Genomic DNA, 54404 nt, shown 5'->3' with positions numbered 1-54404 from the left:
GGACCCCGCCGCCGCGCCGCCCGCGCCGGCGGACCTGACCCGGCCGCCTCGCCCGGCCACGCCACCGACGCCGCTGCCCCAGTTTGCTCTTTCTCCCAGCATGCAGAACCTGCCTGCCGGCGGCTGGCGCATCGGTGGGGAAAGCGCCACGGGCAAGGTGGATACCGCCACTACCAACACCCTGGCCGAGATCGGCCGCTACCTCGCCAACCGCACCGCCGGGCGCGTCACCATCGTGGCGCAGGTCTCGGCGCCCACCGACGATCTTTCCATCGGCCGCCGTGCCTCCCTGGCCAATGCGCAGACCGTACGCCGGCTGCTGGAAGCCGGTGGCCTGCCCGGCACGCGCATCGACCTGCGCCCCCTGGGCCGCACCGCCAACGGCGTGGACATGATCGAGGTGTTGCCACCGGGCATTCCTAGCCCCAGCCTGGGCCCGCAAGCTGAACAGGCCGCCCCACGCCCATGACACGCCCCAACCACTACCTGCTGCGGATGCTGGGCTTCCTGGTGGCCGTCTTCGTGCTGGCCGCCGTGCTGTCGGGCGAGCTGATGCAGGCCTTCGGCGCCAACCCGGTGCTGAACGCGGTGATCCTGATGGTGCTGCTGCTCGGCATCGCCTGGAACATCCGCCAGGTGGTGAGCCTGAACCCCGAGGTGGCATGGCTGGAAGGCTTCCGCGAATCGCGCCCCGGCGCGCCCGCCCGCCCGGCACCGCGCCTGCTGGGCCCGATGGCGTCGATGTTCGCCACCAAACGGGGGGACCGTCTCTCCCTCTCCGCCCCCGCCATGCGCAGCGTATTGGACGGCATCGCCTCCCGCCTTGATGAGAGCCGGGAGCTGTCCCGCTACGTCACCGGCCTGTCCATCTTCCTCGGCCTGCTCGGCACCTTCTGGGGCCTGATCCTGACCATCGGCTCGGTGGCCGAGGTGATTTCCTCGATGTCCGTCGGCTCGGGCGACATCAACCAGTTGTTCAACCAGTTGAAGACCGGGCTGACCCAGCCGCTGCGCGGCATGGGCGTCGCCTTTTCCTCCTCCATGCTCGGCCTGGCCGGCGCACTGGTGCTGGGCTTCCTGGACCTGACCGCGGGGCAGGCGCAGACCCGCTTCTACAACGAGCTGGAGGAATGGCTGGCGGGCGTCACCCGCCTCTCCTCCGGCGTGCTCGGCGATGCCGGCGGCGAAGGCGGCGGTGGTTCCGTGCCCGCCTATGTGCAGGCGCTGCTGGAGCAGACGGCGGAGAACCTGGAGAACCTGCAGCGCATCATCACGCGCGGCGAGGAAGGCCGCGCGGCCTCCGCCCAGGCGCTGGTGACGCTGACCGACCGGCTCTCCATCCTGGCGGACCAGATGCGCGCCAGCCAGGTGCTGATGCAGCGCGTGGCGGAAGGGCAATCCGCCCTGGCCCCCACCCTGGCCCGGCTGGCCGACGTGCAGTCCCACGGCGCGCTGGACGACGCCTCCCGCGGCCACCTGCGCAACCTGGAACTGTACCTGGCCCGGCTGGTCGAGGACGTCTCCCAGGGCCGCGCCCAGGCGACGGCGGAGATCCGCGGCGAGATCAAGATTCTCGCCCGCACCATCGCCGCCCTGGCCGATGAAGGTCCCCGCTAAGTGGTGGGGCGCTAGGCCATGGCGCTGCGCCGGGGCGGCAACCGGGAGGGGCTGAACGCCTGGCCCGGCTATGTGGACGCGCTGTCCACCCTGCTGATGGTGCTGATCTTCGTCCTGCTGGTGTTCGTGCTGGCGCAGGGCTTCCTTTCGGTCGCCCTTTCCTCCCGCGATCAGGCGCTGGACCGGCTGAACCGGCAGGTGTCCGAGCTGGCCGACCTGCTGGCGCTGGAGCGCGGCCAGGGCGAGGAACTGCGGGGCCGCCTGGGCCGCATGACCGAGGAACTCCGCGCCGCCACCGGGGCGCGGGACAGCGCGCTGGCGCAGCTCGGCACCCTGCGGGACCAGCAGGAGCGCCAGGGGACCGAGCGCGACACGTTGCGCGCGGACCGGGACCGCCTGGCCGCACGCCTCGCGGACCTGGAAGCCTCCTCGCGCGGCGCCGCCGGGCGCATCGCCAGCCTGGAAGAGCGGCTGGCCGATGCCCTCTCCCGCGCCGAGGCGCGTGGCGGCGATGCCGCCGCCAGCGTGCGCGACCTGACCGAGACCCGCCGTGCCCTGGCCACCGAGCGTGACGCCCTGGCCACCGCCCGCCAGCAGCTGGCCGAGCAGCAGGCCCGTGCCGGCAGCGCCGAGGGCCAGCGAGACCGCGTGACCGCCGATCTGGCCACCGCCCGCGCTGAGCTGGACCGCAGCCGGCAGGCGCTGGAGGCGATGCGGCAGCAGATGGCGGCGCTGGACCGGCAGGTGACCACCGACCGCGCCACCATCGAGGCACGCCTCTCCGACATCACAAGGCTGAACGAGCAGGTGCGCGCCCTGACCGCCCTGCGCGATGAAATGGAGCGCCGGGCCCAGGCGGCGCTGGACCGCGCCGGCAGCCAGGAACAGGCCCGTACCGCCGCCGAGGTCCAGGCGCGCACTGAAGCGGAGCGCCGCGCCGCGGCCGAAGCCCAGGCCCGTGCCGAGGCCGAGGGCCGCGGCACCGCCGAGGCCGCCACTGGCGAGCAGACCCGGCTGGCCGAGAGCGCCCGCGCCCAGGTGGCGCTGCTGACCCAGCAGATCACCGCGCTGCGGGCCGAGCTCTCCCGCATTGCCGCCGTGTTGGAGGCGGAGGAGAACGCCGGCCGGGACAAGGACGCGCAGATCAGCGCCCTCGGCCAGCGGCTGAATGCCGCCCTCGCCGCCCGGGTGGAGGAACTGCAGCGCTACCGCAGCGACTTCTTCGGCCGCCTGCGCGACGTGCTGGGGGACCGGCCGGAGGTCCGCATCGTCGGCGACCGCTTCGTGTTCCAGAGCGAAGTGTTGTTCCCGGTCGGCAGCGCCGACCTCTCCGCTTCCGGCACCCAGCAATTGCGGGAGCTGTCCCGCGTGCTGCTGGATGTCAGCCGCCGCTTCCCGGCCGACCTGCCCTGGCTGCTGCGCGTCGATGGCCATGCGGATCGCAGCCCGCTGCGCGGCACCGGCCGCTATGCCAGCAACTGGGAACTCTCTTCCGCCCGCGCCATCGCGGTGGCACAGGTGCTGATCTCCGAAGGGCTGCCGGCGAACCGCGTCGGTGCTACCGCCTTCGGCGACAACCAGCCGCTGGACCCAGGTGACAGCCCCGAAGCCCTGGCGCGCAACCGCCGGATCGAGCTTCGTCTCACTGACCGATAAAGCCTGCCTGAAATTAATGCGTCCGCCGAGATAGATAGCTGTTTCGGACGTTTTCCGAATCGGAATTCCGTCTTATGCCTATGGCATGAGCGAAAAGATCGTCGTCCTCGACCCCATCACCCCCAGCACGGCCGACCGGATGCGCGCCCTGCTGCCCCCCGGCCTGACCATGGAGCATGCCACGAGCCGCGACCCGGCCGAGCTGGCGGCGCTGGTGGCGGACGCCGACTACATCATCTCCGGCCAGATCGCCGTGGATGCCAGCCTGCTGGCGGCGGCAAAGAAGGCCAAGGTCCTGCATAAATGGGGCGTCGGCGTCGATAATTTCGACCTGGAGGCCGCCAAGGCCCAGGGCATCACCGTGGCCCGCACCACCGGCAGCAACGCCGTCCCCGTCGCCGAATTCGCCGTGGGGCTGATGATCGCCCTGCTGCGCAACCTGGCCTTCGGCCATGCCACCCTGCGGGCCGACGGCTCCTGGCGCACCACCACGCTGCCGAAGGAGAGCCTGATGATCTCCGGCAAGACCGTCGGCATCATCGGCTACGGCGCCATCGGCCAGAACGTGGCCCGCATGGTGAAGGCCTTCGGCTGCAAGGTGCTCTACAACAAGACCCGCCCGCTCTCCGCTGCCGAGGAAGCCGCCCAGGGCGTCACCTTCGCCACGGTGGCCGAGATCCTGGCCCAGTCCGACATCGTCAGCCTGCATTGCCCGATGACGCCGCAGACCGCCGGCATGATCGACCGCAAGGCGCTGCAGTCGATGAAGCCCAAGGCCGTGCTGATCAACTGCGCCCGCGGCGGCGTGGTGATCGAGAGCGATCTGGTGGAAGCGCTGAAGGCCAAGGAAATCCTTGGCGCCGCGACGGATGTGTACGAGCAGGAGCCGGTGCCGGCGGACCACCCGCTGCTGAAGCTGGACAACGCCGTGGTCACCCCGCACATCGCGGCGATGGCGGCGGATAACTTCGTCAGCACCATCAACCAGATGTGGGGCAACATCCACCGCGTCGCCCAGGGCGAGAAGGTGGCGGAGAACGACTTCGTCTGCTGAGCGAAGGCTGGGGGAAGGAATTCCCCCAGACCCCCATCTTTCTGATGTGAGCTCGGGTGTGGTCGGACAGCGCCCCCAGCCCCGAGCGCCCCAGGCCTGAGCGGCGCAGGATTCGGACCGGCAACTAATAGCGCTGCCGCTCGCCGTGCTGCTCGACCCGGCGATGGCCAGCCGAAGCTGCGGGGCGCCGGAAAGCCCTCCCGTACATCTGAAACTCGCCAGCAGAAGGAATGGTCCGGGAATTCCCCCCGACCTTACACTTTCTGGCGTCCGGCCGCTGTCAGGCCCGCGCCATTCGGTAAACGCGCAAGCGATGCCCGTCCGGGTCCTGGGCGGTGAAGGTGCGGCCGAAATCCATCTCGGCGGGTTGCTGCAGAATGGGCAGGCCGCGTGCCACCCAGTCCCGATAGACGGCGTCCACATCCTCCACATGGAAGGCCAGTTCGCCGCCGCCGGCCGCCGCGCCGGGCGCCGGTACCACCGTGTGGCGGGACCACAGGCCGAGGGACACGCCGGAATCCAGCCGGAACATGGCGAAGGTCTCCTGCGCCTCCACCGGCTCGCAGCCCAGCAGCGTCGCATAGAAGGCGGCGCTGGCCAGCGGCTGGTCGACATACAGGATGAACAGGGTGGGTTGGGTCATCGCGAGGGCTCCTCTGCTGCGCGGATGCCCTGGCTTACCCACCTGCCGTGACAGTTTCCGTCAGGAGCCGATGCCGAGCTGAGCCCGCCATTCCGCCAGCAGCACGCGGCGGCGGCGCGGGTAACGGCCCTCTGAAGGCGCGGCCATGGCGATGCGGTCCAGGCGGAAATGACGGAAATCCTCCCGCGTCTCGCACCAGGCGATCATCACCTCCACCGCCGCGAAGAAGCCGATGGCGACGGGCCAGACGATGCGCGTGCTCTCCTGCCCCTTCAGGTCCGTATAGCGCAGGTGCAGGCGCTGTTCCCGCCGGATGGCCTGGCGCAACACCGCCATGTGCGCGGTGCCGTCCGGCTGCTCGGACGGCACCATCAGTCCGCTATCGGTCGCGTTCTCCCGCTCCGGCGGCAGCACGGCGATGATCTTGGCCAGCGCGTCCTCCGCCGCCCGGCAGAGCGCCGCGTCGCCACGCTGCCCCACCAGCTTCAGGCCGAGCAACAAGGCGTCCACTTCCTCCTCCCCCAGCATCAGCGGCGGCAGGAAGAAGCCGGGGCGCAGGACGTAGCCCAGCCCGGCGGCACCCTCGATCGGCGCGCCCTCCCCCACCAGGGTGGCGATGTCCCGGTAGAGGGTGCGGGTGGAGATACCGAGCTCACCCGCCAGTTCCTCGGCCGTTGCGGCGCGGCGGCGGCGGCGCAGCGTCTGCATCAGCGCCAACAGGCGGGCGGAGCGGGACATGACGCTAGATCAGCCGTGCCTCGAAGGGAGGCACAAGGTCCGGCGTCTCGAATTCCAGGACCCACAAGTCGGGGTCGCGCGACGTCTGCCGGGCGACATAGGCGTCGGCCTCCGGCTCCGGCACCGGGTCATTGCCGGTGCCGCGCAGCCAGGCGGGACGGCCCTCGGCATCCCGCGTCTGGCTGAGCACGACGCATCCCTGGCGGCCACGCAGCACGCACAGGATGCCGCCGGCATCCTCGTCGCCCTTCTTCAGCACCATGGCCATGCGCCCAGCCTGGTCCGCCATGCGGATGGCCATGCTGGCCCAGAGGCCGGCCTTCAATCTCGGTTCCATGCGGCGCAGGGAAGCGGCAGGCACGGTGCCTGTGCAACCCCCCTCTTGATGCGGCGGCCCGCAGCGGGCATCTGCGGGGGGCGCGGGCCCCCGGGACGGGCCGGCAGGGGACCAAGGACCGATGGCGAAGACGACCGAGACCACCGCCCCGCGGATGAGCGAGGGCCAGCGTAGCTACGAAGCCAAGCGCGCCGCCAAGGCGGGCAAGACCCTGGAACAGTGGCTGAAGCTGAAGGGGCAGGAGCGCGAGGCCCTGTTGGCCGCCGCCGCCGCCAGGACGGCCCCGCAGCCTGCCAAGAAGCCCGGCTTCTTTGCCCGGCTGATGGAAAAGGCCACCAAGCCGCTCTGACCCGCGGCCAGCCGGCCTGGATGACCCCGGGCGGCCAAGGGCTGATCGGCCTGGGGCGGCCCTGAGACCGAGCCCGCCGCATCTGCATGCGGCGGGCTCGGCCGAGAGCGTGATCCGCTCACGCTCACCGCCTTTGCCGACTGCGCGTTTCACGCCTTCCGGCGGTGCCACCTCAAGCCATCACGCTCTATAGCATCCGCTGCAGCTGGCCATCGCGGCGGATGGCGCCGTGCCAGACCAGCGCCGCACCGGCATGCGCCAGCACCAGCAGGCCGAGCCCCAGCGCCATCCAGCCATGCAGTTCCGTCAACGCCGGTGCCCAGGCTTCGTCCCGCCCCAATGGGCTGGGCACCGGCACCAGGCCGAAGATGCGCAGCGGGAAGCCCCAGGCATTGGTGGCCAGGAAGCCAACGATCGGCATGGTCAGCAGCAGCCCATACAGGCCCGCATGCACTGCCCCCGCCACCGCGTTCAGCACGGCCGGCTGCGGCGGTGCGGGCGGCGGCGGGTTCCCCCAGCGCCAGAACAGCCGGAACAGCGTCAGCGGCCACAGGAGCAGGCCGATGCTTTCATGGATGTTGTACAGGCGCAGCTTCAGCGCCTCGTCCTCTGGCGCCGCCCAGCCCAGCCAAAGCCCCAGCGTGCCGACAACCAGCAAGGCCGCCACCGTCAGCCAATGCAGGGTACGCGCGGTGCGGGTGTAGCGCATGAAGGGCTTCTCCTTCCCTGGGGGCTGCAGGGTGACAGGTGGAGGAAGGCCGGGGAAAGAATTCCCCGGGGCCCTTCTTTTCTTTCTTCGAGTTTCGGATGGAACTGTTGATGGGTCGGAGCCGAGAGACGGCTGGGCACGCCTGAGATCCTGGACCTCCGGCGGCTGACCGTTCAGCCCGCGTGGCTCATCTTTGAATCATCAAGCAGCGCCCGCCCCCAGTCCTGAAGCACGACGCGAAACTCGCAGAAAAGAAGGGGTCTGGGGAATTCCTTCCCCAGCCTTCCTCTTCCCCTCAGGCAGCCTCGTAGAGCCCCGCCCCCTTCGCCTGCATCGTCGCCAGGGCCACGGCGAGGTCGAGGGTCGGCGTCTCCACTTCCGCCATGCGCGCCAGTTCCAGCGGGGCGCGGAACATGGCGGCCACTTCCATCGGCCGACCCAGCTCCAGGTCCTGCAGGATGGAGGCCTTGTGGCCGGACGAGGAGATCGCGGCGACACGCTTTTCCGCATCCAGGTCCACCGGCTGGCCCAGGGCCTCGGCGATGGCGATCACCTCCTTCATGCCGCGCACCATGGCTGTCCGCACCACCGGATCGTGCGTCGCGGCGCCGGAGCCCATGCGGGCGAGGATGGCGAAGGGCCCGAAGGCCAGGTTGCTGGCCAGCTTGGTCCAGACGTCCCGGCGGATGTCCTGCGACACCTCGCCGCTCATGCCGCCCTTGGTCAGGTAGGCGGCGATGGCTTCGGCACGCGGGCTGGCGCTGTTATCCAGCTCGCCCAGGATGACGCGGTTGACCTGGTTCTCCACGTGGATGTGGCCGGGCTCGGTCACGGTGCAGGCGGAATAGACCACGCCGCCCAGCGTCCGTTCCGGCCCCACGGCTTTACGGATGGCCTCGCCGGGGTCGATCTCGGGCAGGCGGCGGCCTTCCAGCGGGCCGCCATGGCGGTCGAAATACCACCAGGGGATGCCGTTCATCACGAAGGCCACGGTGGTATCCGGGCCCAGCAGCGGGCCGATCGCCTGCGCCACGCCCGGCAGGGCCGGCGCCTTGACCGTGACGATGACGGCATCCTGCACGCCCAGCTCGGCCGGGCTGCCGACGCGCGGGCGGGCGGTGTGCACGCCATCCTTGGCGCTGACGGTCAGGCCATGGGCGGCAATCGCGTCACGCTGCGCGCCGCGCGCGACGACGGAGGTCTCCGCCCCGCCCAGCGCCAGGCGCGTGGCGACATGGCCGCCGATGGCGCCGGCGCCGAAAACACAGATCTTCATAGGCTGTCCCTGACTTTACTTCAGCAAATCGAGCGCGATACGGGACAGCGCTTCCACCCCAAGCGGAATGCAGCCTTCATCGGGCTGATAATTGGCGTTGTGCAGGGCATCATGCCGTCCCGGCGCGCCGGAGCCAATCCCCAGCTGCATCGCCGGCACGCGGGTGGCGAAGGCGGAGAAATCCTCGGACCCCATGCTGGGCTCGCCCTCGATCAGGATGTCGCCGAACTGGTCGGTCAGCGCGGCGATGGCGGGGTTCAGCACGCGGTCGTCGTTCACCAGCGGTGGCACCTTGCGCTGGTAGTCCATGATCGCCTCGATCCGCATGCCGAGGGCGATGCCGTCCGCCAGCCGCCGCAGCGCTGCCTCGGCCGTGTCCCGCGCCGCCGGGTGCAGGGTACGGACCGAGCCCTTCAGGTGCACCCGCTCAGGGATGATGTTGTAGGTGGTGCCGCCGATGGACTGGCCGATGGTGACGACGGCCGGGTGCAGCGGCCGCAGCTCCCGCGACACGACGGTCTGTGCCTGGGTGACGAAATGCGCCGCCGCCACGATCGGGTCCACCGCCGCGTAAGGGTGGGCGGCGTGGCCGGACTTGCCGCGGATGATCAGGTCGAACCGGTCCGCCGCCGCCAGGCAGGCGCCACGGACATAGGCGAAGCTGCCGACCGGCTGATGCGGGTGGTTGTGGAAGCCCAGCGCCAGGTCCACGCCGTCCATGACGCCGTCCTTGATCATGGCCTCGGCGCCTTCCAGCGTCTCCTCCGCCGGCTGGAACACCAGCGCGATGCGGCCGGCCAGCCGGGGCGCCAGGTCCTTCAGCACGGCGGCGACGCCGAGCAGGGTGACGGTGTGGATGTCGTGCCCGCAGGCGTGCATTTTGCCGTCCACCTGGCTGGCAAAGGCCAGGCCGGTCTCCTCATGGATCGGCAGCGCGTCCATGTCAGCACGGATGGCCAGGTTGGGTCCGGGCCGCCCGCCCTCGATGAACCCGACCACGCCGGTGCCGCCGACGCCGGTGCGGTGCGGGATGCCGAGCCGTGCCAACTCTGCCGCCACGATGCCGCTGGTGCGGACTTCCTCGAATGCCAATTCCGGATGGGCGTGAATGTCGCGGCGGATCTCGATCAGGCCGGGCGCCAGGGCGCGGGCGGCGTCTTGCAAATGGCGGTTGGTGTCGTTGATCCGGGTTGTATCGGGCATTTTAGCAACATCCTGTACTGGACTTAATGTGGTGAACCAAGAAACAGCAATTTTCTTGCGTGAACCGGCTTATGAAGGTCTCGTTATCGTGAGCTAGCTTATTGCCGTTTCCGGTGCCGATGACATAGGTTGCCTAACTTTTGTGATTCGGAGGAGATGGAAGCGCCAGCCAAACTGGCGTGCATGCGACCAGGGCTTCTAAGTGACCGACGGTCTGACCGGCGGTTGGGGGTGCTGGGACATGCGATGATCGTCTGGTGCCCGGATCTGGCCGTTCGGGAACCGCTGGGGCGATGCTATCCGACATCGTACAAGGACTACGAGTGACGTGCGTGGGGCGTGCCGGTGGCACGCGGAGGTTCAAGAAAGGATTGGCATGAAAATCAACGCGAAAGACCTTGCCTCTGGCATCTTTCTACTGGTGCTGGCGGCGGTGGGCCTTTGGCTCAACACGGACCATACGCTCGGCAGCGCGCGCCGCATGGGGCCGGGCTACATGCCGATGCTGGTGTTCGGGCTGGAGTTCTGCTTCGGCCTGATCGTGCTCGGGATCGCGTTCTTCAGCGGTCCTGATTCACTGGAGAAGTGGACCAAGCTGGACTTCGTGACGCTGGCCATCGCCATCGCCGTCACGCTCGTGGCCTACCCGCTGCTGGCGGCGGTGCCGGGGCTGGAGAGCAACTGGTACGCCCTCGGTATCTCCAGCACGATCGGCCTGTTCATCCTGGCCGTCAGCCCTGGCTGGCGCGTGCTGGCGCTGGTGCTGGCCGGCATGAACATCTTCGGCGTGCTGCTGGATGCGGGCGGTCTGTTCCTCGCCATCGCCGCGATGGTCGTCGTCGCGGCGTTCGCGGACAAGGATCACCGTCCCCTGGGCGTCGCGGGCTGCGTCGTCTTCCTGATCGCGCTCTGCTGGTGGGTGTTCATCTACGAGCTCGATATCCGCGTGAACATCTGGCCGACCTTCTGAGCGGGTAAGTAGGAACGACCATGGAACTTCTCCTCTCCAATCTCGCGCACGGCTTCGGCGTCGCGATGAGCTTCGACAACCTGCTCTTCGCCCTGCTGGGCGCGCTGATCGGCACCGCCATCGGCGTGCTGCCGGGCATCGGGCCGGTTGCCACCATTTCACTGCTGCTGCCCATCACCTTCGGCCAGCCCGCGACCACCGCCATCATCATGCTCGCCGGCATCTACTACGGCGCGCAGTATGGTGGCTCCACCACTGCCATCCTTCTGAACCTACCCGGCGAAGTGTCATCGGTTGTGACCACGCTGGAGGGCTACAAGATGGCCCGCAACGGCCGGGCCGGTGCCGCGCTGACCATCGCGGCCGTCGGCTCGTTCTTCGCGGGTTCCGTCGCTACCCTGCTGGTCGCGGCCTCGGGCCCGCTGCTGACGCAGGTGGCGCTGTCCTTCGGGCCAGCGGATTACTTCTCGCTCATGTTGCTGGGCCTCATCATCTCCGCCGTGCTCGCGCAGGGCTCGGTGGTGAAGTCCATCGCGATGGTGACGCTGGGCGTGGCCCTCGGCCTGGTGGGCACGGACGTGCAGACCGGCCAGCAGCGCTTTACCTTCGGTGTGCCGGAGCTCTCTGACGGCCTGAACTTCGCCGCCATGGCGATGGGTGTCTTCGGCATCGCCGAGATCATCCTGAACCTGGAAAAGCCGGAAGTCCGCAGCGTGCTGACCGCCAAGGTCGGCAGCCTAATGCTGACCCGGGAGGAGTGGAAGCGCGCCACCCCGTCCGTGCTGCGCGGCACCATCATCGGCTCCGCGCTCGGCATCCTGCCGGGCGGCGGTGCGTCCCTCGCCTCCTTCGGCTCCTATATGATGGAGCGGAAGATGTCGAAGGGCCGGCATGAGTTCGGCAACGGCGCCATCGAAGGCGTGGCCGGTCCCGAGGCCGCGAACAACGCGGCGGCGCAGACCAGCTTCATCCCGCTGCTGACGCTCGGCATCCCCTCCAACGCCGTCATGGCGCTGATGGTGGGCGCGCTGATCATTCAGGGCATCCAGCCTGGCCCGCGCATGGTGGAAAGCCAGCCGGACCTGTTCTGGGGCCTGATCTGCTCCATGTGGATCGGCAACCTGATGCTGCTCGTCATCAACCTGCCGATGATCGGCATGTGGGTGAAGTTGCTGCAGGTTCCCTACAAGTACATGTACCCGGCGATCCTCACCTTCTGTGCGATCGGCGTGTATTCCATCAACAACAACGTGTTCGACGTGTACTCCACGGTGTTCTTTGGCATCCTGGGCTACGTGTTCAACAAGTTGAAGATGGAGCCGGCGCCGCTTCTGGTCGGCTTCGTGCTTGGCCCGATGATGGAAGAGCATCTGCGCCGCGCCATGCTGCTCTCCCGCGGTGATCCGTACATCTTCATCGACTTCGCGAACCGGCCGATCAGCGCCACGCTGCTCGTCATCTGCGCCCTGACGCTTGGCCTGATGCTGTCGCCGGCCCTGCGGAAGAAGAAGGAGGCGGCGATGGCCGAGTAACCCACTCGGCATCGACGTCGCTACAAGCCGCCCCGGTGTCACACCGGGGCGGCTTTTCTTTGCGCATCCCGCAGCTTATGGTCAGGCCAGAGAACCAACAGGGTCCGAAAAGCAGCATGGTCGAAGCCAGTTCCCAGCAGATTGTTCCGGTCGTTCTCTGCGGGGGCACCGGTAGCCGGCTTTGGCCCCTGTCCCGGGAAGGCTATCCGAAGCAGTTCTGGCCGCTCGTTTCCGGCCACACCATGTTGCAGGACACGGTGGCGCGCGCCACCGGCAGCGGCTTCGCCGCGCCGATCATCGTCTGCAACCAGGCCCACCGCTTCATGGTGGCCGAGCAGCTGCAGTCGGCCGAGATCGTGAACCCGACCATCGTGCTGGAGCCGGTGGCCCGCAACAGCGCCCCCGCGATCGCCGCGGCCGCCCTGCTGGCGCATGAGCAGGACCCGAGCGCGGTGCTGTGGCTGATGGCCGCCGATGCCGCCATCGCGGATGACGCCGCGCTTTCCGCCGCCCTGGCCCGCGCCACCGCCGCCGCCCGCGCCGGCCGCATCGCCGCCTTCGGCATGCAGCCCACCGCGCCCGAGACCGGCTACGGCTATATCGAGACCGGCGCGCCGCTGGATGGACTGGAAGGCGTCTCCGCCATCGCCCGCTTCGTCGAGAAGCCGGACGCCGCGACGGCCGAGGGCTTCCTGGCCGGTGGCCGGCACCTGTGGAATTCCGGCATGTTCGTGGCCACCGCGGCGACGCTGGTGGCGGAGCTGGAGCGCCTGGCGCCGGAGCTGCTGGTGGCCGTCCGCGCCGCCGTGGCGAACTCGACCCGGGACCTCGACTTCGTCCGGCTGGACGTCGCCGCCTTCTCCTCCGCCCCAGACATCTCCATCGACTACGCCGTGATGGAGAAGACCGACCGCGCCGCCGTGGTGCCGGCCTCTATTGGCTGGTCCGATGTCGGGTCCTGGAGCGCGCTGTGGGAAATCGCCCCGCATGACGCCGCCGGCAACGCGACCTATGGCCCGGTGGAGTTGCTGGACAGCAAGAACAGCTACGTCCGCAGCGAAGGCATTCTGACCGCCGTGGTCGGGCTGGAGGACGTGGTCGTCGTCGTCACCGACGATGCCGTGCTCGCCATGCACCGGGACCGCGCGCAGGACGTGAAGACCCTGCTGAGCCAGCTGAAGAAGGCGAAGTACAAGGAAGCGACCGAGCACCGCCGGAACTACCGCCCCTGGGGCCACTATGAGGGCCTGATCCAGGGCGACCGCTTCCAGGTCAAGAAGATCCAGGTGAAGCCGGGGCAGAAGCTCTCCCTGCAGAAGCACTTCCACCGGGCCGAGCACTGGGTGGTGGTGAACGGCACCGCCATCGTCGAGCGCGATGCCGAGCGCATCCTGCTGCGGGAGAACGAGTCCGTGTACCTGCCGCTGGGCTGCGTCCACCGGATGGAGAACCCCGGCATGATCCCGCTGACGCTGATCGAGGTGCAGTCGGGCTCCTACCTGGGCGAGGACGACATCGTCCGCTTCGAGGACACCTACGGCCGCACCTGATGCCGCATGACGCCACCGGCCAGGCCCCGTGGCCTGGCCGGGAACGTGGGCAAGCCAAAGCACGGCTATCGCGGTTGTGACGCCGCGCGGCCCCGCGGCCCCTGTTTCCCGCCCCGTCCGCCGTTTATTCGGCAGGGGCAGGACACGGGAGACCTCCATGCACCGTCATCTCCGCATCGCCGCGCTGGGCCTCGCGCTCATGGGCGCCACGGCCGCCGTGCAGGCCGATGAGATCACCGAGGGGCTGGAACGGGCGCGCCAGCTCTATGAGAAGGGCGACCTCGGTGGTGCCGTCACCGAGACGAACTTTGCCCTGAACGCGCTGTTCCAGAAGCGCGCCGCCATCTACGCCGCGCTGTTCCCGGCCGCGCCGGCCGGCTGGACGCTGGAGCCTGCGGATACCGTTAACAGCGGCGGCGGGGCCGTCGCGGCGCAGATCCTGGGCGGTGGCGTGCTGGTGGAGCGCAACTACACGCGGGACGGCGGCGAGGGCAGCATTGAGGCCAGCGTGTTCATCGACAACCCGATGATCCAGGCCTTCAGCAGCATGGTGAACAACCCGGCCATGCTGGGCAGCGGCGCCCGCCGCGTCCGCATCGGCAACGACAACGCGGTTCTGCAGCGGGAACAGGGCAGCGACGATGCGGAGCTGACGCTGGTGCGGGGCAACGTCGCCATCAAGCTGAGCGGCAACGGGCTGCCGAACACTGATATCCTCGTCGACCTGATGAAGCGCTTCGACATCGGCAAGCTGCAGAACCCGCCGGCCCGCTGACGGCGAGCATCGGCCGGCGCGGCGCCCCGCCTCATCGGTGAAAGCGCTGCGGTCAGGCCGAGTGGGTGTAGAAGGTCGTACCCTCCTGCAAGGGAAGGTTGGCGGCGCAGCGCCCCGTCAACTCACCCGTGCCCCATCGCCATCGTCCATACCGCGGCCGGGCTGTGCCCGTCTTGCCGCAGCGCCGCCAGGGTGGGCGCGTTGTGGCGCTTGGACAGCCGCTTGCCATCGGCGCCCAGCAGCAATGGGTGGTGGCGGTAGCGGGGTTCCGGCCAACCGAGCAGCACCTGGAGCAGCCGGTGCAGATCGGTCGCCGGCAGCAGATCCTCCGCCCGCGTCACCAGCGTCACGCCTTGCAGCGCGTCGTCGTGGGTAACGCAGAGGTGGTAGGAGGCCGGCGTATCCTTCCGCGCCAGCACGACATCGCCAAAGCGGGCGGGGTCGCATCGCAGGCGGCCCCTGCCCTGCTCCTCGAAGGATAGCGGTGCCGCCAGCCGGGCCAGGGCGGCCGCCATGTCCAGACGCAGCGCGTAGGGCTCGCCGGCGGCGATGCGGGCGGCGCGCGCCTCGGCGGACAGGCGGTGGCACGTGCCGGGATAGAGCAGGCCATCCGGCCCATGCGGGGCATGGCCGATGGCGGCGACCTCCCGCGCGATGTCCGCCCGGGTGCAAAAGCACGGGTATAGCAGCCCCATGCCGGACAGCCTCTTCAGCACCGCTCCGTATTCCGGCAGGTGGCGGGACTGGATGCGCGGCGGCGCGTTCCAGTCCAGGCCCAGCCAGGCGAGGTCGTGCAAGATGGCGTCGGTGTATTCCGGGCGGCAGCGCACCGGATCGATATCCTCGATGCGCAGCAGGAAGCGGCCGCCGGCCTCGCGGGCGGCCTGCCAGCCCAGCAGGGCGGAGTGCGCGTGGCCCAGATGCAGCCGCCCGGTGGGGCTGGGGGCGAAGCGCGTGACGGTGGTTGCGGCCATGCCCGATCGCGCGTAGCGGAGAGGCCCGCATCACAGCAAGAGGGGCAGCGCCCGATGGCCGCATTGGATGGACCGCGTTGGGGGCCGAAGAGCGGCGGCAAGCCGAAGCTGATCGTCTTCCTGCTGCATGGCCTGGGCGCCGATGGCAACGACCTGATCGACCTGGCGCCCTACTGGGCCAGCGCGGTGCCGGATGCACTGTTCATCGCCCCGCACGCGCCGCAGCCGCATGATGGTGCCCCCTATGGCCGCCAGTGGTTCAGCCTGTCGGACCGCACGCCGGTCAACCGCCTGGCGGGGGTGCGGCTGGCGCAGCCGGTGCTCGATGGCGCCATCACCGCCGAATGCGCCGCCGCCAACCTGCCGGAATCGGCGGTGGTGCTGATGGGCTTCAGCCAGGGGGCGATGACCGCGCTCTATACCGGCCTGCGCCGGGCGGTGGAGCCGGCGGGCATCCTCGCCTTCTCCGGCATGCTGATCGGCGCCGACACGCTGGCCGCCGAGATCGCCGGCCGCCCGCCCGTGCTGCTGGTGCATGGCGAGGCGGACGAAGTGGTACCCGCCGAAGCCAGCCACCAAGCCGAATCGGCCCTGGCGGCGGCGAACGTGCCGGTGGAGTCGGTGTATTCCCCCCATCTCGGCCATGGCATCGACGATGCCGGGCTCACCGCCGGCGCGCTGTTCCTGCAACGGGTGGCGGCGCCGTTCGTGGCGGCGTGACAGCCATGTGAAACAGGCGAGGCCCGATATTGCACGGGCCCCGGCTTCCTGCCATGAATCCAGGCACACCGACGGCGCCACGACATCTGGGGCTTGTCCGTTCGGTAGAGCCCCAGCCGTTGAGGCGCGCGCCCAGAAAAGGAGCGCCGCTTGCCTGACGGGATGTTAACGGTAGGAGGCCAGGGCTTCCCCGCCCTGGTGCTGAATGCGGACTTCCGTCCGCTGTCCTACTTTCCGCTATCACTGTGGTCCTGGCAGGACGCGGTTAAGGCGGTGTACCTCGACCGCGTGTCCGTGCTGTCGGAATACGACACCGAAGTCCACTCGCCGAACCACACCATCCGCCTGCCCAGCGTCATCGCGTTGAAGGAGTACATTCCTTCCGCGCGGCGCCCGGCCTTCACCCGCTTCAACGTGTTCCTGCGGGACCGCTTCTCCTGTGTCTATTGCAACGAGGAAGGCCCGACGCACGAGCTGACCTTCGACCACGTCATCCCCCGCTCCCGCGGCGGGCGCACCAGCTGGGACAACGTCGTCACCGCCTGCGGGCCGTGCAACCTGCGGAAGGCGAACAAGCTGCCGCGTGAGATCAAGATGTTCCCGCGCGAGATCGCCCGGCAGCCGACCAGCTGGGAATTGCAGGAGAACGGGCGCGCCTTCCCGCCCAACTATCTGCACAAGAGCTGGCGCGACTACCTGTACTGGGACAGCGAACTGGAAGCCTGAGGCGGGCGAGGCTCCCCGGCTACGCCCTGCGGCAGAAGTCAGACGGTTTAGCGCCTACTGCCTCACGCGAAGAAGATGGGATCCGGGGAATTCCTTCCCCGGCCGTGTCTTCGCCTCAACGCCGGTACCGATAGGGCCTGGAGGTCCACCGCCCGAAGACGTGGCGACGACGCGCTAGAGCCGGAACACCGGCCCGCTGGCATCGCGCGGTGCCACCACCGGCCCATCGGCGCGCAGGGCGAACAGGGCCTGCAAGGCGGTGCTGGAGAAGAACTGGAAGGCCTGGTCGGTCCGGTCCCGCGGGTGCAGGCCGCTGACATGCACCTTCACCAACGTGCCGTTCAGGCCGGTGGCGCAGACTGTCTCCCGCCGCACCATCTGCTGCTGCAACGGCACCAGCACTGTGGTGCAGCGCAGTGCGGGGGCGGTTTCGCCGGCCGGGGTCAGCGCATAATCGGGCACGCGGGCCACCGGCACATTGCCCAGCAGGGCCACCATCGCCAGCGTGCTGGCGGTGATCTCCATCTGCACCTCCGGCGACTCCGCGCCATCCGGCCAGGGGCCATCGGCACCCTGGCGCAGGAACACCGCCACCGTGGTCTGGGTCTGCGGGTGGCGGTAACGCACGCCCAGCGAGGGCGGCAGGGTGGCGACCTGGGTGATGTCGACCCGCTGGAACTCCGCCAGCTGTTCCGGCAGCCGCGCCGCCAGGGGCGCGACGGCGTTGATCGGGTCCTGACGCTGCGCGCAGCCTACCAGCAGCAGCAGGCCGAGGACCGGCAGGGGGCAGCCCAAAAGACGATACGGAATGGACATGACGTCCATCCTGGCAGGCTTGGCGCCCGCCGTCAGCCTTTGCGACGCGATGCCGCCCAGAAGGCGAAGCCGCCCAGCCCCAGCGCGTAGATCAGGTTCATGCCGGCCATCGTCACCGGCAGGCCGGGGATCAGGTAGGTCGGCTCGTCGCACGGCTTGGCGGGGCGCGGTGCCAGGCTGGCCATCATCTGGTCGATCGTCTGGCCGGGGCTGGCATTCGGCGCCATGCAGCCCGGCAGGGGCGATGGCCACCACTTCGCCTCCACGCCCAGATGCACCACGGCGAAGGCGCCGGAGACGAGCACCGCCAGCCCGGCCAGTGCCAGCATCAGCCGGCGCGGCAACACCAGCGCCAGCACGGCAAGCCCCGCCGCCACCCAATAGGGCCAGCGTTGCCACAGGCAGAGCAGACAGGGATTCAGCCCGCCCCAGCGTTCCGTCGCCATGGCGAAGAGCGGAGCGGCGGCGGCCAGCAGGGCGATGAGGATGGGCATGACCCGCTTTCTCGCCCCACGCCGTGGCCGGGGCAAGATGCGTTGCGGTTAAACCCCGTCCAGGGTCTGGTCCATGGAGCGGAAGGGCTCCGCGCAGCCCGCCTGCCCCACCACCCGCGCCGGCACGCCGGCCACGGTAAAGCCCGAGGGCACCGATTTCAGCACGACGGACCCGGCGGCGATGCGGGCGCAGGCGCCGACCTCGATATTGCCCAGCACCTTGGCGCCGGCGCCGATCAGCACGCCGCGGCGGATCTTGGGGTGGCGGTCGTCATGCTCCTTGCCGGTGCCTCCGAGGGTGATGCCCTGCAGCAGGGAGACATCGTCCTCGATCACCGCCGTCTCCCCCACCACCAGCCCGGTGGCGTGGTCGAGGAAGATGCCACGGCCAATGCGGACCGCTGGGTGGATATCGGTCTGGAACACCACGGAGCAGCGCGATTGCAGCCAGAAGGCGAAGTCCCGCCGCCCCTCGTTCCACAGGGAATGGGCCAGGCGGTGCGTCGCCAGGGCGTGGAAGCCCTTGTAGTACAGCAGCGGCTCCAGCGCCCGCTGGGTGGCCGGGTCCCGGTCCAGCACCGCCATGATGTCGGCGCGGATGGCCAGGCCGTGCCCGGCCTCGGCCAGCACACGTTCCATGCTGCGGCGGAGCAGCGTGGCGGGCAAGTCGGAATGGTCCAGCCGGTCGGCGACGCGGCTGGCCAGGGCGCTTTCCAGTGTCTCGTGCTGCAGCAGGGTGGCGTGCAGGAAGCCGGCCAGCTCCGGCTCGCGCCGTGCCGCGTCCTCAGCCTCGCGACGGATACGGCTCCAGACCGGGTCCAGCGCCGCCATGCCGGAGGCATGGATCTCGGTCTCGGGTTCGTGCGGCGCGTGCTTGGTCATGGCGGCAGCCTTTTGGGGGCGGACCGGACAACCCCGCGTCGCGAGCGGACGATGCGGGCAGCCAGGGCCGGATGGACGCGAAGTCCCTTGCCCGCCCTATAGCATGTCCTGGCCCGGGCCATACAATGGCCGCTTGGTCATGGCTCCACCCCTCAGGAAGCCAGGGCCGTCGTCGGCGGGACGGCGGGCCTCGGCGGTGCAGGCAATCCGCCCTTCAGGGACAGGGCAGGCTTTTCCACCAGGAACCAGGAGAGGAAGGCGAATACGAGGGTCAGTGGCAGCGCCAGCAAGGTCAGCATACCGGGTGTGATCGTCTGGTGGCTGAGTTGCACGAAGGCCTGCTGGATCGGGAAGCTGTAGAGGTAGATGCCGTAAGATGCATCGAAGCCATCCAGCCGGCTGAGGCGCTTCAGGCGGTAGGCCAGACTGATGACGAACCAGGGCCAGACCGGCAGGTAGATGGGCATGAAGTTCCGCCAATCCTCCTGCCCACGATAGAACGCGAGCAGCACCAGCGCGCCGGTGATCACGGTAACCGGCCAGGACACGGCCCAGGAGCGCCCGATCAGGCTAATGAAGGCCCCGCCGGCGAACAGCAGCAGGAAGCGGTTGAGGTGATACACCTCCATGCCGCCGGAATAGCCGAAGAGGATCAGCCCCCGCGGGAATACCTCATAGACATGCAACATATAGGTGGCGGCCAGCAGCACGGCCAGGCCGCGGCGGTTGAGCGCCCCTGACCATGCGAAGAGCAACAGCACAAGATAGCAGGTGGCCTCCATTGCCAGGGTCCAGAGGGAGCCATTGACGACAGGCGTCAGGTTCCCGGTAAAGACGCCGGGCAGGAAGGGCTGCCACACATAGATCGTGGCATTCCACAGATAGGCCAAGGTCTGCTCGTCGTGCCAATAGCGGTTGGAGTTGGTGAGCAGCGGCCCGGCCACAAAAACGGTGATGACGCAGAGCACCGCCAGCGCCGGCATGATCCGCAACAGGCGGTTCCTCAGGAAGCTGCCGTAGGTAGGCTGGCGCTTGAGGGAAGCGCAGATCAGAAAGCCGCTGATGGCGAAGAACATGTCCACGCCCAAGGTGCTGGCAGGGAGCAGCGCGGTCAGCTTCATCACCGGGTCCTGTGCCTCGGCAGCCAGGCTGTAGCTGTGCGTGATCAGCACTAGGATCGCAGCGAAGAGCCGCAGAGCCGTAAACCCGTTTTCTCGACCCATAGCCTGCCTGTTGGTTCGATGACGCATCAATTACGCCCAAGTCTTCGCATGGGACGATATTGACGGCAAGCAGTGGTCCACACCGCAATACTGCTTTTTCTTAACAGTTCGCCAGAATCTGCGCGTTTATTGCCGGCGTGTCGGTGCCGTGAGCCTGATTCATCGCAGACGCCTTCGGCGTTGGAAAGGCGGGTCGCATGGCTTGCGAACTGAGCGCGGGCAGCGTAAATCGGCACCGCGCGTTGCCGGGCTCAGCCGGGTACCGTGCGCTCCAGCACTTGCCCGTGTGGTGGAATGGTAGACACGAACGACTCAAAATCGTTTGCTTAACGGCATGCCAGTTCGAGTCTGGCCACGGGTACCACCTTTTCTCCAGTGAAGACGCGGCCGCCAGGCGGCACAGAGCCAACCGTCGCTTCCCGCCGCCCGCTTCTGGAACATCCCCCTTGCTGAAGATCTACCTGCCGTTGCTGGCCGCCATCGCGCTGGAGGTGATGGCGACCTCCGCCTTGCAGGCGTCGCAGCAATTCACCCGGCTGGGGCCGACGGTGTTGATGGCGGTGGGCTATGCGGGAGCGTTTTATTTCCTCTCTCTCGCGCTCCGGGGCATCCCGGTCGGCGTGGCCTATGCCATCTGGAGCGGGCTGGGGATCGTGCTGATCTCGATCATCGGCTGGGTGGTGTTCGGGCAGAAACTGGACCTGCCGGCGGTGGTCGGCCTCAGCTTCATCCTGGTTGGCGTGCTGATCGTGAACCTGTTCTCGAAGACCGCCAGCCACTGACGGCTGCGGCAGCCGGAGACAGCGTCTCCACGGCCGCGGTCCTTCCAGGCTCTGGATGCTTCAGCCCGACGCTTCGGCAGACATCGCTCACCCAAGGCCCTGGCCTCCGCCTCCGCCATTGCAGTGCGTGGCCCCGCCCAACTCGCAGAAAAAATGGGGGTCCGGTGGAATTCCTTCCCCCGGCCTTTCCCCTGTCCAGGTGAGCGGCGCCTAGCCTCCCAAGCGCTTGAGCCCAGATCAGGGCACGGTAGCCGCCTGTCCAGGACTCGTGTTGGCAGGCTCGAGTCCCTGCCCCGCCTACTTCTTGCCCATGTGGATCGGCGGCTGCAGGTCGTCCGGCAGCGGGCAGACATAGGGGTTCTCGGCCGTGCGGGCAGCGAGGTCGGCCTGCGCCGCCTCGATCAGTTTCGGGTCGGTCAGCGCATCGACGGCGACGCCGGCCATGATCTTGGCCACATGCACCATGCCCTTGTGCGCGAGCGGCGACTTGCCCTGCGCCGTCAGCTGCCAGGAATGGCCCGGCGTGCCGATGGCGTAGGTGGCGCCGCGCGCCTGTACCGTCGGCACGACCCAGGAGACGTCGCCCACGTCGGTGGAGCCGACCATGGCCGCGCCCTTGGCTTCCAGCGGGATGATCTCGTCGGCCAGCGGCACGCCCTTCCGCACCGGTACGCCCATGCGCTTGAAGGCGCTGGCGATGTCCTCGTCGCTCAGGGTCTTCTGGATCTCGGCGGCGAAGGCGCGGTCGGCATCGTCGAAGGGCGGCGGACCGAGCCGGTCCAGGTTGTTCTGCATCGCCCGCTCCAGCGGCGTGTTGCCGAGCAGGTTGGAGACGGCGGAGACGGTCTTGGTGGTGACGGTGGTCTCCGTCATCAACGCGGCGCCATCGGCGATCTTGCGGACGCGCTCGACCAGCGAGCGCAGGCCGGGCAGGTCGTTGGAGCGGACCAGGTAGCGGATGGTGGCCTTACCCTGCACGACGTTCGGCGCGATGCCGCCAGCATCGAGATAGGCGTAGTGGATGCGCGCGTCGCTCGGCATGTGCTCGCGCATGTAGTTGACGCCGACATTCATCAGCTCGATCGCATCCAGCGCGGAGCGGCCCAGATGCGGCGCGGCGGCGGCGTGGGAGGAACGGCCGACGAAGGTGAAATCGATACGGGTATTGGCCAGCGAGTTGGCCTCGTTCACCGCCGCGAACGGCGCCGGGTGCCAGGAAATGGCGATATCCACGTCCTTGAAGGCACCGGAGCGCACCATGAACGCCTTGGCGGCGCCGCCTTCCTCGGCCGGGCAGCCGTAGTAGCGGACGCGGCCCTTGATGCCGTTCTGCGCGAGGTAGTCCTTCACCGCCGCGGCGGCCAGCATGGCGCCGGAGCCGAGCAGGTTGTGGCCGCAGCCATGGCCGTGGCCATCGCCGGGGATTGGCCGGTGCTCGGCCACGCCGGCTTCCTGGGACAGGCCGGGCAGCGCGTCGTACTCGCCGAGGATGGCGATGACCGGACCGTCCTCGCCCGCCTCGCCCATGATGGCGGTGGGGATGCCGGCGACGTTCTCGGTGATGCGGAAGCCCTGGGCGTCCAGCACCTTCTTATGCTCGGCGACCGACTGGTGCTCATTATAGGCCAGTTCAGGCATGCCCCAGACGGTGTCGCTCAGCTCGATGAAAGGCTGCTGGCGTTCATCGACCAGGCGCCAGATTTCTTCGGTGTTCCGCATGGGACGTTCCTCTTGGACAAGAAGGGCAGGCAGGGGTGCCGCAGCAAAGTGCGTCCGTCGGCCGGGCTTGTCGAGGCGGGGGCAGCCCAATTTACCATGCCTTAAGGATTGTCCCGTATTTTGGAAACACGGATCACGCAGCGAGAGCGGGCCGGGATATCGTGAAGGAATACGAGCATGATCGCGAGCGCCAGTACCCCCGGCGGGCTGATGTCAGCCTGCCTCTCCGCCATCCAGGGCTACCATGCCAGTGCGCGGCAGGCGGAACAGGCGGTCGCCGCCGTCGCCCAGCCGCAGCGCGCGGCGCCGTCCGGCATGACGCACCTGCCCGCCATCGCGGCGCCCGCAACGCCCGTGCAGGATGGCGCCGTATCCCGCATCGTGGTGCAGGCGGTGCAGCAGGCCTATGGCGCGACTGTCGCGGCCGCAAATAACGCAGCGCAACGGGTGGCCGCCTGAAATACAAGAAGGCCGGGACAGCGATGTCCCGGCCTTCTGGTTCCTGATGGCGTGGCCGGGACACATCCCCGGCGCCGTCGTCGTCAGCCGGCGGTGAGCGCCTGTCCACTTAGCGCTTCCAGCCGGGCGACGCCGCCGGCATCGGCCAGCACGGCCGCCAGTTCGGCACGGCCGAGATGGTGCAGCGCTTCATCCAGGCTCTGCGCCTCCTCCACCTTCGCCAGGCCAACCAGCAGCGTGGCGTCGAACGGGTCCTGGCGCGGCCGGCGCGGTGGGGGCAGCATGTTGCGATGCGCCTCCAGCAGCGTCGGCTGCTCAAACAGCGCGGCAGGAGTGGGCAGCGGCGGCGCAGAGTCCCGCTCCCGCCGGAAGGCGACGGCGTCGGTCAGCACACGCGGCGTCGCGGATTCCTCCGGCACCAGCAGCAGGCCCATGCGGCGCAGCCCCAGCCCGAGGCTGGAGCGTGCGGTCAGCGACGCCAGCGGGATTGCCAGCGCCAGGCCCAGCACAACCGGCGACATCCACAGCGCCAAGTAGGGCGAAACCAGCCAGGCGATACCGCCGAACACCAGGCCGAACATCGTATGCCGCCAGTACAGCCGAACGATCTGGCCGAAGGGCATGCTGCCATCGTCGCGCCGCTGCGCCGACCAGCCGGAATCGCGCCCCATCAGGATGGAGACGACATCGTAGGACTGCGTCAGCATCGTCACCGGCGCCAGCAGGCCAGCGATGAGGGTTTCCAGCAGCATGGAGACCAGGGTGCGGAAGGCACCGCCGCAGCCGCGCCGGTCACTGGGATGGAACAGCAGCGCGATCCAGGCCAGCAGCTTCGGCGCCAGCAACAGGGACATGGTGCCGATGAACAGCCACATGGCGCGCACCGGGTCGACCGTCGGCCATTCCGGGAACAGGCTGGGCCCGGCCGGGAAATATTCCGGCCGGATGAAGCGCGCCTGCAGGGAGAGCAGCACGCCCGCCAGCAAGAACAACAGCCAGATCGGCGCGGTGATGTAGCTGCCGATACCGGTCAGCAGATGCAGCCGGCTGACGAAATGAAGCCCGCGCGTCGGCAGCACCGCCATGTGCTGCAGGTTGCCCTGGCACCAGCGGCGGTCCCGCACCGCGAGGTCCATCAGCGAGGGCGGGCTTTCCTCGTAGCTGCCGCGCAGCCAGGGCACCATGTGGATGGCCCAGCCGGCGCGGCGCATCAGCGCGGCCTCGACGAAGTCGTGGCTCATGATGTGGCCGCCCCAGGGCTTGCGGCCCTTCAGGTCCGGCAGGCCGCCGGCGCTCGCGAAGGCCTCCGTGCGGATGATGGCGTTGTGGCCCCAGTAATTGCCTTCCGCGCCATGCCACCAGGCGATGCCCTCGGCGATCAGTGGCCCGTACACCCGCCCAGCGAATTGCTGCATGCGGGCGAACAGCGTGTTGCCGCCGGTGATGATCGGCAGGGTCTGGATCAGCCCGACATCCTCGTGCCGCTCCATCGCATCGGCTAGGCGAAGGATGGTGTCGGCTTCCATGACGCTGTCGGCATCCAGGATCAGCATCTGCGGATAGGCGGCGCCCCAGCGGCGCACCCATTCGGCGATGTTGCCGGCCTTGCGCTCCAGGTTCTTCGGGCGGCGGCGGTAGAAGATCCGCTGCTCGTCGCCCGTGCGGCGGCGCAAATCCAGGAAGGCCGCTTCCTCCGCCACCCAGGCGGCGGGGTCGGTGCTGTCGCTGAGGATGAAGATATGGAAGCGGTCCGACGCCCCGGCGGCGACCAGCGAGGCATGGATGGCCTGCAGCCCGGACATCACCCGGGACGGGTCCTCGTTATAGGTCGGCATCAGCAGGGCGGTGACGCCCTGTGGGATCGGCGGCGGCCCGTCGGGCTGGATGCCCAGGCGGCGGTCCGGCCCCAGCAGCAGGCGCACGAAGCCGCAGAGCGCGCTGACGAAGGACAGCGCGATCCAGGCGAACAGCACCACGAACAGCACCAGCACGATGGCTTCCAGCGCCGTGGGCTTGCCGCTGTTCAACACCAGCGACATCTCGCGCGCCGCGAACAGCGTCAGCAGGATGGCGCCACCGATGACGATGAATCGCCGCAGCCAACTGGCCATGGGGCGGGAGGGCATGCCGCCGGCGCGCCGCTGCGGGCGGGCCCGCAGCGACTGCACCGGCATCTCCATCGGCGCTTCCGGCGGCAGGGCCCGCCAGGCAGGCTGGCCGCTTACGCCGTCCATCGATACAGCCAGGTCTCGGCCAGGGCGGCGGGCCCGCCCTTCAGCTCGGCCCGCAGCTCGATCGAGCGTGCGTCACCGGGTGCCAGCTCGAAGGCGATGCGCCAGCCATTGGTCTCCGGGTTGCGATAGGCCACGGGGTTGCGGATCTCGCCCTGGCTGGATGTCACCAGCAATCGCGGGGTGGCATCGGCCGGCAGGTCGCGCAGCGCGCCGCCTTCGGCATCCAGTACCACGTAGCGCGTGCCCTGCTGCGGCCCGGCGCCGGAGCGCGCGGAGGTAATGCGGCCAATGGCGGGGTCCACCGGCGCCTCGCTGCACCAGTGCATGCGGAACGTGTAGCGATACTCGCCTTTGGCCTTCAGCGGGTCTTTCGGCCGCCAGAACGCCACGGTGTTGTCGTGGATCTCGCTGTTGGTCGGGATCTCGATCAGGTGCACCGCGCCCTCGCCCCAATCGCCGATGGGCTCGATCCACAGGCTAGGGCGCTTCTCGTAGCGGGCTTCCAGATCCTCGTAGCTATGGAAGTCCCGCCGGCGCTGCATCAGGCCGAAGCCGCGCGGATTGACGTCCCCGAACACCGAAATCTGCAGGTCACGCGGGTTGTTCAGCGAACGCCAGATCCGCTCCCCCCGCCCTGTCAGCATCAGCAGGCCGTCGCTGTCGTGCACCGCCGGGCGCCAATCGTCGCGCCCGGTGGAGTTCAGCGGGGAGAACCAGAACATGCTGGTCAGCGGCGCCACGCCCACAGTGGTGATATCGGTGCGCGGGAACACAGTGGATTCCACGTCGAACACCGTGGTCACGCCGGGGCGGATGGCGAAGCGGAAGGCGGCGGCGCAGGAAGGGCTATCCAGCAGCGCGTGCACGGTGATGGCGTTGACGCCCTCCCGCGGCTTTTCCACCCAGAAGCTGCGGAACAGCGGGAATTCCTCGCCCTTCGCATCCGCCGTGTTCAGCGCCAGGCCGCGTGCGGACAAGCCGTAGATCTGCCCCTTGCCGAGCGCGCGGAAATAGCTGGCGCCGAGGAAGGCACAGATCTCGTCATAGTAGTCCAGCCGGTTGATCGGGCCGTGCAGGCGGAAGCCGGCGAAGCCCAGATCCTCGTTCGGCGCGCGCGGCACGTCCTGAAAATTGAACAGGTCGGGGCTGTAGGGGATGGGGCGGGCGATCCCCTCCGACACCTCGAACATCTCCACCCGCGGCTTGTAGAGGAAGCCACGGTGGAACATCTGCATTTGGAAGGGCAGGCCTTCCGGCCGCCAGCGGGCCTGGTCCGGGCGGAAGCGGATGTTACGGTACTGGTCGTAGCTCAGGTCGCTCAGGGGGCCGGGCAGGCTTTCGCCGGGCGCCTTGTAGGGGGCGTTGGCCAGGGCGCGCGCCGCCTCCCGCACCGTACCGGCGTCGAAGGGCATCTCCCCCGGGGCAGCCGCGTGGGCCTCGGACAGATGCGCTGTCTCCTCCGCCAGGAAGATGGTGGAAAGCGACAAAGTTGCCAGCAATGCGTTGCGGCGATTCACGTCGATGGGACCCCTCTCTCAGGCTGCCAGCCAACTCGCGGCGCAGGGCGAAGTTGCGGCAAAAGCCCGCCGTTAATACGGCAGGCCACTAAAGCAATGCTCAAGCTGGGCGAAAGTTTCCATCATCGCCCAGCATGGAGAGAACGCCGGTGCGGATATCGAAGCTGCCGCCGTGCAGCGAGAGGCGGCCCTCCGCTACCCGCTCCGCCACCCACGGGAAAGTCACGAGATTCCGGAGCGAGAGCTTCACCGTCTCCTCCTCGCACGCCGTCTGCGCATCTCCCCGGTCGCAGGCCAGCGCGCGGGCACGGGCGGTGTTGGCGATCTGCATCCACGGCGCGACGAAATCCTTCGCCGTGCTGGGAAATCCGTTCAACAAAGCGTGTACGCCGCCACACATGGCGTGGCCGAGGATGATGACGCGCGGAATCTCCAGCACCCGGACCGCGAATTCCAGCGCGGCGGAGGTGCCGTGGTACTGCCCGTCCGGCTCGTAGGGCGGTACCAGGTTGGCGACGTTGCGGATGATGAACAGCTCGCCGGGGGCGGCGCCGAAGACCATGGCAGGGTCCACCCGGCTGTCGGAGCAGGAGATGACCAGCGCGCGCGGCTTCTGGCCGTTCTGCGCCAGTTCCTCGAACAGCTTGCGCCGCTCGGGCCAGACATCCTCGCGGAATTGGTGGTAGCCAGCCACGAGGGCTTCGAAGCCGGAATCCTGCTGTGCCATGACCATCTGTTCCTGCGAAATGCGAAACTGTCGCCGGAGCCGCGCCGATGCGGCGGATGCCAGGGGGCATTCCGCCCAGGGTCGGACGCGGTCTCTGGAGACCAGCGCGATCTAGAACACGCCACCGGCCAGGAAAAGGGCGGTGCCCGGCGCGGTGCCATGCGCCAGCAGCAATGGCTGGGGTGAAGCCACCCCCGCGCCGTTCATACAGTGGTGGCGTTCAACCGTGGCCCGGCCGTGGCCAATGCCGCGCTTGGCGGTTCCGCTTCAATCCTGGCTTAGCGCCCCGAAGCCCTGCGGGATGCCCAACGCCGCCGCTAAGGGCTGGCCCAGCAGCGCCTTCAGCCCCTCCGCCTCCCGCCGCAGCGCCTCGACCGGTTCGCGCCGCGCCGGGTCAGCGATCATGCCTTCCAGCGGCAGGGGCAGGGCATTGGCTGCGGCCACGGCGGCCTCGAACCCCGCCGTCAGCTGGGCGGCCAGGTCCTTCTGCCCGGCCTTCTCCAGCGCCGTGGCGAAGCCGGGGGCATAGGCCTGCCGCGCCGCCGCCATGTTGACGGCGAGGTTCTGGCCGGAGAGGCCGCTGCGCCACGATTCCAGCAGGCGCGGTTGCCCGGCCTCCAGCGCCCGCGCCAGCTTGCGGCCGGCGACGCCTTCCACCGCCCAGAACAGTGCGCGTGCCAGTTCCACCGTGGCGTCCTTCGGCTCGGCATAGGGGGCTCGGGGCTCGATCATCACGGCGGCATAGGGGTTCTCGCCGCTGGTCCAGCCTTCCATCGTGTCCCGGGCAATGGCGGCCAGGGTACCGCCGATGGCGCCCAGCAGCGCCGCGCGATAGGCGGCCTCCGCATCGGCGGCGGCCAGCCGCGCGGCGGCTTCCTCCCCGAACAGCAGGCGCTCCGCCGCCGGCAGGCCCAGCGTGGTCACGTTGGTCAGCGCATTCGGCCGCACGTCCAGCAAGGTGGCGTCCCGCCGCGCGATGGCTTCGGCCAGGTCGCGCCCGATCGTATCCTCCGGGTCCGGCCAGAACTGCACGCGCTGGTGGCGGCTGAACAGGTCGGCCGGGCCGAAGCGCAGGTGCTGCACGCCCTGCCAGGCCAGCATGGATTCGGTGAAGCCCTTGCGCGCGCCGGCCAGCGCCGCCGGCTCGGCCGGGGATTTCGCCAGGGCGGCCAGGGCGCCGGCGAAGCTGGTGGTCGCGGTGGCGAAGGCGCGGTAGCCGGGCAGGATCGATCCCTCCACCACCGCCTTGTTCAGCGCGCGGAAGGCGGCGTCATCCGGCGCGGCGCGGGCAGGCGCCGCCAGCAGCAGGGCAGGCGCGGCGAGCAGCAGGTGGCGGCGGTGCATCGAAGGGGCAACTCCAGGAAGGCGGGCAGCACCTTCCGGCGGGCGGTGGGCGGGATCTGGCGGTGCGGTCTCGGCGGCGGACAGCCTGTCCTATCATGCGACAAGATGCCAGCGCAGGCCGAACATCCCGTGAAGAGCCCGCCGCCCGCCGCGCCGATTCCCACATCACCACGCCCTGCCGCTTCAGAGCGCGACCTTGGCCGCCGGACGCATGATGGCCGATGCGGCCTGTCGTTGCGCGCCGGCACCGGATATCCCCTGCCCTGCGCTGGATAGATGCCCAGTGTTGCCCTGCGGTGACACCCGCCGCGAGATGCAGCGGAGCCGTTGCCGTAGGTTCAATTGCAACTCATAATGAGAAACATTCTCATCCATGAGGCTTCCCATGACCGTTCGTAAGGGCTTGGCGCGGGGCGTATCCCCCGCCGCCATGATGGCTGGCATCGCCATGACGCTGCCAGGCGGCGCATCCGCCCAGGGTGTCCCGGCCTCCGACGGCACCGTCACCACCCTCCCCACGGTGGACGTGCAGGCGCAGGCGCCGGCCAACACGCTGCGCCGCGCCGCCCCCGTCAACCGCATGCCCGGCAGCGTGCAGGACACGCCCCAGACCATCAACGTCATCCCGCGCGAGGTTCTGGAGCAGCAGAACGTCACGACGCTTGAAGAGGCGCTGCGCAATGTCCCCGGCATCACCGTCTCGATCGGCGAGGGCAATGGCGGCGTCAACGGCGACCAGATCCGCATCCGCGGCTTCAGCGCCCAGAACGACATCTACGTGGATGGCCTGCGCGACTTCGGCGCCTACCAGCGCGATGCCTTCACCTATGAAGATGTCTCGGTCATCAAGGGCCCGTCCGGCTTCGCCTTCGGCACCGGCTCGGTCGGCGGCGCCGTGGCCATCGGCAGCCGCACGCCGCATCTGGGTAACAGCTATGGCGGCAACGTCACCGGCGGCATGGGTCCCTTCGCGCGCGGCACGCTGGACCTGAACCAGCAGATCGGCGAGAGCACCGCGATCCGCCTGAACATCATGGGCCAGTCCAGCCGCACGGTGGACCGCGACACGCCCAACGGCACCCGCTGGGGCGTGGCGCCCTCCATCGCCTTCGGCCTGGGCACCAACACCACCTTCTCGGTCGAGTACGTCCACTACGAATACGACGTGCCGAGCGATGCCGGCATCCCGGTCATCACCCCGCAGGGCCAGACCATCGGGCGCCCGGCCACCGAGTACGGCCTGCCGCGCAGCACCTGGTACGGCTCGATGAACGACCGGGACCAGGTGCAGGTGGACCGCGTCACCGCCCGCCTGAACCACGAGGCCAATGACTGGCTGACCATCAGCAACGACACCCGCGCCACCTGGGTGGACCGGGACTTCGCCTACGCCATCCCGGGCTGCGATGCCGCCTGCGCCACCAGCTTCGTCCGCGGCGGCAACCCGGCCGTGACGCCCAGCGGCGCCGGCAACCCGTATTCGCAGCAGAGCTGGGCGATCCAGAACGTCACCACCGCCACCGCGCGCTTCACCACCGGCCCGCTGCGGCATGAGCTGACCGGCGGCATCGATATCTGGCACGAGGATACCGACCGCACCGGCTATGGCTACACCACCACCCGCGTGACCAGCATGCGCCCGACGGACCAGGACCTGCAGCGCGCGCTGACCGGCGCCAGCAACAAGCGCCATGGTGAGACGACCGCCTATGGCGCCTTCCTGGCCGACCGCGTGTGGCTGCTGCCGGAACTCTCCATCCTCGGCGGCGTGCGCGTCACCCGCTACGAGGTCGAGTACACCGCCGGCACGCCGGGCCAGCCGCTGACCAGCAACCTGAGCGGCGAGACCACCTCGGTCGACCCGCGCGCCGCGCTGATCTGGCAGCCGACGCCGCAGCAGACCTACTACGCCAGCTACTCCACTTCCTCGACCCCGCCGGGCTCGCTGTTCTTCACCCAGCCCTCCACCGTGGGCGGCTTCCGCGATAACTACGATCCGGAACGCAACACGATCTATGAGCTGGGCGGCAAGGTCAGCCTGCTGCCGCAGGACCGCCTGGGCGTGTACGGCGCGATCTTCCGCATCGAGAAGGAAAACGCACAGGATGTCGACCCGCTGACCGGCATTGCCACCCTATCCTCCGACGAGCAGCGGAACCAGGGCGCGGAGATCGGCATCACCGGCCGCATCACCCCGGCCTGGACCATCAACGCCAACTACACCTATATGGATAGCGAGACCCGCAGCTCCGGCACCGCCGCCAATGTGGGCAAGCGGGTGCAGTATGTGCCCGAGCACGCCGCAGCGCTGTGGACCTCCTACGAGATCAACCGCAACGAGCCCTGGAACCTGACGCTGGGCGGCGGCTTCACCTGGCGCGACAAGGTGTACCTGAACGCGGCCAACACCGCGCAGGCGCCGCAGAACTTCTCCATCGACCTGATGGCGTCCCACCGCATCAACGACAGCCTGCGCGTGCAGGTCAATGGCTACAACATGACCGACGAGCGTAACTACAACGCACTTTTCGGCACCCGCGTGCTGCCCTCCCCGGGCCGTACCGTGCTGGTCTCGGTCAACGCCGAGTTCTAAGACTGGTGCCGCCATGCCCCGGCATGGCGGCACCTGCCGCTACCACGGGGCCGCGAGGCCCCGTTGCCGTTTTCATCTCGCCAGGGCAGTCCGCGCATGCTGATCCGCATCCCCCAGCTTCTCACGTCGGCCGAGGTCGCGCATTGCCGCCAGGTGCTGGAGGCGGCGCAGTGGATCGACGGCCGCGCCACCGCCGGCGAGCAATCGGCCAAAGCCAAGCTGAACCTCCAGGTGCCGGAAAACTCCGCCCAGGCGCGGGAGCTGGGCGAGGTGGTGATGCGTGCCCTGGGCCGCAACCCGACCTTCACCTCCGCCGCGCTGCCGCTGCGGGTCTATCCGCCGATGTTCAACCGCTATGACACCGGCATGACCTTCCGTGCGCATGTGGATAACGCCATCCGCCACGTGCCGGGCGGCGGGCGCCTCCGCACCGACGTCTCCTCCACCCTCTTCCTCACCCCGCCGGAGGAGTACGATGGCGGGGAGCTGGTGATCGAGGACACCTACGGCACCCAGGCGGTGAAGCTGGGCGCCGGTGACCTGGTGCTCTATCCCGCCACCAGCCTGCACAGCGTAACGCCGGTGACGCGCGGCAGCCGTTGGGGTTGCTTCTTCTGGACCCAATCTATGGTGAAGGACGACGGCCAGCGCCGCCTGCTCTACGAACTGGATAACGGCATCCGCCAGACGCGGGCCGATCTGCCGGACGACCACCCCGGCGTCCTCTCCCTCACCGCTGCCTACCACAACCTGCTGCGGCAATGGGTGGAGATGTAGCGCGACGTCCCTGCGGCGTTTGGAAGAAGGCCGGGGAAGGAATTCCCCGGGCCCCTTCTTTTCTTTTTTCGAGTTTGGCGTGGGGCTGGAGGCCGGTGCGGTGTGGCAGCCGGCCAGGATCATAGCCTCCGGCGGATGATCGGCGGGCCGGCCTCTGCCCGCCGACGTGCCGCTAAACTGATAGAAAGAAGAAGGGGCCTGGGGAATTCCTTCCCCAGCCTTCCTCCCTCTCCCTGAGCCTCACCCCGCCAGGAAGCGCGCGGCGCCATCCACCAGCACCTGGCAACCCAGGGCCAGGTCCTCGTCGCTGGTATTCTCGCTCCAATGGTGGCTGATGCCGCCGATGGAGGGGACGAACAGCATCACCGCCGGCATCTGCTTCGCCAGGTACTGCGCGTCATGCCCGGCGCCGCTGGGCATGCGCTGCCACTTCCCGGGCGCATGGGCCTCCGCGGCGGCATCCAGCGCCGCCATCATCGCCGGGTCGCACAGCGCCGGCGTGGCGCGGCTGACAATCTCCAGCGTGGTGTGGCAGCGTTCGCGCCGGTTGCTCTCCCGCACCAGCATCTGCAAGGCGGCTTCCATCCGACGCAGCACGTCGGTCGAGACATCGCGGAACTGGAACAACACCTCGGCCCGGCCGGGGATGATGCTGGGCGCGCCGGGTTCCAGCGCGATGCGGCCGGTGGTCCAGACGCTGCGCTCACCACAGATGCGGGGGAACTCGCGGTCGATGGCGGCCAGCAGGCGCACGGCCGTCAGCCCGGCATCCTTGCGTTCCGCCATGGTGGTGCCGCCGGCATGGTCCTGCTGCCCCTCGACCACCAGCCGGTACTGCCAGATGGCGACGATGCCGGTGACGACGCCGAGGCGCAGCCCGGCGCTCTCCAGTTGGGTCCCCTGCTCGATATGCATCTCGAAGAACCCCTTGTAGCGGGACGGATCGATCTGCATGCGCGGCTTGCCGGCCAGGCCGGCGGCCGTCAGCGCATCGCGCAAAGGCGTGCCGTCGGTGCGGTTGCGGCTGCGGTCGATCTCCTCCTCCGGCAGTTCGCCGATGATGGACTTGCTGCCGAGGAAGCCGCCCTCGAAATGCCCTTCCTCATCGGCGAAGGCGCAGACATCCACGGGCAGCCCGGCCCGCGCCATGGCCAGCGCGCCGACCACGCCCAGCGCGCCATCCAGCCAGCCGGCTTCGTTCTGGCTCTCGATATGGCTGCCGGCCAGCACATGCGGCCCGGGGCCGGTGTGCCGCCCGAACACGTTGCCGATGCCGTCGATGCTTGGCTCCAGGCCGATCTCCCGCATCCGGTCCATCAGCCATTGGCGGGATTCCATATCCTGCGGGCTGTAGGTCGGCCGATGCACGCCGGTCTTGAAGGCGCCAATCTTGCGCAGGTCGTGAAGGTCCTGGAGGAAGCGGGCGGTATCGGCTTGCGGCATCAGGCGGCTCCGGCGGTGGGGAAGATGCGATGCTGCGCCGTCCGCCGTGGGCGGGCAAGACGGCTTCCCGCATCTGCGCCACAGTGCCAGCATGCGCGCGCATGCCAGAGCATGTTGCGCTCACCTTCGTTCACCCACCATGCTGAGTGCTGTCGTTGGGTCGCGTGATTCAGGCTTCTCGATGATTCACCGCCAGCCATCACGCTCAAGGGAGGCCGCGCCATGATCACCCATTTCCCACCGCCGCAGCCGGAGAAGATGCCGCCGCTCTCGCTCGCCGTGCGGGTGGGCGATCTGCTGTTCGTCTCCGGCATGGGACCGTTCGATGAGGAATGGCGCATCGCCAGGGACGACTTCCCGGCGCAGATGCGCACCGTGCTGGCCTGCCTGGATAAGGTACTGGCGGAAGCGGGCACGGACCGCAGCCGCATCGTCAAGACCAACGTGCTGCTGACGCGGGAGCAGGACATCGCCGAGATGAACCGCCTCTACGCAGCGTGGCTGGGCGCGCCGCCATACCCCGCCCGCACCACCGCGGTGGTGAAGGCGCTGCCGGTGCCGGATTTCCTGCTGGAGATCGAATGCGTGGCGGCGGTGGGGTAGAGCATGGTGGCTTGAGGTGGAACCACCGAAAGCCCGAATCACGCGACCAGACCAACGCATGGAGCACGGTGCGTGAACGGATGTGAACGCTTCATGCTCTAGGCGCGCGGGCCGGCCACCGGGCGTGATCGCCGCAGGTCGGGCCAACCTGCGGCCTGGATCACCGGCCCGAACGAAAGGCCGGGGTGCTACCGCGCTTCCAGCGTCAGCCCGCCATCCACCACCAGGGTCTGGCCCGTCACCATGCCGGCGCCGGCCAGCAGGAACAGGATGACCTCGGCTAGGTCCTCCGGCTGGCAACGCCGCTTCAGCAACGCCTTGGCGGCGGAGGCGGCGCGGCGTTCCTCGGTCCACTCCACCATCCAGGGGCTGTCCACCGCGCCGGGGGCCACGGCGTTGACGCGCACGCCGGGCGCCAGGGCGCGGGCCAGATTCTTGGTCAGGCTGATGACGCCCGCCTTGGTGGCGCCGTAGGCCATGGAGCTGCCGGGGCTGTCGATCCCGGCGATCGAGGCGACGTTCACCACCGCCCCGCCGCCCGCCATCAGCGCCGGCGCGGCGGCCTTGGCGCAGCGGAACACGCCCAGCAGGTTCACCTGCAGCACCGTCTCCCACAGCTCATCCGTTAGCCGGTCCAGCGCCGTGGGTGGGATGAGGCTGGAGGTCCCGGGCGTGCCCGCGTTGTTGACCAGGAAGTCCAACCCGCCCAGCGCCGCCACCGCCGCCTCCACCATCCGCGGGCCTTCGGTGGCATCGCCGACATTGCCGGGGGCGGCCAGCACGTCATGGCCCTCGGCGCGCAAATCGGCCAGCACGGCTTCGGCTCGGGCATCGCCGGGCAGGTGGTTCACCGCGACGCGGGCGCCCGCCCCGGCCAGCATCCGCACCGTGGCCAGCCCGATGCCGGAGGCACCGCCCGTCACCAGCGCGCGCTTCCCCTGCAAGTCGTAGCGGATCATTGAGCTTCCCCCCTTGGTTTTGCTCCAGCCTGCGCCGGTGGTTTTGCTCCAGCCTGCGCTGGCCCCGGCGGCCGGGCAAGACCGTGCGCAACGCTGGCCCGACAAGGCTCTGCTTGCCTTCCGCGCCCCCCTCCGCTACCGCCCGCGGATTCCCATGACCCAGTCAGACACCCAAGCCCCCTCCGAGCCCGGCCTCACCGAGCCAGGCCCCACCGGGACCGGCCTGCCCGAGCTGCGGGCCGAGGATTTCGACTTCGCGCTGCCCGAGGCGCTGATCGCCCAGGCGCCGGCCCGGCCGCGGGATTCCGCGCGGCTGCTGGTGGTGGGCGCGGACGGCACGCGGGATATGGGCGTGGCGGACCTGCCAGGCCTGCTGCAGCCCGGCGACCTGATGGTGGTGAACGACACCCGCGTCATCCCCGCCCGACTGCATGCGCGCCGGGGCGAGGCGCGGGTCGAGATCATGCTGAACCGCGCCGATGCCGGCGGCCAGTGGCACGCGCTGGTGCGTGGCGCCAAGAAGCTGCGCGCTGGCGACGTGCTGGCGATTGAGGGCGCGCCCGAGCTCGCCCCGCGCGTGGTGGAGCGCCAGGATAGCGGCGCCGTGCTGCTGGATTTCGGCCCGGACCAGGCACTGCTGGCGGCGGCGCTGGAAAAGGCGGGCGAAGTGCCCCTACCGCCCTACATCGCCCGCCCGGACGGCCCGACGGAGCAGGACCGGGAGGACTACACCCACCTGTTCGCCCGCCAGCCCGGCGCGGTCGCCGCCCCCACTGCGAGCCTGCATTTCACGCCCGCGCTGGTGGAAGCCCTGGCGGCGCGCGGCGTCTCGCAGGTCGAGGTCACGCTGCATGTCGGCGCCGGCACCTTCCTGCCGATCCGCACCGACAACCCACGCGCGCACAAGCTGCATGCCGAGTGGGGCGAGATCACGCCGCAGGCGGCGGCGGCCATCAATGCCACGCGTGTGAAGGGCGGCCGCATCGTCGCCATCGGCACCACGGCATTGCGCCTGCTGGAAAGCGCGGTCGATGACAACGGCATTGTCCATCCTTTCCAGGGGCTGACGGACATTTTCCTGCTGCCGGGCCACCGCTTCCATTCGGCCGATGTGCTGCTGACCAATTTCCACCTGCCGAAGTCCAGCCTGTTCATGCTCGTCTCCGCCTTCGCCGGCATGGAGCGGATGCGGCAGGCTTATGCCCATGCCGTCGATGCCGGTTATCGGTTCTATTCCTATGGCGATGCCAGCCTGCTGTTCCGGGAGAACGCGAAGTGACCTTGTCCTGGAGCTGCCAGTGCCATGACGGCAAGGCGCGTGCCGGCACGCTGCACACCGCGCATGGCGCGGTGCAGACGCCGGTGTTCATGCCGGTCGGCACCGCCGGCACGGTGAAGGCCATGACGGCGGATGCGGTACGCGCCACAGGCGCCAATATCGTGCTGGGCAACACCTACCACCTGATGCTGCGCCCGGGGGCCGAGCGCGTCGGCCGCCTCGGGGGCCTGCACAAGATGATGGACTGGCACGGCCCGATCCTGACCGATTCCGGCGGGTTCCAGGTGATGTCGCTGTCCAAGCTGCGGAAGATGGACAGCGACGGCGTCACCTTCCAGAGCCACATCAACGGCGAGAAGTTCCGCCTGACGCCGGAGCGCAGCATCGAGATCCAGCACCTGCTGGATGCCGATATCACCATGTGCTTCGACGAATGCATCGAGTACCCGGCGAGCCATGAGGAAGCCACCCGCGCCATGCGGCTTTCCATGGCGTGGGCCAGGCGCTCCCGCGACGCGTTCGTGCCGCGGGAGGGCTACGGGCTGTTCGGCATCCAGCAGGGCAGCACCTTCGAGGATCTGCGGGCGGAGAGCGCGAAGTCGCTCACGGAGATCGGCTTCGAGGGCTACGCCATCGGCGGCCTGGCCGTCGGCGAGGGCCAGGAGGAGATGTTCCGCACGCTGGATTTCTGCGTGGACATGCTGCCGGAAAGCCACCCCCGCTACCTGATGGGCGTCGGCACGCCGAGCGACCTGATCGGCGCCGTGCGGCGCGGCGTGGATATGTTCGACTGCGTCATCCCCACCCGCTCCGGCCGCACCGGCCGCGCCTATACCAGCCAGGGCATCCTGAACATCCGCAACGCCAGGCACGCCGAGGATACCGGCCCGCTGGACCCGGAATGCGATTGCCCGGCCTGCACCCGCCACTCGCGCGGCTACCTGCTGCACCTGTTCAAGGCGGGCGAGATGCTGGGGCCGATGCTGCTGACCTGGCACAACATCCGTTACTACCAGACCCTGATGGCGCGCCTGCGCGCCGCCATCCTCGCCGGCCGGTTCGACCAGGAGGCCGAATCCATCCAGGCGAAATGGGCCGTCAAACAGGAGATCGCCGCATGAGCAGCCATGATGTCTCCGGCCTGACCATGTTGGGCCAGAACACGCAGCAGCCCGCCAGCCCGGAGGAAGCGGTGCTGGAGCGCGTGCCCACCCCGCATGCCGGGCTGCGCTACTGCGTCCGCTTCACCGCGCCCGAGTTCACCTCGCTCTGCCCGATGACCGGCCAGCCGGACTTCGCCCACCTGGTCATCGACTACGTGCCGGACCAGTGGATCGTCGAGAGCAAGAGCCTGAAGCTGTTCCTCACCTCCTTCCGCAACCACGGCGCCTTCCACGAGGCCTGCACGGTGGGCATCGGCCAGCGGCTGGTGGAGACGCTCTCCCCGGTCTGGCTGCGCATCGGCGGCTACTGGTATCCGCGCGGCGGCATCCCGATCGACGTGTTCTGGCAGACCGGCACGGCGCCGGACGGCGTGTGGATTCCGGCGCAGGACGTGCCCAACTACCGTGGCCGCGGGTAACGCCGCCCTCATCCGCGCGAAAGCGCTGGAGATCGGCTTCGATGCGGTCGGCTTCGCGCCGGCGCATCTGGGGCCGGAGGTGCGGGCCCGGCTGGACGCCTTCCTGGCCTCCGGCATGCACGGCGAGATGGGCTGGATGGCCGACCGGGTGGAACAGCGCGCCCACCCGCAGGGGCTGTGGCCGGAAGCGGTCTCCGTCATCGCCCTCGGCATGAATTATGGGCCGGAGAGCGATCCGCTCTCGATCCTCGGCCAGCCGGACCGGGGCGGCATCAGCGTCTATGCCCGCCACAAGGACTACCACGACATCGTCAAGAAGCGCCTGAAGATGCTGGCGCGCTGGATGGTCGAGGAATGGCGCGGCAGCGCGCTCAAGGTGTTCGTCGATACCGCCCCGGTGGCCGAGAAGCCGCTGGCGCAGCAGGCGGGGCTCGGCTGGCAGGGCAAGCACACCAACATCGTCTCCCGCGAATTCGGCTCCTGGCTGTTCCTGGGCGAGATCTACACGACGCTCGACCTCGCGCCCGATGCGGCGGACACCGACCATTGCGGCAAGTGCACGCGCTGCCTGACCGCCTGCCCGACCGACGCCTTCATCGGCCCCTACAAGCTGGATGCCCGCCGCTGCATCAGCTACCTGACCATCGAGCATAAAGGCCCCATCCCGGAGGAATTCCGCGCGGCGATGGGCAACCGCATCTATGGTTGCGACGACTGCCTCTCCGTCTGCCCCTGGAACAAATTTGCCAGCCACGGCAAGGAGCCGGGGCTGGTGGCGCGGGAGGACCTGAACGCGCCCCGGCTGGCGGAGCTGGCCAGGTTGGACGATGCGACCTTCCGCGCCCTGTTCAGCGGCTCCCCGGTCAAGCGCATCGGGCGGGACCGCTTCGTGCGGAACGTGCTGGTCGCCATCGGCAATTCCGGCCTGCCGGCGTTGCGGGAGGTGGCCGTTTCACTCTGCGACGACCCGGCCGACGTGGTGGCCGACGCGGCCCGCTGGGCCGTTTCACGATTGGAGACGAGATGACGAACGAAGGCGCCCTGGTGCTGTTCAGCGGCGGACAGGATTCCGCCACCTGCCTGGCCTGGGCGCTGGAGCGCTTCGGCCGGGTGGAGACCATCGGCTTCGACTACGGCCAGCGCCACAAGGTGGAGCTGGAATGCCGCGAGGCCTTCCGGGATGACATCACGCGCCACTTCCCCCGCTGGGCCGGCAGGCTCGGCCCGGACCACACCCTGGCGCTGGACGCGCTCGGCGCCATGTCCGACACCGCGCTGACCAGCGAGGTGGAGATCGCGATGCGGGAGGACGGGCTGCCCAACACCTTCGTCCCCGGCCGCAACCTGATCTTCCTGACCTTCGCCGCCGCCCTCGCCTACCGCCGCGGCCTGCGCCACATCGTCACCGGCGTGTGCGAGACGGATTTCTCCGGCTACCCGGATTGCCGGGACGACACCATCAAGGCACTGCAGGTGGCGCTGAACCTGGGCATGGAGAAGCGCTTCGTGCTCCACACGCCGCTGATGTGGATCGACAAGGCCGCAACCTGGGCGCTGGCGGAGCAGCTCGGCGGCCGGACGCTGGTGGAGGATGTCGTCGAGGACACCCACACCTGCTACCTGGGGGACCGTTCCCGCCGCTACGCCTGGGGCTATGGCTGCGGCACCTGCCCGGCTTGCGCATTGCGCGAGAAGGGATGGATGGACTACGAAGCGCCCACCTGAGGCGCGGATCCGCTGCGCCCCGGAACGCGGATGCACCCGCCCCTCCTGGGAAAACTCGCAGATGACCGATACCCGCCGTTTGGAGGGCTTCGTCGCCCTCGTTGCCTTCGGGCTGACCATCCCCGCCGCCAACTGGCTGATCGGCCATGCCGGCACCGTGTGCGTGCCGCAGGGCCCCTGCCTCATCCCGGTCGCCCCTGGCGTCATGGCGCCCTCCGGCGTGCTGATGATCGGCCTGGCCCTGGTGTTGCGGGACATGGTGCAGCGCCGCCTGGGCCTGGGCTATGCCTGGATGGCCATCCTGGCCGGCACCGTCATCTCCGCCACCCTGGCGCCCTCCGCGCTGGTGCTGGCCTCCGCCGCCGCCTTCCTGATCAGCGAGACGGCGGACCTCGCCGTCTATACCCCGCTGCAGCGGCGCAACCTGGTACTGGCGGTGCTGGCCTCCGGTGTCGTCGGGCTGGTGGTCGATAGCCTAGCCTTCCTGTGGATCGCGTTCGGCGACCTGTCCTTCCTGCCCGGGCAGGTGCTGGGCAAGCTGTGGATGGTGCTGCTGTCCCTGCCGCTGGTGGCCTGGGTGCGCCGTGCGGATGAGCGGCGGGGCATCCTTCCCGCCTGATATCCGCGCCTGCGCTCCGGCTTGATATCCGGCTTGATATCCTGGGGGCGTTTCTTGCGTTAGGCTCTCCATGATGGATGCGCCCCCGCTGGACACGCCCCCCCTGGATACATCCGGGGACACGCCCGACGACCTGGCCTGGACCAGCCTGCTGGCGCTGCGCGATGCGCCGGGCCGGACGCCCTTGCCCGATGCGATCGCGGCCACGCCCCCGGTGGTAGCGGGCTGCGCGCTGGCGCGGCTGTTCGCGCCGGTGCTGGCGCCCCCCGGCGCAGCGGATGGCTGCATGGTGCTGGGCCGGCTGGCGCAGACGCTGGATGGGCGCATCGCCACCACCTCCGGCTCCAGCCAGTGGATCGGCGGGCGGGGGGATATCCTGCACACCCACCGGCTGCGCGCTCTGTGCCATGCCGTCGTGGTCGGCGCCGGCACCGTGAAGCACGACAACCCGCGCCTGACCACGCGCGAATGCTGCGGCCCCAGCCCAGTGCGGGTGGTGCTGGATACCGACCGGCGCCTCGGGCCCGACTACGGCATCTTCGCCGCGGGCGGCCCGCCCACCCTGCTGGTCTGCGCCGACGATTCGGGCGGTGGCGAGACGCATGGCGCGGCGGATGTGCTGCGCGTGCCCCGTGCCGCCATCGGTGGGCTGGACATCCAGGCCCTGCTGCCGCTGCTGGCGGCGCGTGGGCTGACGCGCATCTTCGTCGAGGGCGGCGGCCTCACCGTCTCCCGCTTCCTGGCGGCAGGGTGCCTGGACAGGCTGCATGTGACCGTCGCGCCGGTGCTGCTGGGCTCCGGCATCCCGGCCTTCACCTTGCCGGAAGCGGCGCGCATCGCCGATGGGCTGCGCTTCGAATGGGGCGTGCACAATCTGGGGGATGACGTGTTGTTCGACATCGCGCTGCACCGTGCCCGCCCCGCCGTGTGCGAGGGCCGTGCGTGAGGGCGCGCGCCTTCTGGGCCACCGCCCCCGGCCAGGGCGAGATCCGCGAGGAAACGCTGCCCACCCCCGGTCCGCACCAGGTGTTGGTGCGCTGCCTGGCCAGCGGCATCTCGCGCGGCACCGAGCGGCTGGTCTTCAACGGTCATGTGCCGCCCAGCCAGTGGGGCACCATGCGGGCGCCGCTGCAGGCCGGCGAGTTCTCCTACCCGGTGAAATACGGCTACGCGGCGGTCGGCACGCTGGCGGACAGCCACCGGGTTTTCGTGCTGCATCCGCATCAGGACCTGTTCCTGGCGCCGCGCGAGATGTGCATCCCCGTGCCGGAAGGCGTGCCGACGCAGCGCGCCGTGCTGGCCGCCAACATGGAGACGGCGGTGAACATCCTGTGGGATGCGCGGCCGCTGCCGGGGGAGCGGGTGCTGGTGCTGGGCGCCGGCGTCGTCGGCCTGCTGGCCGCCTGGCTGCTGGGGCGGATCCCCGGCACGGTGGTGACGGTGGTGGATACCGACCTGTCCCGCCGCGCCGTGGTGGACCTGCTGGGCCTGAACTTCGCCACGCCGGACGAGGCGCCGTTGGAGCAGGAGCTGATCGTGCATACCTCCGCCACCGAGGCCGGGTTGCGCCAGGCGCTGCACTGCGCTGCCTTCGAGGGGCGCATCCTGGAAGCCTCCTGGCACGGCGACCGGCAGGTGGCGCTGCCGCTGGGCGAGGCTTTCCATGTGAAACGGCTGCAACTGCTTTCCACCCAGGTCGGCAGCGTCGCGCCGGCGATGTGCGGACGGCGCAGCTATGCGGAGCGGATGGCGCTGGCGCTCTCCCTGCTGAAGGATCCGGTGCTGGATGCGTTGTGCGGCCCGGTGCTGCGCTTCGACGAATTGCCGGCCCGCATGGCAAAACTCCTTGGCCCGGCAGCGCCGGGAGAGGTTGCGCCGCTCTGCCCCGTCGTCACCTATTGAGCCATCATCCGTTTTTCCCGAGAGAACACGCCGCATGTACAGCCTGACCGTCGCCGACCACGTCATGGTCGCCCACAGCTTCAAGGGCGAGGAATTCGGCCCGGCCCAGCGCGTGCACGGCGCCACCTTCGTGGTGGAGGCGGAGTTCCGCGCCGAGAAGCTCGACCGTCTGAACCTGCTGATCGACATCGCCGCCGCGCGTGTCGAGTTGCGCCGCATCCTCGATGGGTTCGACTACAACAACCTGGACGACATGGGCGAATTCGCCGGGCAGAACACCAGCACCGAGTTCCTGTGTTCCTACATCCACGGCAAGCTGGTCGAGGTCATCCAGGCCGGGCGGCTGGGCGAGGCCGCGAAGGCGGTGCAGTCCATCAAGGTGCTGCTGCGTGAAAGCCCGTTGGCCTGGGCGGCTTACGAGGCCGCGCTTTAATGAAGCTCGCCTTGCTGGTGCCGGGGCCGTTCGGCACTATTTCCGGCGGCTATGGCTACGACCGGCGGCTGGTGGAAGGCTTCCGCGCCGCCGGGCACGCGGTGGAGGTGGTGGAGCTGGCAGGCCGTCACCCATTGCCGGATGACGCCGCCGAGGCCTCCGCCCAAGCGGCGCTGGCGGGGATCGGTGCGGACACGCGCATCATCATCGACGGTCTCGGCCTGCCCGCCTTCGCGCCACTGGCGGATGAGCTGGTACAGCGCCGCGCCGTCGGTTTGATCCACCACCCCACCGCCATCGAGCCCGGCGTGCTGGAAGCCGACCGCGCCCGGCTCAAGGAACTGGAAAGCCTGCTGTTCCCGCGCATGGCCCGGCTGGTCGCGACATCCCGCCTCACCGCCGACCGGCTGCCGCAGGAATTCCCGGTGGACGCGGCGAAGATCGGCGTGGTGGAGCCGGGGACCGACCCGGCCCCGCGCAGCAAGGGTTCCGGCGGGCCGGGCTGCGCCATCCTCGCCGTCGGCGTGCTGGTGCCGCGCAAGGGGCATGACGTGCTGCTGCGCGCATTGGCGAAGCTGACCGACCTGGACTGGACGCTGACCATCGCCGGCGGGCCGCGGGACCCGGTGCACGCGCAGAGCCTGCAAGCCCTGGCGGAGGAGCTGAGCATCGCCAACCGCGTCACCTTCGCGGGCGAGGTGCAGCAGGCGGAGCTGGAACAGCTTTATGCCGGCGCCGACCTGTTCGCGCTGGCGACGCATTGGGAAGGCTACGGCATGGCGGCGGCGGAAGCGCTGGCGCGCGGCCTGCCGGTGGCCATCACCGCCGGCGGCGCCATCGCCGACGTGGTGCCGCGCCAGGCGGGGGTGATCGCGCCGCCCGGCGACGTCACCTCCCTCTCCCGCGCCATGCGGCGGCCGATCTTCGACACGGCGCTGCGGGCGGAGATGGCGGAGGCCGCGTGGAAGGCCGGGCAGGCCTTGCCCCGCTGGCCGGACCGCGCGGACGCCTTCCTGGCCGAGATGGACACCACGTCATGAGCGACGATTTCGACGGCGACTGGCTGCAGCTGCGCGAGCAGTTCGATTCCCGCGCCCGCTCCGTCCCCCTGGCGCTGCTGCTGGCGGAAGCGCTGCCGGTGCGGCCGCGCATCCTCGACCTCGGCGCCGGCACCGGCGCGCTGTTCCGCTGGCTGGCGCCTTATATCGGCCGCACGCAGATCTGGACTCTGGTGGATGCCGACGCCCGGCTGCTGGAGCGCGCCTTTAACGACATCGGCGAAGCCGCCGAGCAGGTCGGCTGGATCGTCACGCTGCCCAAGCGGCAGGTGATGTTGATCCATACCCCCGTCGGCGTCTGGCGGGTCGAGGCGCAGTTGGCCGACCTAGCGGAAGCGCCTGGCAACCTGAAGCTGGATCAGGCGGATGCGGTGGTCAGCACGGCGCTGTGCGACCTGGTCTCCCGCCCCTGGGTCTCCCGCATGGCGGCCACGCTGCGCGTGCCGTTCTATGCCGCGCTGAACGTGAACGGGCATGAGGGCTTCTACCCGCCGCATGCGGATGACCGGCTGATTGCCCGCGGCTTCCGGCAGGACCAGCGGCGGGACAAGGGCTTCGGCGGCCGCGCCCTGGGCCCGGACGCCCCGCGCGAGATGGCGCGTGCCTTCCGGGCCGAAGGCTTCCGCGTCGTCACCGCGCCCAGCCCGTGGCACATCCCGGCCGCGACGCCGAACATGGCGGAGGCCCTGGCCGACGGCCATGCCGATGCCGCCGGCAAGAGCCTGCCGCCCGTGCTGCGGGCGCGGATCGAGGCCTGGCGGCGCGCACGCCAGTTGCAGGCGGCGCGTGGCGCATTGGTGGCCCGGGTCGGCCATGCCGATCTGCTGGCGCTGCCGCCATCGGTGGCCAAGACCGCGCTGACCATCAACTGACCCGCCACGGCAGCCAGCGTATTTCCCTTAGGCTTTACGCAGGTTGAGGTGTGGACAGAGCCTGGCCGCCGCATCCGTCTGCGGCGGGCGGACACTCTCTGATGGCGATAGGCTGGATGTGACGCGCGCGGCCTGACAGCAATCCGGTGTCCGGCCACCGGTGCGCGATCTTTGCAAGTCGGGACCTGAAACGCGCGCTGAAGGTGAGGCCGGCCGCACCGGTTCGGTGGGCGCGCTCTAGCCGCCGTGGCGAACAGGTTCTAGCTTCTAACGGACTGCGTGCTTCGCGCCCTGTGTGCCAAGCGCGCCCAGGAAGATTCGGGGGAAATACCACCATGCCCATCCTCGGCTGCATCGCCGACGACTTCACCGGCGCCACCGACCTGGCGGCCATGCTCGTCGCCCACGGCATGAGGACCGTGCAGGTCATCGGCGTTCCGCAAGGCCCGCTGCCGGACGCCGATGCGGTGGTGGTGGCGCTGAAGTCCCGCACCGCGCCCGTCACCCACGCGGTGGCCGAGAGCCTGGCGGCCTGCGATGCGCTGCTGGCGGGTGGCGCGAAGCAGATCTTCTTCAAGTACTGCTCCACCTTCGACAGCACGGATGAAGGCAATATCGGCCCGGTGGCGGATGCGTTGATGAAGCGGCTGCAGGCCGGCTTCGCCATCGCCTGCCCGGCCTTCCCCGCCAATGCGCGCAGCATCTACCAGGGCCACCTGTTCGTCGGCACCGCGCTGCTGAACGAGAGCGGGATGGAGAACCACCCGCTGACCCCGATGCGCGACGCCAATCTGGTGCGCGTGCTGTCCCGCCAGACGGAAGCAGGCGTCGGGCTCGTCCCGTTCTCCGTTGTGGACCAGGGGGAATCCGCCATCCGCCGCGCCTTCAACCAGTTGCGGGATGGCGGGCGCCGCTACGCCATCACCGATGCGGTGACGGACGAGCACCTGCACGCCATCGGCGCCGCCTGCGCCGACCATGCGCTGATCACCGGCGGTTCCGGCATCGCCATGGGCCTGCCGCAGAACTTCCGCAACCAGGGCCTGCTGCCGGACCGGGGTGACGCGGACAGCCTGCCGGAAGCCAAGGGTGCCATGGCGGTGGTCGTCGGTTCCTGCTCCCGCGCCACGCTGGGGCAGATCGGGCTGGCGCGGGACCATGTGCCGGTGCTGGAACTCGATGCGCTGGCCACGCCGGATGCCAAGGCACTGGCGCAGCAGGCGCGCGCGTGGATGGACGGCAAGCTGAACGAGGAACGCCCCGTCGTCATCGTCGGCAGCGCGGCGCCGGACAAGGTGGCGGCGTTGCAGCAGAAGCTGGGACGCGATGCCGCCGGCATGCTGGTGGAGCACACCCTGGCCGCCGTGGCGGCCGAGCTGGTGGCGCGCGGCGTCGGCCGCCTGGTCGTGGCGGGTGGCGAGACCTCCGGCGCCGTGGTGCAGGCGCTGGGCATCACCAGCCTGCGCATCGGCCCGCAGATCGACCCTGGCGTGCCCTGGACCTATGCGGAGCCGGCCGGGCTGCACCTGGCGCTGAAATCCGGCAATTTCGGTGCGCGCGACTTCTTCCTCAAGGCGTTCCAGCCATGACCGAGCAGGACCTGCGCGAGCAGCTGGCCGCCTTCGGTGCCAGCCTGTTCCAGCGTGGCTACTCGGTCGGCAGCGCCGGCAACATCAGCGTGCGCCTGCCGGATGGCTACCTGATGACGCCGACCAATTCGTCGCTCGGCAAGCTGGACCCGGCGCGCATCAGCAAGCTGGACACGGAGTGGCGGCATGTGGGCGGGGACAAGCCGTCCAAGGAAGTCTTCCTGCACCGCGCGGTGCTGACGGCGCGGCCGGAAGCCGGCGCGGTGGTGCACCTGCATTCCACCTATGCCACCGCCATCGGCTGCCTGGCCGAGCCGGGGGAGGATGCGCCGATCCCGCCGCTGACGCCCTATTTCGTCATGCGCGTTGGCCGGCGCCTGCCGGTGGTGCCGTATTACCGCCCGGGCGATGCGTCGATGGAACCGGCGGTCTTCGCCGCGGCGCAGAATTCCCGCGCCATGCTGCTGGCCAATCACGGCCCCGTCGTCTCCGGCAAGACGCTGACCGACGCGGTCTATGCCGCGGAGGAACTTGAGGAATCCGCGAAATTGGCGCTGATGCTACGCGGCCAGCCGGCGCGGGAACTGACGCCGGCGCAGGTGGACGACCTTCTCTCCACCTTCGGCTAGAGCGTGCTCCGTTCGCGCGCCGTGCTCTACGGCTTTGTCAGATCGCGTGATACGGGCTTTTCGAGCTTCGACCGCAAACCGTCACGCTCCGGGGTTTGCGCGCCACGGTTCGATGCGGCGAACATGTACTGGCCCGCCGCCTGCTCACGCGACGCCAGCCTTCGCCGTTGTCGCCTCGGATGATCGTGCTGAGATCCGCCGACGCATCGGCCGCCAGGGTGGGGGCGTTGACACTGGTCTGACCGCGTGGCCGGTCTCTGCCCGCCATGCTCTGGAGGATGCCCGATGCCCCTCACCCTCGCCCTGGTGGCGCATGACCGCATGAAGCCGGCGCTGGCCGAATGGGCCGCGCGCCATGCGGAGGAGCTGGCACCGCACGCGCTGATCTGCACCGCCACCACCGGCGGCGTGCTGCAGGACCGCAACCCGGACCTGAACGTCACCACGGTCAAGAGCGGCCCGCTGGGCGGCGACCAGCAGATCGGCGGCATGATCGCCGAGGGCCGGGTGCAGGGCATGATCTTCTTCCCCGACCCGCTGGCACCCCAGGCCCACGACGTCGACGTGAAGGCGCTGTTGCGGATTGCCCTGGTATACGACGTGCCCTGCGCCTTCAGCCCCGCCACGGCGGACCTGCTGGTCGCTGGCGGGCTGCTGCGCCGCTGATGGCGCACGGTCCACGCCAGGGTGTCGAGGTCCGGGGCGCCGTACCCGCCGATGCCGCCGACATCGCCCGGCTGATCGGCCAGCTTGGCTACCCCATCCCGCCGCAGGACGCCGCCGACCGGCTGGCGATGGTGATGCGCGACGGCCAGGGCAGCCTGCTGGTGGCGGCGGATTACGGCCCCGTCGTCGGCGTCATCGCATTGCATTGGTGCCCGATGCTGCAGGAGGCAAGGCCCGTCGCCCGCATCACCACCCTGGTGGTGGATGAGCAGGAACGCGGGCGCGGCATCGGGCGTATCCTGCTGAAGGCGGGCGCGCAGGCGGCGCGGCAGGCGGGCTGCGACACACTGGAACTGACCAGCGGCCTGCGCCGCAAGGAAGCGCACGACTTCTACCGCGCACAGGGCTTTGCCGACACGTCCCTGCGCTTCTCCCGCCCGCTCCGCCGCAACAAGGCCGCCGCGCAAGAGGAGTAAAGCGGAGGCATGGGATACCCCCTTGCCTCAACTTTGCTTCGCTCAGGTATCGCGGCGCTTGACGCCGAATGGAGATTCCGGCACCGACGGGAGAAGGTGGCCTTCCCGATTTCGCCAGGTCGTGTCCGCCGCAAACCATGCAGCGGGCACGCCCTCGCCTTGCTGACATGCCGTGCGCTACCTGCCGGTCCAGCCCATGGCATGCCGGTTCCTCATGGCAGCAGCGACAGGTCGATCTCATCCTCCAGCGAGCCGTCGCGGAAGAAGCGGCCGAGATTCGCCGTCGCGCCTTCCACTTTGGACATCATCGCATCCAGCGTGCCGGCGGCGACGTGCGGCGTCAGCACGGCGTTGTGCAGCCCCAGCAGCGGGTTGTCCGGGCGCGGCGGCTCCGGGTCGAACACATCGATGCCTGCGGCGCGGATGGTGCCGGCGGCCAGCGCGCGGGCCAGCGCCGCCTCGTCCACCACCGCGCCACGGGCGCAGTTCACCAGAATGGCTTCCGGCTTCATCGTCGCCAGCGAGGCATCGTTGATGATGTGGCGGGTGGCGGCAGTGGCCGGCAGATGCAGCGTGACGATGTCGGATTCGCGCAGCAGCACGTCCATCGGCACGCGGCGGAAGCCCAGCGCCAGTTCCAGTCCCTCCGGCAGCTTTACCGCCGGGTCGGTATAGAGCCCGCGCACATTGAAGGGCTGCAGCAGCGCCGCGACGGCGGAGCCGATGCGCCCCATGCCGACGATGCCCACCGTGCGCCCCCGCAGATTGCGCGAGATCGGGCGGATGGCCGTGCCCAGCCATTCGCCCCGCCGCATCGCGGCGTCGGCGCGCGGGATGTGCCGCAGACAGGCGAACATCAACGCCAGCGCGTGCTCGCTGACGACATCAGGCGTGCCGAGCGGATTGATCGCCAGGCGGATGCCACGCTCGCGCAGGGCGGCGATCGGCGTCTCGCCTTCCCAGCCCACGCCCTGGTGCTGCACCAGCTTCAGGCGCGGCGCCAGCGCCACCCATTCGGGCTTCAGCACGGCGGGGGCGACGATGACCGCATCGGCGACCGCCAGCTTCTCCAACCGCTCCGCATCGTCGTTGGAAGAGAGGGTCAGCAGCTCCGTCCCCTCCGGCATGCGGGCATGCCAGAGTGCGTAGACCTTCTCCGGCGCGTGGCTGAGATAGAGGACGCGCCGCACATTATCGCTCATGTCGTTTCTCCCGATGCATCCAGGCTAGGCGATGGATCGGGGGCTGCAAAGCCAGCCCGGGCACGAAAAAGGGCGCCGCTGTTGCCAGCGGCGCCCTTTCGAACCGGGAGGCGGATGCCTCAGTTGCCGGTCATCTCTTCCGACTGCGGCTCCGGCGTCACGACGGGAGCGGGCTCCATGTCGATCACCGGCGGCAGGACGGAGTCCACCTTCTTGCGGGCGCGCGTCGCGGTCTTCTTCGGCGCGGGCGTCGCGGCGGCGGGGGCCTCCGTCACCTTCTCGGCGCGCGGCTTGCGCGGCGTGGAGGCCTTCTTCGGCGCCGCGGCTGCCTTCTTGGGGGCAGCCGGCTTGCGCGCCGTCGTCGCCTTCTTCGGCGTCGCGGCGGCCTTCTTCGGCGCGGCCGCCTTGCGGGTGGTCGCCGCCGCCTTCTTCGGCGCGGCTGCCTTGCGGGTGGAGGACGCCTTCGTCGTCGTCGCCTTCTTCGGCGCCGCGGTCTTCTTCGCGGTGGCCGAGCGGGTCGTGGTGGCCTTCTTCGCGGCGGCCGGCTTGCGCGCGGTCGTCGCCTTCTTGGCCGTGGCGGTCCGGCTGGTCGCCGCCTTCTTCGGCGCCGCGGTCTTCTTCGCGGTGGCCGACTTCGGCGCGGCGGTCTTCCTGGTGGTCGCGGCCTTGCGGGTCGTCGCCGCCTTCGTCGCCGTCGCCTTCTTCGGCGCCGCCGGCTTGCGCGCGGTGGTCGTCTTCTTGGCGGCGGCCGCCGTGCGCGTGCTGGTCGCCTTGCGCGCGGTGGAAGCGGTGGTCTTCTTCGCGGCGGCCTTCGGCGCGGCGGTCTTGCGGGCGGTCGCGGACTTCGTCGCGGTCGCCTTCTTCGGCGCAGCGGCAGCCTTCTTCGCCGCCGCCGGCTTGCGCGCGGTGGTGGTCTTCTTAGCCGCCGCGGCGGTGCGCGTGCCGGCCGCCTTGCGCGTCGTCGTCGCCGTGGCCTTCTTGGCCGGCGCCTTCTTCGCGGTGGCGGACTTCGCCGTGCTCGCCTTCTTCGGCGCAGCCGCGGCCTTGGTCGCGGCGGGCTTGCGGCCCGCCGTGCTGGCCTTGCGGGTGCCGGAGGTGCGGCGGCTGGTGCTCACCGCCATCGGCTGCGCGCGGCCCGTGCCGGTTTCGTTGTCGTCGCTCATGTACTGGCTCTCCTTGCCAAATCGCCCCGCACCGTCCCAGGGCAGTGACGAAGCCGTGTCGTGTTCAATCTAGAAAAACTTCGCCGCGCCGGGCCGTCCGCCCGGGAAGCTGCCTCCCGCCTCCCCAGCCCCCGCCGATGTCCTGCATCGCCGGATGTGGCTTGCCACATTCCCGCGCCTGGACTGGCGAACCTGCTGGCCGGACGGCCGATCATCGCTTCCCGAATAACTCCGCCCGTCGCTTCCACACCGTTGCTACGACCTCATCGCGGTTGCCGTCTTGACAGGCTTTCCGCGAATCGCGACCCGCTGATGTGCACGCGGAACACGCTATCTTCACGCGCAATCCTCTTGTCAACGAAATCCGCGCGCGAGCGTTGCATTTCGGGTTTCGCGAAGTCATCGCGAAGCCCGTTTCTCGACGCGCATCATGGCAGAAGAACGGCAGACCCTCGCTCCGGCATCTTGCCGGTGGTGGCGGGAAGGATTTGGAAACCTTCCCGCCGGGCCGGGCGGGTCAGAAGATGCCCGGCTTGCCCTCGGCCAGCGCACCGCGCGGCACAGCGACATTGAGCAGGTGCAATTCGCCTGCGGCCAGCTTCGGCAGATCCTGCACCACCTCCAGGAACCGCGCGCTCTCCCGTGGCGCCAGGATGCCATCCGTCAGGATCTCGAACTTGCGGATGTAGTCCTCCCGCCCGAACGGCCTGGCACCCAGCGGATGGGCGTTGGCCACCGCCATGTCATCGACCAGCGACGTCCCGTCCTTGAACAGCACCTCGACGCGCGCGCCGAAGGCCTTCTCCGCCGGGTCGGTGGAATGGTAGCGGCGCGTCCACTCCGCATCCTCCCGCGTCTCGATCTTGTGCCACAGCCGCACGGTATCGGCGCGCCCGGCACGGGCTGGAGCGTAGCTGTCCACATGGTGCCAGCCGCCGTCCTGCAAGGCGACGGCGAAGATGTACATGATGGAGTGGTCCAGCGTCTCCCGGCTCGCCTTCGGGTCCATTTTCTGCGGGTCGTTGGCGCCGGTGCCGATGACGTAGTGGGTATGGTGGCTGGTGTGCAGGATGATCTTCTCGATCGCCGCCTGGTCCTTGATCTTGCCCCGCATGCGGAAGGCGAGGTCGATCAGCGCCTGGCTCTGGTACTCGGCCGAGTGCTCCTTGGTGTAGGTATCCAGGATGGCGCGCTTGGCCTCGCCCTTCTCCGGCAGCGGCACCTCGTAATAGGTCGGGCCATAGACGTCGTCGCGGTTGCTGCGGCCGGAGAGGACCCAGGCGATGACGGAATCCTCGCCTTCGTAGATCGGACTCGGCGCGCCTTCGCCGCGCATCGCGCGGTCCACCGCCTCCACCGCCAGCTTGCCGGCATGGGCGGGCGCGAAGGCCTTCCAGGTGGAGATCTCGCCCTTGCGGCTCTGGCGGAAGGTGATGGTGGTGTGCAGCGCCTGCTGCACCGCCTGGAAGATCACTTCCTGCTTCAGCCCCAGCAGCGTGCCGATCCCGGCCGCCGCCGAAGGCCCGAGATGGGCGATGTGGTCCACCTTGTGCTCATGCAGGCAGATCGCGCGCACCAGGTTCACCTGGATCTCGTAGCCGGTGGCGATGCCGCGGATCAGGTCCCGGCCGGACTTGCCCATCGTCTGCGCCACCGCCAGCACCGGCGGGATGTTGTCGCCCGGATGCGAGTAGTCGGCGGCGAGGAAGGTGTCGTGCATGTCCAGCTCGCGCACCGCCGTGCCGTTCGCCCAGGCGGCCCATTCCGGGCTGAAGCCCTTCGTGCCCGGCAGGCCGAAGATGGCGGCGCCGCCCTTGCGCGCATGCCCCATGGCCATGGCGCGCGCCGAGGTCGGCGCCGCGCGGTTGACGGAAGCCACGGCGACGGCGGCGTTGTCGATGATGCGGTTGATGATCATGTCGGCGACCGGCTTCTGCACGGCCACCTTGTCGGCGGCGACGCCGGCGATCTTCCACGCCAGCTGGTCCTCGCGCTTCAACAGCGCCTTGGACGGGTGGACTTTGACGGGATGCAGTTTCATGCGCGGCGTTCCTCCTGCTGCGTTCATGCTTATGCAGGATTTTGCGCTGCAAGTGCGGCGGCGTCCATCGCGCCTGTCGCGAAGCCGCCGCCACGGCCCGTGCAGGGTTGCAGGAAGACATCACCGGATGGGTGACGGACGCTCGGCGGCGCCGCCTGTTCCTGCCGGCGGATCTCCGGCGCGGCGACCAAGGCAGCGTGGCGGGCATGGACGCGCGCATGAAGGCATCGCCGCTCACGCCCCCGGCATCCCGTGTGCCACCGGGCGCACTCACGCAGCCTGATCGCGAATGGGCGCGCAGCACCTGCAGCCACCGCTGTGTCGCGAACCGGCGCGCGCTGGCACAAGAGGCATGCCGTCCGTTCGCTACCGCGGCACATGGCAGCGCCATCTCGCGTGGCGACATCGCTGGCCACACACCTCCCGGCGCCTGGAAGAATCGCGCTTGCCGCCGCATGCCCTCTCGCGTGAAGCTCAGGCTTGCCGCCCGGACACGGCCCCTCTCCGTCTTCCACCGGGTTCATTGCCGCTTCGAATGGAGAATGAATTTTTCTCCACAAAAGCGGCATCCGGCGCTTCCATCCACCGGCCCGAGCCTGCATTGTGCGGCCACGTACCGCCACGCCTGTGGGGGGAGTGCTGGTACGCCCCGCCCTGTCCGGATCGGAGATGGGCGGGAGGGATGCGCGCGGTGCCCGGGGGGGATGTCCGCGCGCAGGAGGGGAGCTGCCATCATGCCGCATCACGGCCTCGCCGGATGCCGCGCCTGCGCCTTCGCGCTGCTCGCGGTTATTCTGTCTTTCTTCACCGCAGCGCCAGCCCGCGCACAGATCGGCAGTGACCGATACGCCGCCTTCGTCATGGACGCCAATACCAACGAGCCGATCGTCTCCATCGCGGCGGACGAACGGCGCTACCCCGCCTCCCTGACCAAGATGATGACGCTCTACATGGCGTTCGAGGCGATGGATCGCGGCCGCCTGTCCCCGGAGACACGCATCCGCGTCTCCCAGGCCGCCGCAGCACGGCCGCCTTCGAAGCTCGGCCTGCGGGCCGGCAGCACCATCACGGCACGCGACGCCATCCTGGCGCTGATCACCAAATCCGCCAACGACGCCGCCGCCGCGCTGGGCGAGCATCTCTCCGGCAGCACCGAGGCCGCGTTCGGCCGCATGATGACGACGCGTGCCCGGTCCCTCGGCATGAGCCGCACGACTTTCCGCAACGCCTCCGGCCTGCCGGACCCGCAGCAGGTGACCACGGCGCGGGACATGGCGATCCTCAGCCAGGCCTTGGTGCGCGACTTCCCGCAGCGCTACTCCTATTTCAGCGTGCAGTCCTTCGAGTGGCGCGGCACCACCATCAGCGGCCACAACCGGCTGCTGGACAACTACCCCGGCGCCGACGGCATCAAGACCGGCTTCATCAATGCCAGCGGCTTCAACCTGGCCGCCAGTGCCATGCGGGACGGCGTGCGGATGATCGCCGTGGTGTTCGGCGGTGCGTCGAGCTGGGAGCGCGACTCGCATGTCATGGCGCTGCTGGACCGTGGCTTCGCCGAGCGCGGCCGCGGTGGCCCGCCGACCGACATGATGATGGCCGGGCGCCGCAACGGCCCCTCCCTCGTTGGCACCGCGAACGCGGCGCCGGCTTCCGCCCTGGCGCGCTTGCAGGCACCGCCGCCGGCCGGTGGCTCTGTCCGCCGCGTCGTCAGCCGCCCCGCCATCGCCGCCCCTGCCCGCACCCCTGCGCCGCGCGCCGCCGCTG

Annotated in this window: 53 protein-coding genes and 1 tRNA gene; 34 read left to right on the top strand and 20 right to left on the bottom strand. The window is 69.4% G+C overall.

Going from position 1 to position 54404, the window contains the following annotated elements; all coding sequences use genetic code 11:
* The 4 genes from IBL26_RS18430 to IBL26_RS18415 form a co-directional block, all read left to right on the top strand.
* Positions 1-469 (top strand): hypothetical protein (locus tag IBL26_RS18430; RefSeq protein WP_206684261.1); only part of this gene is annotated, 469 nt, incomplete at its 5' end.
* A complete protein-coding gene (locus tag IBL26_RS18425; RefSeq protein WP_187785978.1) occupies positions 466-1617 on the top strand; it encodes a DNA repair protein RecN in 1152 nt (383 codons plus the stop codon). The genes IBL26_RS18430 and IBL26_RS18425, both read left to right, overlap by 4 nt.
* An 18-nt stretch (positions 1618-1635) precedes the next feature.
* Positions 1636-3273, top strand: a complete 1638-nt coding sequence (locus tag IBL26_RS18420) for a peptidoglycan -binding protein (RefSeq protein WP_187785977.1) — start codon at positions 1636-1638, stop codon at positions 3271-3273.
* Between the two features lie 85 nt (positions 3274-3358).
* Positions 3359-4327 carry a 2-hydroxyacid dehydrogenase gene (locus IBL26_RS18415; RefSeq protein WP_187785976.1) on the top strand — a complete coding sequence of 323 codons (969 nt, stop codon included), beginning with the start codon at positions 3359-3361 and terminating at the stop codon, positions 4325-4327.
* 280 nt (positions 4328-4607) lie between these two features.
* Here IBL26_RS18415 and IBL26_RS18410 read toward each other — a convergent pair whose 3' ends face one another.
* The 3 genes from IBL26_RS18410 to IBL26_RS18400 are packed head-to-tail and all read right to left on the bottom strand — an operon-like array spanning position 4608 to position 6045.
* Complete coding sequence (locus tag IBL26_RS18410; RefSeq protein ID WP_187785975.1) at positions 4608-4970, bottom strand: VOC family protein; 363 nt, start codon at positions 4968-4970, stop codon at positions 4608-4610.
* Between the two features lie 60 nt (positions 4971-5030).
* Positions 5031-5708, bottom strand: a complete 678-nt coding sequence (locus tag IBL26_RS18405) for a helix-turn-helix transcriptional regulator (RefSeq protein ID WP_187785974.1) — start codon at positions 5706-5708, stop codon at positions 5031-5033.
* Positions 5709-5712: 4 nt separating this feature from the next.
* Positions 5713-6045, bottom strand: a complete 333-nt coding sequence (locus IBL26_RS18400; protein ID WP_187785984.1) for a DUF1491 family protein — start codon at positions 6043-6045, stop codon at positions 5713-5715.
* 121 nt (positions 6046-6166) lie between these two features.
* On the opposite strand from IBL26_RS18400, the gene IBL26_RS18395 reads away from it, so the two are divergent.
* On the top strand, positions 6167-6394 hold the full coding sequence (locus IBL26_RS18395) for a hypothetical protein (protein ID WP_187785973.1): 228 nt from the start codon (positions 6167-6169) through the stop codon (positions 6392-6394).
* Positions 6395-6581: 187 nt separating this feature from the next.
* Here IBL26_RS18395 and IBL26_RS18390 read toward each other — a convergent pair whose 3' ends face one another.
* The 3 genes from IBL26_RS18390 to IBL26_RS18380 form a co-directional block, all read right to left on the bottom strand.
* Positions 6582-7103: a cytochrome b gene (locus tag IBL26_RS18390; protein WP_187785972.1), complete on the bottom strand. Its 522-nt coding sequence runs from the start codon at positions 7101-7103 to the stop codon at positions 6582-6584.
* Between the two features lie 295 nt (positions 7104-7398).
* Complete coding sequence (locus IBL26_RS18385) at positions 7399-8379, bottom strand: ketopantoate reductase family protein (RefSeq protein WP_187785971.1); 981 nt, start codon at positions 8377-8379, stop codon at positions 7399-7401.
* A 15-nt stretch (positions 8380-8394) separates the two neighbouring features.
* A complete protein-coding gene (locus IBL26_RS18380; protein WP_187785970.1) occupies positions 8395-9582 on the bottom strand; it encodes a M20 metallopeptidase family protein in 1188 nt (395 codons plus the stop codon).
* Between the two features lie 376 nt (positions 9583-9958).
* On the opposite strand from IBL26_RS18380, the gene IBL26_RS18375 reads away from it, so the two are divergent.
* The 4 genes from IBL26_RS18375 to IBL26_RS18360 all read left to right on the top strand — a co-directional run bounded on the left by IBL26_RS18375 (position 9959) and on the right by IBL26_RS18360 (position 14409).
* Positions 9959-10552 carry a hypothetical protein gene (locus IBL26_RS18375; RefSeq protein ID WP_187785969.1) on the top strand — a complete coding sequence of 198 codons (594 nt, stop codon included), beginning with the start codon at positions 9959-9961 and terminating at the stop codon, positions 10550-10552.
* 20 nt (positions 10553-10572) lie between these two features.
* Positions 10573-12084 carry a tripartite tricarboxylate transporter permease gene (locus tag IBL26_RS18370; protein WP_187785968.1) on the top strand — a complete coding sequence of 504 codons (1512 nt, stop codon included), beginning with the start codon at positions 10573-10575 and terminating at the stop codon, positions 12082-12084.
* A gap of 116 nt (positions 12085-12200) precedes the next feature.
* The gene (locus IBL26_RS18365; protein WP_187785967.1) at positions 12201-13634 is read left to right on the top strand and encodes a mannose-1-phosphate guanylyltransferase/mannose-6-phosphate isomerase; all 1434 of its coding nucleotides are present in this window, start codon (positions 12201-12203) and stop codon (positions 13632-13634) included.
* A 157-nt stretch (positions 13635-13791) separates the two neighbouring features.
* Positions 13792-14409, top strand: a complete 618-nt coding sequence (locus IBL26_RS18360; protein WP_187785966.1) for a hypothetical protein — start codon at positions 13792-13794, stop codon at positions 14407-14409.
* A gap of 122 nt (positions 14410-14531) precedes the next feature.
* Here IBL26_RS18360 and gluQRS read toward each other — a convergent pair whose 3' ends face one another.
* Complete coding sequence (gene gluQRS, locus IBL26_RS18355; protein ID WP_187785965.1) at positions 14532-15383, bottom strand: tRNA glutamyl-Q(34) synthetase GluQRS; 852 nt, start codon at positions 15381-15383, stop codon at positions 14532-14534.
* 54 nt (positions 15384-15437) lie between these two features.
* On the opposite strand from gluQRS, the gene IBL26_RS18350 reads away from it, so the two are divergent.
* A complete protein-coding gene (locus IBL26_RS18350) occupies positions 15438-16103 on the top strand; it encodes an alpha/beta hydrolase (RefSeq protein WP_187785964.1) in 666 nt (221 codons plus the stop codon).
* A 162-nt stretch (positions 16104-16265) separates the two neighbouring features.
* Positions 16266-16829 (top strand): HNH endonuclease, encoded by a 564-nt coding sequence (locus IBL26_RS18345; protein WP_187785983.1) that lies wholly within the window; start codon positions 16266-16268, stop codon positions 16827-16829.
* A gap of 174 nt (positions 16830-17003) precedes the next feature.
* Here the strand turns inward: IBL26_RS18345 and IBL26_RS18340 are convergent, their stop codons facing one another.
* The 4 genes from IBL26_RS18340 to IBL26_RS18325 form a co-directional block, all read right to left on the bottom strand.
* On the bottom strand, positions 17004-17645 hold the full coding sequence (locus IBL26_RS18340; protein ID WP_187785963.1) for a hypothetical protein: 642 nt from the start codon (positions 17643-17645) through the stop codon (positions 17004-17006).
* Positions 17646-17677: 32 nt separating this feature from the next.
* A complete protein-coding gene (locus tag IBL26_RS18335) occupies positions 17678-18139 on the bottom strand; it encodes a disulfide bond formation protein B (RefSeq protein ID WP_187785962.1) in 462 nt (153 codons plus the stop codon).
* A 48-nt stretch (positions 18140-18187) separates the two neighbouring features.
* Positions 18188-19021 (bottom strand): serine O-acetyltransferase, encoded by an 834-nt coding sequence (gene cysE, locus IBL26_RS18330; protein WP_187785961.1) that lies wholly within the window; start codon positions 19019-19021, stop codon positions 18188-18190.
* 152 nt (positions 19022-19173) lie between these two features.
* Positions 19174-20244 (bottom strand): acyltransferase family protein, encoded by a 1071-nt coding sequence (locus IBL26_RS18325; protein ID WP_277817336.1) that lies wholly within the window; start codon positions 20242-20244, stop codon positions 19174-19176.
* Between the two features lie 280 nt (positions 20245-20524).
* Here IBL26_RS18325 and IBL26_RS18320 point away from each other — a divergent pair.
* Both IBL26_RS18320 and IBL26_RS18315 read left to right on the top strand, forming a co-directional pair.
* A tRNA-Leu gene (locus IBL26_RS18320) sits at positions 20525-20608 on the top strand.
* 85 nt (positions 20609-20693) lie between these two features.
* The gene (locus tag IBL26_RS18315; RefSeq protein ID WP_187785982.1) at positions 20694-21026 is read left to right on the top strand and encodes a DMT family transporter; all 333 of its coding nucleotides are present in this window, start codon (positions 20694-20696) and stop codon (positions 21024-21026) included.
* Between the two features lie 297 nt (positions 21027-21323).
* Here the strand turns inward: IBL26_RS18315 and IBL26_RS18310 are convergent, their stop codons facing one another.
* Positions 21324-22745 carry a M20 family metallopeptidase gene (locus IBL26_RS18310; protein WP_187785959.1) on the bottom strand — a complete coding sequence of 474 codons (1422 nt, stop codon included), beginning with the start codon at positions 22743-22745 and terminating at the stop codon, positions 21324-21326.
* Positions 22746-22922: 177 nt separating this feature from the next.
* Between IBL26_RS18310 and IBL26_RS18305 the strand changes: the two genes are divergently transcribed.
* Entirely contained in the window at positions 22923-23204 is a 282-nt protein-coding gene (locus tag IBL26_RS18305; protein ID WP_187785958.1) for a hypothetical protein, read from the top strand.
* Positions 23205-23287: 83 nt separating this feature from the next.
* On the opposite strand, the gene mdoH is transcribed toward IBL26_RS18305, so the two are convergent.
* The 4 genes from mdoH to IBL26_RS18285 all read right to left on the bottom strand — a co-directional run bounded on the left by mdoH (position 23288) and on the right by IBL26_RS18285 (position 29026).
* Complete coding sequence (gene mdoH / locus IBL26_RS18300; protein WP_187785957.1) at positions 23288-25438, bottom strand: glucans biosynthesis glucosyltransferase MdoH; 2151 nt, start codon at positions 25436-25438, stop codon at positions 23288-23290.
* Positions 25426-26955, bottom strand: a complete 1530-nt coding sequence (locus IBL26_RS18295; RefSeq protein WP_187785956.1) for a glucan biosynthesis protein — start codon at positions 26953-26955, stop codon at positions 25426-25428. The genes mdoH and IBL26_RS18295 overlap by 13 nt, the downstream gene beginning before the upstream one ends.
* A gap of 100 nt (positions 26956-27055) precedes the next feature.
* Positions 27056-27682, bottom strand: a complete 627-nt coding sequence (locus IBL26_RS18290; protein WP_187785955.1) for a carbonic anhydrase — start codon at positions 27680-27682, stop codon at positions 27056-27058.
* A 267-nt stretch (positions 27683-27949) separates the two neighbouring features.
* Complete coding sequence (locus tag IBL26_RS18285) at positions 27950-29026, bottom strand: imelysin family protein (protein ID WP_187785954.1); 1077 nt, start codon at positions 29024-29026, stop codon at positions 27950-27952.
* A gap of 385 nt (positions 29027-29411) precedes the next feature.
* Here IBL26_RS18285 and IBL26_RS18280 point away from each other — a divergent pair, with 385 nt between their 5' ends.
* Entirely contained in the window at positions 29412-31619 is a 2208-nt protein-coding gene (locus IBL26_RS18280) for a TonB-dependent receptor (RefSeq protein ID WP_187785953.1), read from the top strand.
* 96 nt (positions 31620-31715) lie between these two features.
* Positions 31716-32396, top strand: a complete 681-nt coding sequence (locus tag IBL26_RS18275) for a Fe2+-dependent dioxygenase (protein WP_187785952.1) — start codon at positions 31716-31718, stop codon at positions 32394-32396.
* Between the two features lie 240 nt (positions 32397-32636).
* On the opposite strand, the gene IBL26_RS18270 is transcribed toward IBL26_RS18275, so the two are convergent.
* On the bottom strand, positions 32637-33839 hold the full coding sequence (locus IBL26_RS18270) for a Zn-dependent hydrolase (RefSeq protein WP_187785951.1): 1203 nt from the start codon (positions 33837-33839) through the stop codon (positions 32637-32639).
* 222 nt (positions 33840-34061) lie between these two features.
* Here IBL26_RS18270 and IBL26_RS18265 point away from each other — a divergent pair, with 222 nt between their 5' ends.
* Positions 34062-34442 carry a RidA family protein gene (locus tag IBL26_RS18265; RefSeq protein ID WP_187785950.1) on the top strand — a complete coding sequence of 127 codons (381 nt, stop codon included), beginning with the start codon at positions 34062-34064 and terminating at the stop codon, positions 34440-34442.
* A gap of 188 nt (positions 34443-34630) precedes the next feature.
* On the opposite strand, the gene IBL26_RS18260 is transcribed toward IBL26_RS18265, so the two are convergent.
* A complete protein-coding gene (locus tag IBL26_RS18260; protein ID WP_187785949.1) occupies positions 34631-35401 on the bottom strand; it encodes an SDR family NAD(P)-dependent oxidoreductase in 771 nt (256 codons plus the stop codon).
* A 232-nt stretch (positions 35402-35633) separates the two neighbouring features.
* On the opposite strand from IBL26_RS18260, the gene queA reads away from it, so the two are divergent.
* The 15 genes from queA (at position 35634) to IBL26_RS18185 (ending at position 48231) form a co-directional block, all read left to right on the top strand.
* Positions 35634-36680, top strand: coding sequence for a tRNA preQ1(34) S-adenosylmethionine ribosyltransferase-isomerase QueA (queA, locus tag IBL26_RS18255; protein WP_408901950.1), 1047 nt, complete (start codon positions 35634-35636; stop codon positions 36678-36680).
* On the top strand, positions 36677-37801 hold the full coding sequence (gene tgt, locus IBL26_RS18250; protein WP_187785948.1) for a tRNA guanosine(34) transglycosylase Tgt: 1125 nt from the start codon (positions 36677-36679) through the stop codon (positions 37799-37801). Before queA ends, tgt begins: the two co-directional genes overlap by 4 nt.
* Positions 37798-38262, top strand: coding sequence for a preQ(1) synthase (queF, locus tag IBL26_RS18245; RefSeq protein WP_187785947.1), 465 nt, complete (start codon positions 37798-37800; stop codon positions 38260-38262). Before tgt ends, queF begins: the two co-directional genes overlap by 4 nt.
* Complete coding sequence (gene queG / locus IBL26_RS18240; RefSeq protein ID WP_187785946.1) at positions 38249-39289, top strand: tRNA epoxyqueuosine(34) reductase QueG; 1041 nt, start codon at positions 38249-38251, stop codon at positions 39287-39289. Before queF ends, queG begins: the two co-directional genes overlap by 14 nt.
* The gene (gene queC, locus IBL26_RS18235) at positions 39286-39987 is read left to right on the top strand and encodes a 7-cyano-7-deazaguanine synthase QueC (protein WP_187785945.1); all 702 of its coding nucleotides are present in this window, start codon (positions 39286-39288) and stop codon (positions 39985-39987) included. The genes queG and queC overlap by 4 nt, the downstream gene beginning before the upstream one ends.
* Positions 39988-40048: 61 nt before the next feature.
* Positions 40049-40606: a VUT family protein gene (locus IBL26_RS18230; protein ID WP_187785944.1), complete on the top strand. Its 558-nt coding sequence runs from the start codon at positions 40049-40051 to the stop codon at positions 40604-40606.
* Positions 40607-40676: 70 nt separating this feature from the next.
* Entirely contained in the window at positions 40677-41552 is an 876-nt protein-coding gene (locus tag IBL26_RS18225; RefSeq protein ID WP_241749536.1) for a RibD family protein, read from the top strand.
* Complete coding sequence (locus tag IBL26_RS18220; RefSeq protein WP_187785943.1) at positions 41549-42508, top strand: zinc-dependent alcohol dehydrogenase; 960 nt, start codon at positions 41549-41551, stop codon at positions 42506-42508. Before IBL26_RS18225 ends, IBL26_RS18220 begins: the two co-directional genes overlap by 4 nt.
* 34 nt (positions 42509-42542) lie before the next feature.
* Complete coding sequence (locus IBL26_RS18215; protein ID WP_187785942.1) at positions 42543-42941, top strand: 6-pyruvoyl trahydropterin synthase family protein; 399 nt, start codon at positions 42543-42545, stop codon at positions 42939-42941.
* Entirely contained in the window at positions 42941-43981 is a 1041-nt protein-coding gene (locus IBL26_RS18210) for a glycosyltransferase family 4 protein (protein WP_187785941.1), read from the top strand. Before IBL26_RS18215 ends, IBL26_RS18210 begins: the two co-directional genes overlap by 1 nt.
* Positions 43978-44871 (top strand): class I SAM-dependent methyltransferase, encoded by an 894-nt coding sequence (locus tag IBL26_RS18205; RefSeq protein ID WP_187785940.1) that lies wholly within the window; start codon positions 43978-43980, stop codon positions 44869-44871. Before IBL26_RS18210 ends, IBL26_RS18205 begins: the two co-directional genes overlap by 4 nt.
* Positions 44872-45206: 335 nt before the next feature.
* Complete coding sequence (gene otnK / locus IBL26_RS18200; protein ID WP_187785939.1) at positions 45207-46460, top strand: 3-oxo-tetronate kinase; 1254 nt, start codon at positions 45207-45209, stop codon at positions 46458-46460.
* Positions 46457-47089 carry a 3-oxo-tetronate 4-phosphate decarboxylase gene (gene otnC, locus IBL26_RS18195; protein ID WP_187785938.1) on the top strand — a complete coding sequence of 211 codons (633 nt, stop codon included), beginning with the start codon at positions 46457-46459 and terminating at the stop codon, positions 47087-47089. Before otnK ends, otnC begins: the two co-directional genes overlap by 4 nt.
* 285 nt (positions 47090-47374) lie before the next feature.
* Positions 47375-47755: a methylglyoxal synthase gene (locus tag IBL26_RS18190; protein WP_187785937.1), complete on the top strand. Its 381-nt coding sequence runs from the start codon at positions 47375-47377 to the stop codon at positions 47753-47755.
* Positions 47755-48231 (top strand): GNAT family N-acetyltransferase, encoded by a 477-nt coding sequence (locus IBL26_RS18185; RefSeq protein ID WP_187785936.1) that lies wholly within the window; start codon positions 47755-47757, stop codon positions 48229-48231. The genes IBL26_RS18190 and IBL26_RS18185 overlap by 1 nt, the downstream gene beginning before the upstream one ends.
* A 212-nt stretch (positions 48232-48443) precedes the next feature.
* Here the strand turns inward: IBL26_RS18185 and IBL26_RS18180 are convergent, their stop codons facing one another.
* A complete protein-coding gene (locus tag IBL26_RS18180; RefSeq protein ID WP_187785935.1) occupies positions 48444-49433 on the bottom strand; it encodes a 2-hydroxyacid dehydrogenase in 990 nt (329 codons plus the stop codon).
* An 81-nt stretch (positions 49434-49514) separates the two neighbouring features.
* Between IBL26_RS18180 and IBL26_RS18175 the strand changes: the two genes are divergently transcribed.
* Positions 49515-50669 carry a hypothetical protein gene (locus IBL26_RS18175; RefSeq protein WP_187785934.1) on the top strand — a complete coding sequence of 385 codons (1155 nt, stop codon included), beginning with the start codon at positions 49515-49517 and terminating at the stop codon, positions 50667-50669.
* A 444-nt stretch (positions 50670-51113) separates the two neighbouring features.
* Here IBL26_RS18175 and IBL26_RS18170 read toward each other — a convergent pair whose 3' ends face one another.
* Positions 51114-52637 (bottom strand): MmgE/PrpD family protein, encoded by a 1524-nt coding sequence (locus tag IBL26_RS18170; protein WP_187785933.1) that lies wholly within the window; start codon positions 52635-52637, stop codon positions 51114-51116.
* Between the two features lie 734 nt (positions 52638-53371).
* Between IBL26_RS18170 and IBL26_RS18165 the strand changes: the two genes are divergently transcribed.
* A partial coding sequence (locus IBL26_RS18165) for a D-alanyl-D-alanine carboxypeptidase family protein (protein WP_187785932.1) occupies positions 53372-54404 on the top strand: 1033 nt, incomplete at its 3' end.

This window comes from Teichococcus aerophilus (assembly GCF_014490485.1).
Lineage (GTDB): Bacteria > Pseudomonadota > Alphaproteobacteria > Acetobacterales > Acetobacteraceae > Pseudoroseomonas > Pseudoroseomonas aerophila.
This window is presented reverse-complemented; position numbering and strand designations above follow the sequence as displayed.

What these genes read in the sequence shown, in the direction of transcription:
- IBL26_RS18260 (WP_187785949.1), bottom strand. Translation starts at nt 35,401, where the DNA reads ATGATCCGCTACGACTTGCAGGGGAAGCGCGCGCTGGTGACGGGCGGT.
- IBL26_RS18420 (WP_187785977.1), top strand. Translation starts at nt 1,636, where the DNA reads ATGGCGCTGCGCCGGGGCGGCAACCGGGAGGGGCTGAACGCCTGGCCC.
- queF (WP_187785947.1), top strand. Translation starts at nt 37,798, where the DNA reads ATGAGCAGCCATGATGTCTCCGGCCTGACCATGTTGGGCCAGAACACG.
- IBL26_RS18340 (WP_187785963.1), bottom strand. Translation starts at nt 17,645, where the DNA reads ATGTCCATTCCGTATCGTCTTTTGGGCTGCCCCCTGCCGGTCCTCGGC.
- IBL26_RS18375 (WP_187785969.1), top strand. Translation starts at nt 9,959, where the DNA reads ATGAAAATCAACGCGAAAGACCTTGCCTCTGGCATCTTTCTACTGGTG.
- IBL26_RS18275 (WP_187785952.1), top strand. Translation starts at nt 31,716, where the DNA reads ATGCTGATCCGCATCCCCCAGCTTCTCACGTCGGCCGAGGTCGCGCAT.
- IBL26_RS18395 (WP_187785973.1), top strand. Translation starts at nt 6,167, where the DNA reads ATGGCGAAGACGACCGAGACCACCGCCCCGCGGATGAGCGAGGGCCAG.
- IBL26_RS18360 (WP_187785966.1), top strand. Translation starts at nt 13,792, where the DNA reads ATGCACCGTCATCTCCGCATCGCCGCGCTGGGCCTCGCGCTCATGGGC.
- IBL26_RS18410 (WP_187785975.1), bottom strand. Translation starts at nt 4,970, where the DNA reads ATGACCCAACCCACCCTGTTCATCCTGTATGTCGACCAGCCGCTGGCC.
- cysE (WP_187785961.1), bottom strand. Translation starts at nt 19,021, where the DNA reads ATGACCAAGCACGCGCCGCACGAACCCGAGACCGAGATCCATGCCTCC.
- IBL26_RS18270 (WP_187785951.1), bottom strand. Translation starts at nt 33,839, where the DNA reads ATGCCGCAAGCCGATACCGCCCGCTTCCTCCAGGACCTTCACGACCTG.
- mdoH (WP_187785957.1), bottom strand. Translation starts at nt 25,438, where the DNA reads ATGGACGGCGTAAGCGGCCAGCCTGCCTGGCGGGCCCTGCCGCCGGAA.
- IBL26_RS18190 (WP_187785937.1), top strand. Translation starts at nt 47,375, where the DNA reads ATGCCCCTCACCCTCGCCCTGGTGGCGCATGACCGCATGAAGCCGGCG.
- queC (WP_187785945.1), top strand. Translation starts at nt 39,286, where the DNA reads ATGACGAACGAAGGCGCCCTGGTGCTGTTCAGCGGCGGACAGGATTCC.
- otnC (WP_187785938.1), top strand. Translation starts at nt 46,457, where the DNA reads ATGACCGAGCAGGACCTGCGCGAGCAGCTGGCCGCCTTCGGTGCCAGC.
- otnK (WP_187785939.1), top strand. Translation starts at nt 45,207, where the DNA reads ATGCCCATCCTCGGCTGCATCGCCGACGACTTCACCGGCGCCACCGAC.
- IBL26_RS18405 (WP_187785974.1), bottom strand. Translation starts at nt 5,708, where the DNA reads ATGTCCCGCTCCGCCCGCCTGTTGGCGCTGATGCAGACGCTGCGCCGC.
- IBL26_RS18380 (WP_187785970.1), bottom strand. Translation starts at nt 9,582, where the DNA reads ATGCCCGATACAACCCGGATCAACGACACCAACCGCCATTTGCAAGAC.
- IBL26_RS18265 (WP_187785950.1), top strand. Translation starts at nt 34,062, where the DNA reads ATGATCACCCATTTCCCACCGCCGCAGCCGGAGAAGATGCCGCCGCTC.
- IBL26_RS18210 (WP_187785941.1), top strand. Translation starts at nt 42,941, where the DNA reads ATGAAGCTCGCCTTGCTGGTGCCGGGGCCGTTCGGCACTATTTCCGGC.
- IBL26_RS18425 (WP_187785978.1), top strand. Translation starts at nt 466, where the DNA reads ATGACACGCCCCAACCACTACCTGCTGCGGATGCTGGGCTTCCTGGTG.
- IBL26_RS18365 (WP_187785967.1), top strand. Translation starts at nt 12,201, where the DNA reads ATGGTCGAAGCCAGTTCCCAGCAGATTGTTCCGGTCGTTCTCTGCGGG.
- IBL26_RS18400 (WP_187785984.1), bottom strand. Translation starts at nt 6,045, where the DNA reads ATGGAACCGAGATTGAAGGCCGGCCTCTGGGCCAGCATGGCCATCCGC.
- IBL26_RS18310 (WP_187785959.1), bottom strand. Translation starts at nt 22,745, where the DNA reads ATGCGGAACACCGAAGAAATCTGGCGCCTGGTCGATGAACGCCAGCAG.
- IBL26_RS18225 (WP_241749536.1), top strand. Translation starts at nt 40,677, where the DNA reads ATGATGGATGCGCCCCCGCTGGACACGCCCCCCCTGGATACATCCGGG.
- IBL26_RS18370 (WP_187785968.1), top strand. Translation starts at nt 10,573, where the DNA reads ATGGAACTTCTCCTCTCCAATCTCGCGCACGGCTTCGGCGTCGCGATG.
- IBL26_RS18215 (WP_187785942.1), top strand. Translation starts at nt 42,543, where the DNA reads ATGTACAGCCTGACCGTCGCCGACCACGTCATGGTCGCCCACAGCTTC.
- IBL26_RS18280 (WP_187785953.1), top strand. Translation starts at nt 29,412, where the DNA reads ATGACCGTTCGTAAGGGCTTGGCGCGGGGCGTATCCCCCGCCGCCATG.
- gluQRS (WP_187785965.1), bottom strand. Translation starts at nt 15,383, where the DNA reads ATGGCCGCAACCACCGTCACGCGCTTCGCCCCCAGCCCCACCGGGCGG.
- IBL26_RS18185 (WP_187785936.1), top strand. Translation starts at nt 47,755, where the DNA reads ATGGCGCACGGTCCACGCCAGGGTGTCGAGGTCCGGGGCGCCGTACCC.
- IBL26_RS18325 (WP_277817336.1), bottom strand. Translation starts at nt 20,244, where the DNA reads ATGGGTCGAGAAAACGGGTTTACGGCTCTGCGGCTCTTCGCTGCGATC.
- IBL26_RS18335 (WP_187785962.1), bottom strand. Translation starts at nt 18,139, where the DNA reads ATGCCCATCCTCATCGCCCTGCTGGCCGCCGCCGCTCCGCTCTTCGCC.
- IBL26_RS18415 (WP_187785976.1), top strand. Translation starts at nt 3,359, where the DNA reads ATGAGCGAAAAGATCGTCGTCCTCGACCCCATCACCCCCAGCACGGCC.
- IBL26_RS18290 (WP_187785955.1), bottom strand. Translation starts at nt 27,682, where the DNA reads ATGGCACAGCAGGATTCCGGCTTCGAAGCCCTCGTGGCTGGCTACCAC.
- IBL26_RS18230 (WP_187785944.1), top strand. Translation starts at nt 40,049, where the DNA reads ATGACCGATACCCGCCGTTTGGAGGGCTTCGTCGCCCTCGTTGCCTTC.
- IBL26_RS18350 (WP_187785964.1), top strand. Translation starts at nt 15,438, where the DNA reads ATGGCCGCATTGGATGGACCGCGTTGGGGGCCGAAGAGCGGCGGCAAG.
- IBL26_RS18170 (WP_187785933.1), bottom strand. Translation starts at nt 52,637, where the DNA reads ATGAAACTGCATCCCGTCAAAGTCCACCCGTCCAAGGCGCTGTTGAAG.
- IBL26_RS18345 (WP_187785983.1), top strand. Translation starts at nt 16,266, where the DNA reads ATGTTAACGGTAGGAGGCCAGGGCTTCCCCGCCCTGGTGCTGAATGCG.
- IBL26_RS18305 (WP_187785958.1), top strand. Translation starts at nt 22,923, where the DNA reads ATGATCGCGAGCGCCAGTACCCCCGGCGGGCTGATGTCAGCCTGCCTC.
- IBL26_RS18180 (WP_187785935.1), bottom strand. Translation starts at nt 49,433, where the DNA reads ATGAGCGATAATGTGCGGCGCGTCCTCTATCTCAGCCACGCGCCGGAG.
- IBL26_RS18205 (WP_187785940.1), top strand. Translation starts at nt 43,978, where the DNA reads ATGAGCGACGATTTCGACGGCGACTGGCTGCAGCTGCGCGAGCAGTTC.
- IBL26_RS18390 (WP_187785972.1), bottom strand. Translation starts at nt 7,103, where the DNA reads ATGCGCTACACCCGCACCGCGCGTACCCTGCATTGGCTGACGGTGGCG.
- IBL26_RS18385 (WP_187785971.1), bottom strand. Translation starts at nt 8,379, where the DNA reads ATGAAGATCTGTGTTTTCGGCGCCGGCGCCATCGGCGGCCATGTCGCC.
- IBL26_RS18285 (WP_187785954.1), bottom strand. Translation starts at nt 29,026, where the DNA reads ATGCACCGCCGCCACCTGCTGCTCGCCGCGCCTGCCCTGCTGCTGGCG.